The following is a 57,671-nucleotide window of genomic DNA, read 5'->3' as shown; positions in this document are numbered from 1 at the left end:
CCGATATTCTCAACGAGAACGCGACGTTCGTTTCGCGGCGTCTTGTCGAGAATTCGCACAATCAGCTCGAATTGCTGCAGTGGCTCGTCGGTCAGCAGGCTGGGCTTGGGCCGGCTCACCAGGACATAGCCGGCGATCAGCGCGTGAATCAGCACGAGCGTTGACAGGATCAGCGCGGCGATCTGGCCGCTGATTCGTCGCAGGGTAAAGAGCCTTACGAGCTTGCGGAGCCGGCTCACGCTTCGTCCACCCGCGGCGTGAAAATATAGCCGCCCGTTCTGACGGTCTTGATCATCGAGGTTCCTTCGGTCCTGTCGAGCTTGCCGCGCAATCGGCTCACGAGCACGTCGATGCTGCGCCCGAAGGCGCCGCCCGGCCGCCCGCGCGTCATGTTCAGGAGCGTGTCCCGGCTCAGGATGCGGCCGTGGCGCTCGCAGAAGGATTGCAGCAGGTCGAATTCGGCGCTCGTCAGCGGCACCTGCGCGCCCTCCGGGTCACGCAACTCCCGCATTCGGGAATCGATGATCCAGCCCTCGAATCTCAGGCGGGCCGAGGTCTTTGCCGCGGGCCCCGCCGATCCGCCCAATTGCCGCCGGAGCACGGCGTTGATCCGCGCCAGAAGTTCGCGCGGATTGAACGGCTTTGGCAAATAGTCGTCGGCTCCCATTTCGAGACCGAGGATCCGATCGACGTCGTCGCCCTTGGCGGTCAGAATGATGATGGGCGTCGTGGTATCGACGCGCAGGCGTCGACACAGGCTCAGGCCGTCCTCGCCCGGCAGCATGAGGTCGAGCACGATCAGGTCGACGCGGTTCTGGCTGATGTAGCGGTCCATCTCACGCCCGTTCGCGGCCATGCCGACGTTGAACGAGTTCTCACGCAGATAGCGTGCGACCAGATTTCGTGTCTCTTGGTCGTCTTCGACTATGAGGATGCTCTGGGTGCTCATGGCATGAATGGCGATGTTGCTTGGCGTCGATGCGGGCGGCCGGTCGGTGCCGGAAGACCGCGTTCGAGCCAAACTACCACACGCGGCGAGGGTTTTAAGGTCATTCACGGCTGAGGGCTACCACCGGATCGAAGGATGCGGCGCGCCGCGCCGGGAAATAGCCGAAGAAGATCCCGATCGCCGTCGACGTCAAGAAGGCGGCGCCAATGGAGAAGGTCGAATAGGAGACCTGGAACCCCGGCAGGAGAAGGTTGAGGAGCGCGCCCAGCGCGACTGCGATCAGGATCCCTGCGATCCCGCCGAGCGACGAGATCAGAGTCGCCTCAACGAGGAACTGCTGGAGGATGTCTTCCCGTCTTGCGCCGACGGCCATGCGCACGCCGATCTCGCCGATCCGTTCGGATACGGACACCAGCATGATGTTCATTACACCGATACCCCCGACGACGAGCGAGATGACGGCGATCGCCGCCACGAGGAAGGCGAGGGTCTGCGTCGTGCTGGTGATCGTGCGGCGGATGTCGTCGGTATTGAGGATCACAAAATCCTTGGTGCTGTGGCGCCGCGTGAGCAGCGTGGTGACCGCCTCCTGCGCAAGGTCGGTCGAGACCTCGTCGCTGACGCGCAGCAGGACGCTGCGAAGGGAGCGATCGCCGGTGAACTGGGCCTGCACGGTCGTGTAAGGAAGATAGACGGAGAGGTTCTGGTTGGAGCCAAAACCGCCCTGCTGCTGGGCGATCACGCCGACGACGCGGCATGGCACCTTGCCGACCCAGATCACGCGGCCGATGCCGGCGTTCTGATCGTCGGAGAAGAATGTCCTTCTTGTGTTGTCGTCGATGACGGCCTGACGCTCGATGTTGCGGACGGCGACAGCGTCGAACAGCGCACCCGCCGCGATCTTGGTGCCCTTGACCTGGAAGTAGCTGCGGTCGACGCCGTTCACCAGCACGTTGGATTCGCGGTCGCGGTAGCGCACCGTCGTGCTGGTCGAGACGGTCGGCGTGACGCCGGCGATGAAGGTCTGGCGGTCCAGCGCACGGGCGTCGTCGAGGACCAGCGTCTTGATCTTGCCGGCTCGGGCGTCGCCAAAGTCCTTGCCGGGAAACACCTCGATCGTGTTGGTCCCGAGGTTCGAGATGTCGGACAGCACCTTGTTCTGCGAGGCGTTGCCGAGCGCGACGACGGAGGACACGGCCGCGATGCCGATGATGATGCCGAGCATGGTCAGGAACGAGCGCAGCCGGTGCGCCGCCATCGAGAGTAGGGCCATCCGCAGCGTCTCCCGGAAGCGGAAGGCGAGGCCGGACCAACGGCTGGACCTTGTGTCAGGCTTGTCAGCGGGGAGGGAGGCAGCCGCCGTCGCCACGGCGGCGTCGGTGCGCTTGTCCGAAACAACAAGACCGTCGCGCAACTCGATGACGCGGTTGGCACGCTTGGCGACCTCGGGATCGTGCGTGACGATGATGATCGTCTTTCCCTCGCGATGCAACTCCACCAGGATTTTCAGGACCTCTTCGCCGCTGCGGCGATCGAGTGCACCGGTTGGTTCGTCCGCGAGTACGACCTCGGCCCCGTTCATCAGGGCGCGCGCGATCGAGACCCGCTGCTGCTGGCCGCCGGAGAGCTGGTTGGGCCGATGACCGCGCCGCTCGGCCATGCCGAGCCGGGCCAGCAGGCGTTCGGCCCGCGCCTGCCGTTCGCTCGCGGTATCGCCGGCATAGACCGCGGGGATCTCGACATTTTCGAGCGCCGGCAGTTCGGAGAGCAAATGGTAGCGCTGGAAGATGAAGCCAAAGTGCTCGCGGCGCAGCGCGGCCAAGGCGTCGGCGTCGAGCGCCGCGACGTCCTCGCCGGCGACGCGATAACTGCCGGAGGTCGCGTGATCCAGGCAGCCCAGGATATTCAAGAGTGTCGACTTGCCCGATCCGGAGGAGCCGATGATGGCGACGAGTTCGCCGCGATCGATGTCCAGCGTCACGTCCGCGAGCGCGGCGACCTTGGTGTCGCCGGTCATGAACTCGCGGCAAATGTGGCTGAGCGCCAGAATCGGTTCGGTCATGTCACGATCCCGCTGGCGGGCCACCTTGCGGGAAGCCGCGGGAGGTCGGCCCACTGTTCGACGATTCTCCGGTGATGACGTGCTCGCCCTCGCTGAGGCCGGACTTGACTTCCACGGTGGTGCGATCGTTGAGCCCGATCTTCACATCGCGCTGGCGGACCTCGCCGGATGTGTCCAGCACGCGAACGGTGTTACGGCCGTCAGGCTGCCGCGTCAGCGCCAGCGCGGGGATCGTCTTGGTGCGCTTGGACTCGCCGATGACGATATGGACCTCCGCGGTCATATAGGTGCGCAGCCGCAATTCGCGGTTCGGCACCTTGAACACGCCGATATAGTAGATGGCGGTGCTGGTGGAACTCGACGACGACGAGCTCGACGTCGAACTCGTCGAGCTGGAGGAGAAGCTCGAATCGCTCTTGATCGATTCCGGCGCCGGCTCGATCTGCTCCAGTGTGGCCTCGTAGCGGTGGTCCTGGTCGCCGAGGATGGTGAAATACACCGCCTGTCCCGGCTGCACCTTGACGATGTCGGCCTCCGAGATCTCCGTGCGCACGGTCATGGTCTCGAGCTGGCCGAGCACGACGATGGTCGGTGCCGACTGCACCGCGTTGACGGTCTGTCCTTCCTGAGCCACGGCGGCAAGAACCGTTCCGTTGATCGGGGCGGTGATACGGGTGTAGTCGAGATTGACCCTGGCGGTCTCGACCGCCGCCTGGGCGCCCGCGATCAGCGCCTCCAGCGCCGCGATCTGCGCGCGGGTCTGCTTCGCGGTGGCGTCGGCGTTGTCGTAATCGCTGCGGGAGGTCGCGCGCTGCGCAAGGGTGGCCTGCTGGCGCGCCAGATTGGCCTCGGCCAGGACCAGCGTCGCTTCCTTCTCGACCTTCTGGGCGCGATAATTGTTCAGCGAGGCCTCCGAATTGCGAAGGTCGTTCTGCTTGGTGACGGGGTCGATCTGGGCGATGACGTCGCCCGCCTTCACGGTATCGCCGACGCGCACGTTCAGGGACGTGATGCGACCGGACACCTGGGCGCCGACCGCCGTGAGCCGCAGAGGTTTCAGCGTTCCGCTGCCGAGCACTTCCTCCCGCAGGTCGCTGACCGTCACCGGTGCGGTGATATACGCCGTCGTCTTCGCCGATCCGCTGCGGAAATGCACGGCGGCGGCGACGCCGATCGCGGTGAGGAGGCACGCCAGCACGAGCCATGTTCGCGATCCCCTGGCAAGGATGTTCATCGCAGGGCCTCCCGGGCGTGCGGCCCCGTATTGGCGTCGACGATCAGCGGCGTCGCGGCATCGACCGGATCGACCCACCCGCCGCCGAGCGCCTTGGCCAGCGTGACATAGTACTTGGCGATGGCGACCTGGCTTTGGATCAGCGAGTCTTCGGCCGAATAGAGCGAGCGTTCGGCGTCAAGCACATCCAAAAAGTTCGACGATCCGGTCTCGAATAGCGAGCGCGAGAGCCGTGCGGCCTCACGATAGTTTTTCGCCGCTTCCGCTAGCTTGCCGGCGCGTGCCTTCTCGCGCGAGAGCGCCACCAGCGCATTCTCGACGTCTTCGAGCGCGGACAGCAGGGTCGAATGGAAGGTGGCAAAGGCCTGGTCCCGCTGCGCCTCGGCGATCCTGACGGTCGCGTAGCGCTTACCGGCGTCGAACACCGGCACGGTGATGGAGGGGCCGACCGACCAGCTCACGCTGGAATATTTGGCGAGGTCGCCGGCGCGAATCGCCGATGTCCCCACCGATCCCGTCAGCGAGATGCTGGGATAGCGGTCGGCTTCGGCGGCGCCGATTTTTGCGGTGGCCTGCGCAAGCTTGCGTTCGGCGCTCGCGACGTCCGACCGGTTGGTCAGGAGATCAGCGGGAACTCCCGTCGGTAGCGGCATGCGCGGCGCGGGGACCGGCGCCGATTTTGCGAAGAGGCCCGATACTGCAGTCGGAGCGCGGCCGAGCAGGATGCCGAGGCGATGCGTATCGGCGGCGAGGGCCGCCTCGTAGGTCGGAATGTTGGCTTCCGTGCTGGCCGCCTGGGCCGAGGCTTTGGCGAGATCGACGGCGGTGGCGCTGCCGGCCTCGTATTTCGTGCGCGTTAAACGCTCGGTGTCGCGCTGCGAAGCGGCCGTTCGCCTCGCGAGCGCGATGCGCGCCTGATAGCCGCGTGCATCGACATAGTAGGCGGCGACGTCGCCGAGCAGGGTGACGAGGCTATATCTCAGCTCGTCTTCGGCCGACTGTTCGGAGCGAATCGCGGCCTCGATGTTGCGCTGTGTGCCGCCGAACAAATCGAGCTCCCAGCTCGCGTCGAAGCCGGCCTGGTACAGGGTGTAGGGGGAGGTTCCGATGTCGACGCCGGTCGAGCCGGCGCTGCTGCTCTTGTTGTCAGTCATCGAACCCGACCCGGTGACCGACGGAAACAGGCCCGCTGCTGCCTGCGCAACGGTGGCGCGCGCCTCGCGCACCGTAGCCTTTGCTTTCGCGACGCTCGGATTTGCCTCCACGGCTTCGTCGATGAGCCGGGTTAGCAGCGAATCGCGCAAACGCAGCCACCACCGTCCGAGGTCGCCCGTCGTCTTGGTACGCGGAGGCGCGTTGGTCCATTGGGTCGGCAATGTCAGGTGAGGCGGCCCCATATAGTCCGGCCCGACAGCGCAGCCGGCGAGCAGGCTCGAGGCGATCAGGGCGACGCATAGGCGGTTCGTCGACGAGAAGGTGCGCTCGGGGCACGCGCCCTGTTGATGCCGCTCCTTCTTCGAGGGCAAGTCTGCTGCGGTCGGCTGAAATGGCATCGAAACGGTTGGAGTCCATGTCGTTTGTATGCGGACAGAAATCGAACCGCATCTCGGCCCTCGAAGAGCGAGCCCGGCCTGTCGCCGAGCCGGAATAGGGGCCAGTAGCATGGGCACTATGGCGTTTCAGCAGACGGAATGTTGCTGAATGTAAACAGCGGTTGCAGTTTGTACGGACCGAAGTGAAGCGCACTTTGGCGTCGCCGGCTCCTGCTGAATCGCCGTCTAGAACGGAAATCCCGACGAGAGACCGCCCATGTCGGAAGCAGGGTAGAGCGGCTGCCGATCGAGGGGACGGTTGTTGTTCTGTCGGGCAAACGAAGTGCCGGGAGGAAAGGCGTAGTCGGTGAACTTGCGCTCGCCGGGAAGCACCTCGGTCCCGCCATCCAGCCAGGATCTCTTGGTGACATAGATGCGCGTGTGCGGGCTGGCCTGGTACGAACGGTTGGGCCCGCGAGGACCATAGGCGTAGACATCGGCATTCTCCCGCTGCTTTCGCCCGGCCGCCGCCGCGCCATCGATTGCGATGAGCGATGCGATCAGTGCAGCGAATAGGACCGAAACTGTTCTTGGGCGCGCGATCGAGATCACGTCTGTCTCTCCGGAATTGACGAAGCCTTCGCGGCCTCTCGCACCGGCCAGAGGCCAAGTAAATCGCTCACTTGTTGCGGGACGTTGCCCGTTCGAGCCGATGGGCAAAGCGCGAAGGCGCGCTTCGCAGAGGTTGCTGCCGCAGAAGTTCGATTGAGTGCTGTCTTGCGGGCTGTTCGGGCGGGTCTATGCCGGCGATGAATTCAAATCGTCAGCAACGATCGAGCAACTTTCGAGCCACACCACCGCCACAGCGGTTTCGTCTCAGGGCGATGAGTTGCTTGTGAGGTGTGGAATGAAGGTTTGGCAGAACGGGGTGATTGCAGTAGTGATCTGCGGGATCACGGTTGCGGCCTCCATTGTCGTGGTGGGGTCGCCGACAGACGCGGTCGCTCAGGTGTCGCAGGGCATCGTCGTCGAAGGTAACCGCCGCGTGGAAGCGGAGACCGTTCGTTCCTATTTCAGGAGCGGTCCGGACGGGCGGCTCGACCAGGCGGCCATCGACGACGGCCTGAAGGCGCTGATCGGCACGCGGCTGTTCCAGGACGTCAAGATCAGGCGCGCCGGCGCGCAGGTCGTGGTCTCGGTGGTGGAGAACGCGGTCATCGGCCGCGTCGCTTTCGAAGGCAACAGGAAGATCAAGGACGAGCAGTTATCCGCGGAGGTGCAATCCAAGCCGCGCGGCGCCTTCTCGCGTGCGATCGTGCAGTCGGACACGCTGCGCATCGCCGAGATCTATCGACGCTCCGGCCGTTACGACGTGCACGTGACGCCCGAAATCGTCGAGCAGCCGAACAACCGCGTCGATCTCGTTTTTACGATCGCGGAGGGCGCCAAGACCGGCGTCAAGTCGATCGATTTCATCGGCAATGTCGGCTATTCGGCGGCACGGCTGCGCGACGTCATCAAGACGCATGAGGGCAATCTGCTGAGCTTCTTGGGCAACAACGACGTCTACGATCCGGACCGGATTGAGGCCGACCGCGATCTGATCCGTCGCTTCTATTTGAAGAACGGCTTCGCCGATGCGCAGGTCGTTGCCGCGCTTACCGAGTATGATCCCGGGCGCAAGGGTTTTCTCGTGACCTTCAAGATCGAGGAAGGCCAGCAATATCGCGTCGGATCCGTCGATTTTCGCTCGACCGTGCCGGGTTTCGATCCGGCCGCGTTGCGCAGCTATTCGCGGGTCAATGCGGGTTCACTCTACAATGTCGAACTGGTCGAGAAGTCGGTCGAGGATATGCAGATCGAGGCGTCGCGCAGAGGCTTTGCCTTTGCCGTCGTGCGTCCGACCGGCGACCGCAACTTCGAGGCCCAAACAGTGTCCGTTGTCTTCTCCATCGACGAAGGGCCGCGCACCTACATCGAGCGGATCAACGTTCGCGGCAACACCCGCACGCGCGACTATGTCATCCGCCGCGAATTCGACCTCTCCGAGGGCGATGCCTACAACCGCGCGCTGGTCGACCGTGCTGAACGGCGGCTGAAAAACCTCGACTTCTTCAAGTCGGTCAAGATCACCACGGAGCCGGGCTCTTCCAGCGACCGCGTGATCCTGATCGTCGATCTCGAGGAGAAGTCAACCGGCGATTTCTCGATCTCGGGCGGTTACTCGACCTCCGACGGCGCGCTGGCGGAGGTCAGCATCTCCGAACGTAACCTTTTCGGGCGCGGGCTCTACGGAAAGGCGTCGGTGACCTACGGCCAATATTCCCGGGGCGTGACGCTCTCCTTCGTCGAGCCCTATTTGCTCGAGCAAAGGATCGCGCTTGGGCTCGACTTGTCCTATCGCCAGCAAAAGGCGAACAGCTACACCAGTTACGGCGTGACCACGCTGGGGCTCTCGCCGCGCGTTGGCCTCGCCTTGCGCGAGGATACGTCGCTGCAGTTGCGCTACTCGCTCTACCAGCAGCGCATCGAGCTTTCGAGCGCCTACAACAACTGCAACAACAATGCGTCGAATGCCTCGCTGGCCTACAATCCGACGCCCGCCTACATCAAGAACGTGCTTGGCGGCGTTGATCCCGTCTATTCCAGCGACTCCTCGTATTACGGCTACGGCTGCTATGGCGACGGCGAGTCGTCGTTGCCCGTGCGCAAGGAGTTGTCGGACGGCGCGTCCTGGACATCGGCCGTCGGCTACACGCTGACTTACAATACGCTCGACAACAACAAGAACCCGACGGACGGACTGCTGATCGACTGGCGGCAGGATTTTGCTGGAGTCGGCGGCAATGTCAGCTACCTCAAGACCGCCGTTGACGGAAAATACTACGCGCCGCTGGTGGCTGAGATCGTCGGGCTCCTGCATCTGCAGGGCGGGGTGCTCAACAAAGTCGGCGACAAGGATCTCCGCATGCTGGATCACTTCCAGATGGGTCCGAACCTCGTCCGCGGCTTCGCGTCCAATGGCATCGGCCCGCGCGACATCTCCTACGCCAGTTTCGGTGCGACCGGCGATGCGCTCGGCGGAACGAAATACTGGGGTGCATCGGCCGAACTGCAAATGCCGTTCTGGTTCCTGCCGAAGGAGGTGGGGCTGAAGGGCGCGGTCTATGCCGATGCGGGCTCGCTTTGGGATTATCAGGGGCCGACGTCCTGGAGCGCCACGGGCGAGGTCAATTCGGCGGCGTGTCCCACCTGCGGGCTGCAATACGACGACAGCAAGGTCATCAGAAGCTCCGTCGGCGTCGGGTTGATCTGGCAATCGCCCTTCGGTCCGCTGCGCTTCGACTACGCCATCCCGCTGACCAAGGGAAAATACGACACCGTCCAGCAGTTCAGATTCGGGGGAGGGACGTCGTTCTAAGCTGCAACATCGTCGCGTTCGGCCGGGCTTCGGCTGGGCAAATGTTTCTGTACTTGCGAAAGCATTGCGCGATGTTTCCCGAGAGGTGTGGACGCTTGAGAGCACGAAGGCTTGTGGCAATCTGCGGCGGAAGTCGCGAGGAGTGACGACATGCGTAGACTGACCTTGGCATTGATGATCGCGTTCTGCGCGGCGAGCGGCGTTTCGGCCCAACCGTTCCCGCCGCCGCCTCCGCCGCCTGGCCCGCCCGGCTTCGGATCGCCGCCGCCTCCACCGCCGCCAAGGCCCATGCGCCTGCGTTGCGTGGCATTTCCTCCCGGTCCTCCGGGACCACCTCCGATCGTTTGCCGCGCTCCTCCGGCGCCTCCCGGTGCGCCGTGCGCATGCCGCGGCCCGCTCGGCCCGATACCGGGCGTGGTCAGGTAGACTTGCTGCTGCGCCGTCTCTCCCTGCTTGGCCAAAGATTGCCGGTGGCCGGGGAGACAGGTACCGTATGCGCAAACGATGCCGGCCTCTCTGACGGTGTGCAGCTTGCCATCCTCAAAGCGCTGCTCCGAGGTCGTAGCACTCGAACGCGAAGCGCACGCCGTGCTCCTGGCCCAGCCGCTTCATGATGGTCTCGATGTTGACGAAGGAGTTCTCGAAATAGGAATTCTTGCCGCCGTCGAGGAACGGCCTCTCCCAGTTGAACTTGTAGCGCTGATTTCGCCATATTCGACGAGCTTGCAGACGATGAGCAGACGATGCTCATTGGCAAGCATGCGCATCAGGGCGGCCACCCCCTTTGCCTGCCTTTCGAGTTCGTTCGTATTCATTCGGCGCATAACGGTGTTTCATTAGCATTAGCGTGCCAGCGGTCAAATATCGGGGCGAAAATCCGGGTTTGGCCGGTCAATGAATGGCCCGCGATTGAATGGGCGCAGCATATGCATGCGATTTATACTCACATCGCTGAATGAGTATAACCGAAGCCATCGCTCTCCAGGATCTCTGACATACGCCATTCGGGTGACGTGTGCACGCCCGCTCCCGCGCACGCGACGTGTGCACTGATAATCCGAAGAGGCGATTTCCGCTTCCAATTCATGCAGATATCGTCCTAGAAGAGCCAATCTACGGAAGCCTCGTCAAACGAGAATTCTCAGTCGGTCCAATCACATAAAGGGCTGATCGGAGTTAAAATACCTCAATAAGATGAATAGCTTGGACCGCAAATTTGCCACCGCGCCGATGATGGATTGGAACGAGAGTTCAAGTTTTACAATTGGTTAGACGCCGGCGTGTGCACGACGTGCACCGGGAGATCTAGAAAAATCTTACGACAGCATATGAGCGCAGACGTCTTAAGGCGCTGGAAACCGCTGCGCAATGGGTGGGCGCAGGGAGGCAGTTTATCAATGAAGCGCGGAGTTCGTTGACCCTCCCGCGCAACCGCAGGACGGATCATCGTCGATCTCTACGCGGCCCGCATTTCGGCGAGGCACATCAGGTGTGGGCAGGGTGCGGAAGTTCGGCGTCCCCTAGGCCAGGATGAAGTTCGAATCGTGCAGCGTTCCGACGTAGTTGGTCAAGTGGATCTCGACATCGTTTGCATCCAACACGCCGTCGCCATTGACGTCGATCTGAAGGGTTGCATTCCCGCTTGCATTGTCGACGCGCGCCTCGGATTGCGGAGCTTGCGCCGTTCCGTCGAACGTCCCGGTGCCGACGAAGTGAACCGCTCCGGTGAATCCATTCGGCCCGGTCATGTTCTTGAACGTGAACGTGTCGCTGGTTGCATCGAAATTGACGATGGTATCGCCATTGCCGGTCTGCGAGTCGCCGACGGCGTTGAAGTTGAAGTTCACGGCCGAGGACCCGACGGTGATCATGTCGGCGCCGGCCCCGCCGGTTATCGTCGTGGCGGTCGCGCCGGTGCTGATGGTGATGAAGTCGTTGCCGGCGCTGCCGTTGACGGTCTCGGTATTGACGACCGTGACGCCGCCAGCGGTCGATTGGAAGTTGATGGTGTCGTTGCCGGCGCCCATGTCGAACACCGTTCCGAACGACTGTTGCGTCACGGTCAGCGTGTCGTCGGAAGCGCTTCCGTTCAGCTGCGCCATATTGAACAAGCTGTCGAGCGAGTTGACGCCGGCGGCGAGGTTCAGCGTGTTGTTGCCCTGTGCGAGGTTAACCGAGACGCCGGTGACGTCGTTCAGCAATGTCAGTGTGTCGTCGGACGGCGCGCCCGAGAAGTCGTTGCTGCTGATGGATTCGACGTTGCTGACCGCAACGGAGTTGGTGCCGCTGGCCAGTATGAGCGTGTCGTTACCGCCGCCGAGATCGATGGCGATGCCCGACACATCGTTGTTGAGCTGCACGAAGTCGTCCAGCGCGTTGCCGTTGATGTGCTGGATGTTCAACACGGTCAGCGATAGGCCGCCAGAGCTGAAGTTCAGAGTATTGTCACCCGCACCGAGATCGATGATCGAATTGTTGTTCGGCCCGAAGACGCCGTCAGTCACCGTCAGCACGTCATCGGATGACGTTCCGTTGATGTGCTGGACATTGAAGATGTCGACCAGCGAGTTGGCGCCTGCGGCGAGATTCAGCGTGTTGTTGCCGTTGCCCAGGTTAACCGAAACGCCGGTGACGTCGTTCAGCAGCGTCAGCGTATCGTCCGAGCTACCGGAGAAATCGCTGCCGTTCACGTTTTCTACGTTGTGGACGGTGAGTGAGTTGAGGCCGTTGGCGAGACTGACAAAGTCGTTGCCCGCGCCGCCATCGATCGACAATCCGTTGGCGTTGTTGGTCAGGCTGATGAAGTCGTCGCCGCTGCTGCCGAGGACGTTTTCGACGTTGGTCAAGGTGAGTGAGGCGCCACCGGTCGCCAGGATCACGGTGTCGTTGCCAGCGCCGAGATCGATCGGATGCCCGAAGCTGCTGCCTCCAACCATAAGGTAGTCGTCGCCTGCCGTTCCGTGGAGGGCGTTGCCGTTGGCTCCGAGGCCCATGCTCGAGATGTCGATCGGGTTGGCTGCTGTCCCCGAGGCGAGCAGGGTGGTGACGTCGCTAAACTGGAGAACCTCGACATTGGTGAGAACGTCGGTGCCGTCCCGGGCGGAATTGGAATCCGCGACCTGGATCTGGCCGCCTGCGAGGGTCGTGATGGTGTAGGCCGAGGAGGGACCGGTATAGATGGCCATGTCGGTTCCGGCACCACCATCGATCGTGTCGGCGCCGGCCTGGCCGGTGATCTGGTCGTTGCCGCCGCCGGCATTGATCGTGTCGCTACCGCCGCCGCCGAAGAACAACTCATTGCCGCCGCCGCCGATCAGGGTGTCGTTGAAGTTCGATCCCTGGACGGAATTGACGCCGCCGGTGATGGTGTCGGTACCGACATTGGCGAGATCGCCGCCGGCCGTGCCATGTGCGGTCCCGAGCGACAGGTCGACCGTCACGGCGGCCGCCGCCTGCGCATAGGCGATGCGTGTGTTACCGTTGCCGGTGATGGTGTCGTTACCGCCGAGGCCCTCGAACAGGTTGAAGGTGCCGCTATTGAAGGTGCCACTATCGGTGAATCCGGTCGCGTCGTAGGTGTCGGCCAATTGGCTTCCGGTCGCGCTGTTGACGCCGGAGAAGGTATCGGTTCCGACGGAGGCATCTCCCGTCGCAGTGCCGGCGGCGAGGTGGATCGTCACCCCGGCAGCAGCGCTGCTGTAGATCACCCGGGTGTTGCCGTTACCCACGATGGTGTCGTTACCGCCGAGACCTTCGAACTGGTTGAACGTGCCGTTGTTGCCGATATTGAGGGCTCCGGCGGTGCCGAATGTGCTGGCGTCGTATGAATCGTTGAAATTGGTGCCCTGGATCGCTTCGATCGAACGCAGCGTGTCGTTACCGATGGACGCATCGCCCGTGGCTGTTCCCGCGCCCATATTGACGGTCACCGGACCAGTCGAGAAGTAGATGTTGTTGTAGCTCGCGAGGTCGAAGCCGCCGCGGCCATCGATGTAGTCGTTGCCGGCGAGACCGGTGAAGGTTTCGGTACCGGTGGCGTTGTTGCTGCCGAGCAGGGTGTCGTCGAACATCGAAGCCTGGATGGCGTTGACACCGGAGAAGGTGTCGCTGCCGGTCGAGGCGTCACCCGAGTCGGTTCCGGCCGCGATGTCGACCGTCACTCCGCCGGTGGCGTTGACGAAGGCAAGGCGCGTGTTGCCGTTGCCCGTGATGCTGTCGTTGCCGCCCATGCCGTTGAATTCGTTGAAAGTACCGTTGGAGCCGGGATTGACACCGGATCCCGAGAAGCCGACGGCATTGTACGTGTCGACGAAATTGGTGCCGCGGATGGATTCGATGGAAACGAGCGTATCTGTCCCGATCGTGGAGTCTCCGGTCACGGTTCCGGCTGCCATGTTGGCCGTGATACCGGACGCCGTTGCCGGGTCGAGCGCATAGTCGGCGCGGTCGAAACCACCGCGCCCATTGAGCGTGTCGTTGCCGCCGCGGCCGTCGAATATCTCGACCGTGCCGCTGGCGTTGTTGCTGCCGAGGAGGGTGTCGGCGAAGGCGGAGCCGATCACGGCAGCAAAGCCCGATCCGACGAGGGTATCGGTGCCGACATTCGCCGTATCGCCTGCGGCGGTGCCGTGGGCGGTTCCGGCCGCGAGGTCGACCGTCACGGCTGCGGCTGCGCTGACATAGGAGAGGCGCGTCATCGGCGCCCCCTGGCTGTTGGCATCGCTGATAATGGTGTCGTTGCCGCCGCGGCCTTCGATCTCGTTGAGGCCGAGCGGATTTCCCGCAATACCGCTGTCGCCGAGGAACCCGGACGTATTGATCGTGTCAGCGAAGTCGCTGCCGACGATGGCCTCGATGTTGACGAGCGTGTCCGAGCCTGATCCGCCGGTCACCGTACCCGCGGCAAGGTTGACGGTGATGGCGCTGGTGGCGTCGGTATAGATCGCGCGATCGAAGCCCTGGCCGCCGTCCAGCGTATCGTTGCCGCCGAGCCCCTGTAGCTTGTCGTTGCCGCCAAGGCCCTGGATGGTGTCGTCGCCGGCCGTGCCAACCAGATTATTGTTGCTGGCATCTCCGACGACGAGTGCGCCCGTCGTGACGCTGATCGTGATGGTTTTGTCGAAGGTGAGCCCTCCGGAATCGGTGTCGCGCACGACCACCTGCTGTGGGCCAGCGGACAGTGCGCCCGCAACCACCAGACTGTTGCCGCTGACCGCAAACTGGCCCCCGGCATTGTCGAGCAGCGAGAACGTTGCACTATCGCCCACATCCGGGTCGACCGCCGAGAGTGTGCCGACAACCGTGCCGTTGGCCGTTCCCTGCGGCACGGTGGCGTTGGACAGTGAAATGGCGGTCGGCGCCTCGTTGACGTTGGTCGTCGCGATGGTGAACGTCGTGTCGTGGGACAATCCGCCGGAATCGGTGGCACGGATCGTGACCTGGTGGGAGGCCGCCTGCTCGAAGTCGAGCACGGCGGTGGTGACCAGATTGCCGTTCGAGATCGCGAACAGGCCGCCGGCATTGTCCGTGAGCGTGAAGGTGGCGCTGTCGCCCGCATCCGGATCGATCGCCGACAGGGCGCCGACGACGGCGCCGGCCGCGCTGTTCTCCGCAACCGAGGCGTTGGACAGCAGCACGGCGGTCGGCGCCTCGTTGACGTTGCCAGTGGCGATGGTGAAGGTCTTGTCGAAGGACAGCCCACCGGCATCGGTGGCGCGGACGGTGACCAGGTGCGAGGCTGCCTGTTCGTAGTCGAGCGGGGCAGTGGTGACGATATTGCCGTTGGCGATGGCGAACAGGCCGCCGGCATCATTCGGCAGGGTGAAGGTGGCAGAATCGTTCGCATCCGGATCGATTGCCGCGAGGCTACCGACGATGGTGCCGGCGGGCGAATTCTCCAGAACGGACGCGTTCGTCAGGGTGACGTCGGTCGGAGCCTCGTTCACATTGGTGACGCCGATCTGAAGCGTCTTGCTGAAGGTGGCACCCGCGGTATCGGCGACCTGCACGACGACCTGATAGGAGGCCGCCTGCTCGAAGTCGAGCGGTGCCGTGGTCACGAGGTTGCCGTTCGAGATCGCGAACAGGCCGCCTGCGCTGTTCGTCAGCGTGAAGGCGGCGCCGTCGCCGGCGTCCGGGTCGGTGTCCGACAGCGTGCCGACGACGGTGCCGGCGGGGCTGTTCTCCGCAACGGTCGCGTTGGAAATCGCGATGTCGGTCGGTGCGTGGTTCGGCGCGATCACGGCGAAGTTGGCATCGCTTAGCGAGCCGGTGAGGCCGTTCATGACGACCACGATGTCGCTGCCGTCGATCGTGCCGTTGCCGTCGACGTCGATCTGGAGCTGGGTCTGGCCGCCGACATTGGCGAGGATCGCCTCGGTATGCGGTGTCGCGGGCGAGCCGTCGAGCACGCCCGATGCCATGAAGTGCACCGAGCCTGCGAGACCTGCGACGCCGTCCAGCAGGAACTGGTCGTGCGCGGCATCGAAATTGTTGATCGTGTCCTCGCCGGTCATCGTGGAGGAATCGGATGCATCGGTGTAGCGGATAATGTCGGTCGCGGCGCTCGCCGTGATGACGTCGCTGCCAACGCCGCCGGTCACGGTCGTGGTGCCTGACGCGTTGGCGATGGTGATGAAGTCGGTCTGGCTGCTGCCGTTGACGTGTTCGACATTGGCGACGGTGACACCACCGGTGAAGCCGGTCAGATTCAGCGTGTCGTTGCCGGCACCGAGGTCGATGGTGTCGCCGCCGGCGTCGTTCAGCATGGTCAGGACGTCGTCCGACGCCGTGCCGTAGATGTGCTGGACGTTGAAGGCGGTGATCGAATTGGTCCCGGCCGCAAGGTTCAGGGTGTTGTTGCCCTCTTGCAGATTGACGGTCAGGTTGCTGACATCATTCAGCAGCGTCAGCGTGTCGTCGGACGCGGCGGAGCCTGTGCCGCCGATATAGTCGCCGGTGCCAACGTTCTGGAGGCCGGTCAGCGCGAGGCTGTTGCTTCCAGCCGCGATTTGCAGGTCCGAATTGCCGCCGCCGAAGTCGATGGCGAGGCCGCTCTGGTCGTTGGTCAGGCTGTAGAAGGCATTGGCCGACGTGACGACCATATGCTCGACATTGTGGAGCGCGAAGCCTCCAAATTGCGAGCTGACCGTCAGCGTGTCGTTGCCGGCGCCGAGATCGATCGATACATCGTTGTTCGGCGAGTATAGGCCGTTGGCGATCGACAAGGAATCGTCGGAAGCCGTACCGTTGATGGTATCGACGCTGAAGATGTTGACGAAGGCGTTGGCGCCGGCGGCGAGGTTCAGCGTGTTGATGCCGTTGGCGAGGTTGACCGACAGTCCAGTTACATTGTTGAGCAGGCTCAGCGTGTCGTTGGAGAGGCTGCCGGTCGCGAAGTCGCTCCCGTTCAGGTTCTCGATATTGCTCGCGCTGACGGAGTTCGAGCCGTTGGCCAGATTGACGGTGTCGTTGCCGCCACCCATGTCGATGGTCAGGCCGTTGACGTTGGAGGCGAAGCCGACGAAATCGTCGCCGGCGGTACCGACGAGATACTCGACATTGGCGAGGTTGAGGTTGTAGCCGCCGGTGACGCCGAGGATCACGGTGTCGTTCGCGCCGGCGCCGAGGTCGATGAGGTGGCCCGACAGGCCCTGGTTGATCTTGACGTAATCGTCGGCCGATCCGGTCGCCGACGTGAACGGATTGGTGGCCGCGTTGAAGTACAGCCTGGTGTCGGAGAGGTCGACGGGGTTCGCGGCGCTGCCCGACGTGATCAGGACGGTGCCGTTGGTGAATTGCAACGCTTCGACGTTGGTCAGCGTATCCGTGCCGTCGCGTCCGGCGACGTTGTCGGTCACCGTGGCGTGGCCGGCGCCGTCGGTCGAAATCGAATACTGAGTCTTGGTTCCGGAATAGATGGCGATGTCGCCGCCGGCACCGCCGTTGATCTGGTCGTTGCCGCCGTTGCCGACGAACATGTCGCTGCCGGCGCTGCCGATCAGGGTGTCGGCGAAGGCCGAGCCGGTTACGCTGAAGACGCCGGTGAAGCTGTCAGTCCCGATCGCCGCCAGATCGCCCGCCGCGGTCCCGTGAGCCGTGCCGAGCGACAGGTCCACCGTGACCGCCGCCGTGGCATTGGCGTAGATCACGCGGGTATTGCCGTTGCCGGTGATGATGTCGTTGCCGCCCAGGCCCTCGAACTGGTTGAATGTGCCGTTGTTGCCGACGTTGAACGCGCCGGCCGCTCCGTACCCGGTCGCGTTGTAGGTATCGGCGTTCACCGTGCCCTGGATGCCCTCGATCGAGCGCAGCGTATCGGTGCCGATCGAGGAATCGCCGACGACGATGCCGGCCGCCATGTTGACGGCGATGCTGCCGGTCGACAGGTAGATGTTGTTGTAGCTGGCGATGTCGAAGCCGCCGCGGCCGTCGATATAGTCGTTACCGGCATTGCCGGTGAAGGTCTCGGTCACGGCCGTATTGTTGCTGCCGTAGATCGTGTCGTCGAACATCGATCCCTGCACAGCGTTCACGCCGCTGAAGGTGTCGGTGCCGACCGAGGCGTCTCCGGTGGCGGTGCCCGTGCCCGGCGTCGCGCCGGTTTGCAGGTCCACGCTCACGCCGGCGGTCGCATTGTTGAAGCTGATGCGGGTGTTGCCGTTGCCGATGATGGTGTCGTTGCCGCCACCACCGGTGAATTCGTTGAACGTCCCGTTCGATCCGGCATTGATGCTGGTCCCGGAGAACCCGGTAGCGTCATAGGTGTCGGCGAAATTGGTACCCCGGACCGCTTCGATCGAGATCAGGGTGTCGGTCCCGACGGAGGCGTCGCCCGTGACGGTGCCGGCGGCCAGGTGGACCGTGATGCCCGATGTCGTGGTCGGATCCTGGTTGTAGTCGGCGCGGTCGAAGCCGCCGCGGCCGTCGAACGTGTCGTTACCGGCGAAGCCCGAGAACACTTCGACGGTGCCGAAGCCGTTATTGCTGCCGCGCAAGATGTCGTCGTGGCTCGAGCCCCAGACCGACTGGATGCCTCCGTGGAACGTGTCGTGCCCGACGGACGCGTCGCCGTCGGCGGTGCCGGCGGCGAGGTCGACGGTCACGCCGGCGGTGGCGCTCACATAGGAGACCCGCGTCAGGAAGGCGCCCTCGGCGTTGACGGTGCCGGTGATGCTATCGTCGCCGCCGCCGCCCTCGAATTCGTTGTAGCCGATCGGGGAGCCCGGGATGCCGGAGACCCCGGTGAATCCGGTCGCATCATAGGTGTCGGCGAAGGCACTGCCGACGATGCCTTCGATGTTGACGAGCGTGTCGCTGTCGACGCCCGCGCCCGACGCGGTGCCGGCGGCCATGTTGATGGTGACGCCGCCGGTCGCATCGGTGTAGAGCGCGCGATCGAAACCAGCGCCGCCATCGATATGATCGTTACCGGCATTGCCGGCGATCCGGTCGTTGCCGGCTCCGCCGAACAGCAGATCGGCGCCGTCGCCGCCCGAGATCTGGTCGTTGCCTTCGCGTCCGTCGATGGTGTCGATGGCTGCCGTTCCGGTCAGGACGTCATTGCCCGACGTGCCGAGGACGGGGCCGGCTGGACTGGCGACCACCGCCTGGCTCACCTGGGTCGACAGATTGTCGACATAGGTCTGGGTCACCGCGGAGGTTTGGTTGGGGTCGGCGAAGTTGGTGATGGCCGCGAGCGAGGCTGTTGCGTCGCCCTGGGCGACCTGGGCCGCCTGGGCGATGGTGGTGACGTCCTGGGCGCCCTGGATGCTGGCGTTGGCGGCCTGGACTACGCTGGTCACGGTCGTCAGGGCGTCGGAGCTGACGCCCGCGCTGGTCGCGATCGACTGGACCGATGCGCTCGAGGTCAGGATGGTTTCGCCGGGATTGAGCGTTACGCTGCCGGGGTTGGCGATGGCGTCCGCGATCGCAGCGACCACATCCGTCGACGAAACGCCGACGGCGGACATCTGCGCAATCGTGCTCTGCACCTGGACGCCGGCCGACAGCACGGCGGTCGCTGCCGTGTCGCCGGAGACGGCGGCGGGGACCGGATCGAAGGTCGTGATGTCGATATGGGTCGGGTCGATCCCGAAGGCGGTTGCGACCTGGTTGGTCGCATCGGCCGTCGAGACTCCGGTCGCGGCGATGGTCGTGATCAGGGTGGTCAGCGGCGTGACGACCGTAGATCCCTCCGGAGCCTTGAGCGTGCCCGAGAAGGCGAGCCCGGTGGAAATGTCGGTCCCGCCGGACATGATGAGGGTGCCGTGGGGGTTGTGCAGGGTGAAGCTGCCATCGGCATTGGTGACGGCCGAAGCCTCACCCGTGTCGTAGGTGCCGTTGCCATTGGCGTCTGCGAACACGAACGCGCCGGCGACGTAGCCGTCGACCGCGCGGGCGCTGGAGTCGCTCTGACTTGCCGAGACGTTGACCGTCATCAGGCCCGAGGCGAAGGCCTGTTGGCCGTTTTCGATCGATGCGACCGAGACGTTGAGCACCAACGTGTCCTGGTGCGCGTCGGCTCCGGGGATCAGTGCAAGCGTCGCCAGCGTGGCGGCGTCGGAGGGCACCTCCCAGTGGCCGTCGCCGTCGAAGAAGGTGCCGTGGTTGAGCGTATAGCCGGACGGAATGCCGGTGATGACGATCGGCGCCAGCGTGCCGCTATCGTCGACCAGATGGGCCGCAATGGAGAGCGAAATCGGGGCGTCGTCGGCGCCCGAGGCGGTTGCGATTTGCAGGGCAGGGGCGTCCTGGGTTCCGTGGATCGTGAACGCAACAGGCTTTTGCGTGCCGTCGACGGAGGAGACGGTGAAGGTCTCGATCCGGACCTCGTCCGCCGCGAGGCCCTGCACCGCAGCGTTATTGACGCTGTAGGTGTAATGGCCGTCGGCGGTGATGGTGAGCTGGCCGAGATTGCCCGCAGCCGATACCACATTGGTGGCGAAGGCGGACTGATCGTGATCCGCATCGCTCACCGTCAACTGGCCCGACACCGACAGGGTCGGCGTCGTTGCGTCTTCGGTGACGTCGTGCGCCTGCGGATCGCCGATGGTGGCCGCATCGTTGGTGCCGTGAACGCTGAACGAAATCACCTTGGCGGTGCCGTCGGACGAATGAACGGTGAAATTGTCGATATGGGTATCGCCAGCCGCGAGCGACTGGGTCGCGGAATTCGCAACCGCGTAGGTGTAGGTGCCGTCGGCCGCCAGTGTCAGGGTGCCGAGATTGCCGGCGCCCGTGATGGTGCCGGGCTGGAACGAGGACTGGTTCTGGTCCGGATCGACCACCGTCAACTGGCCTGACGCGACGAGGTTGCCGGAGGGCTGAACGCCGCTGTCTTCCGTGACGTCGTGGGTTTGCGGATCGCCGATGGCGGCGGCGTCGTTGGCGCCATGGATCGTGAAGGAGACGACCTTTGACGTGCCGTCGACCGATTTGACGGTGAAGGTGTCGACCTTGCTGTCAGCGGCGCCGAGATATTGCACGGCGCTGTCGGCAACCGCGTAGGTGTAGGTGCCGTCGGCCGCCAGCGTCAGGGTGCCGAGATTACCGGCGCCCGTGATGGTGCCGGGCTGGAACCAGGACTGGTTCTGGTCCGGATCGACCACCGTCAACTGGCCTGACGCGACGAGGTTGCCGAAGGGCTGAACGCCGCTGTCTTCCGTGACGTCGTGGGTTTGCGGATCGCCGATGGCGGCGGCGTCGTTGGCACCATGGATCGTGAAGGAGACGACCTTCGACGTGCCGTCGACCGATTTGACGGTGAAGGTGTCGACCTTGCTGTCAGCGGCGCCGAGATATTGCACGGCGCTGTCGAGGACCGAGTAGGTGTAGCTGCCGTTGCTCTGTAGCGACAGCGTGCCGATATTGCCGGCTCCCGGGGCAACGGTGGTCTGGAACGCGGCCTGGCCGGCGTCGGGATCGCTGATCGAAATGGTGCCGGATGCCGTCAGCGTGCTGCCGCCGACGTCCTCGGTCACGCTGGCGTTGGTGGGATCGCCGATCGTTGCCGGCGTGTTCGCCGGGGTCCCGCCGTGAATGGTGAACGAGACCTGCTTGGTGGTGCCGTCGAGCGAGGTGACCGTGAAGACATCGACCTTCGAAGCGCCGGTGCCGAGCTGGGCCGCCACGCTTTCCGCAACGGAATAGGTGTAGCTGCCGTCGGCCGCGAGCGTCAGATGCCCGGAATTTCCCGCCGCCGAAACCACCGTGGTTTTGAACGCTCCTTCGCCTTGATCGGCGTCCGAGATCGAGATCGAGCCGGTCGCGGTCAAGCTGGACTTGGTCGGATCGGAATAGACATCGTGCACGCTGGGAGTGCCAATGACTGCGGCATCGTTGATGCCGTGGATGGTGAAGGACACCTGCTTCTGGGTGCCGTCGTAGGCGGTCACCGTGAAGGTCTCGGTCTTGGTCTGCCCGGCGCCGAGATACTGCACCTTGGAATCGTCAACCGAATAGGTGTAGGCGCCGTTGGTCGCGATCGAGAGTGCGCCAAGCGTGCCCGCCGCGGCCGTCACGGTGGTCTTGAAGGTGGACTGGTTCTGGTCGGCGTCGGAGATCGAAATGGTGCCGGAGGCGGTCAGCGTGGTGGGATTAGCATCTTCGGTCACGTCATGCACGGTCGGCGTGCCGATGATGGCGGCGTCGTTGGCCCCGTGGATAGTGAACGACACCTGCTTGGTGGTGCCGTCGAGTGCCGTCAGGGTAAAGGTATCGACCTTGGTATCGCCGGCGCCGAGATACTGCACCGCGCTGTCGAGCACGGCGTAGATGTAGGCGCCGTCGCTGCCGATGATCAGCACGCCGAGATTGCCGCTGCCGGCCAGCAGCGCCGGCTGGAATGCGGCCTCGCCCTGGTCGGCGTCGGTGATCGAGACGGTGCCGACCGCGTAGAGGATCGGGTTGGTGGCGTCCTCGGTCACATCGTGCACGGTCGGCGTGCCGATGATCGCGGCGTCGTTGACGCCATGGATGGTGAAGGACACCTGTTTGGTGGTGCCGTCGAGCGAGGTGACCGTGAAGGTATCGACCTTGGTCTGTCCCGCGCCGAGATATTGCACGGCGCTGTCGGCGACGGAGTAAGTATAGGTGCCATTGGCTGCAAGGACGAAGTTGCCGAGCGTACCAGCGGCCGACGTCACCGTCGTCTTGAAGGCGGCCTGACCCTGGTCGGCATCCGAGATCGAGATCGACCCTGAAACCGACAGGGTAGGCTGGCTGGCATCCTCGACCACGTCGTGCTGGGTCGGCGTTCCGATCACGGCTGCGTCGTTGGTGCCGTGGATGTTGAAGGTGATCTGCTTGGTGGTGCCGTCGAGCGCGGTGACCGTGAAGACATCGGTCTTGACCTGGCCGGCTCCGAGATATTGCACGGCGCTGTCGGCGACCGAATAGCTGTAGCTGCCGTTGCTCTGCAGGACCAGATTGCCGAGGTTGCCTGACGCCGAGATTACGGCGGTCTTGAACGCGGCCTCGCCCTGATCGGCATCCGAAATCGAGAGCGTGCCGGTCGCCTTGAGGGTGGGGCTGGTGGCATCTTCCACCACGTCGACGACGGTCGGCGTGCCGATGATGGCGGTGTCATTGACGCCGTAGATGGTGAAGGCCACCTGCTTCTGGGTGCCGTCGAGCGAGGTGACCGTGAAGCTATCGACCTTGGTGTCGCCGGCGCCGAGATACTGCACCTTGCTGTCTGCTACCGAGTAGACGTAGGAGCCGTTGGCAGCGATGGTGAGGGTGCCGAGATCGCCTGAAGCGGCGATGACCGTCGTCTTGAAAGCCGCCTGCCCGGCATTGGCATCCGAAATCGAAATCGATCCCGCCGCAACCAGCGTCTGCAGATTGGTGTCTTCGGTGACGGTCGAATTCGTCGGCGTACCGATGATCGCGGCTGAATTTGACATGGCTGTGCCCCTCCCCAAAATTTATTGGTTAGCTGTCCAAACCCGGTTGGCTTTGTCAGTGTCGGCGCTCAAATGTTGCGTCGGTTGGATGGAAGTAAAAGCGTTTGGCGATCTGCAAAATTTTGGAGAATGTTTCTGAGAATGCGAAGTGCGTCAAGCTGGAAACAGAAAATAGGGAAAACTACGTACTGAAACTTAACAGGAGCGCACTGCACCATCGAACAAACAGCCCTCGGTTGCATCACGCGAGCATGGCGTACGCCCTTGTATGACCGCAGAAACTTCGATGCGGACGTATGTCATATCAACTCAAAAGAGAATTCGCATCGCGAAACATCCTCAGTTGGCGCCTGTTCTACGACGTGCCCGATTGCACACAAAGGAAATTTCAATGCGAAGACGGATCGCCAGTTGGCTGCTCAGATGCGATTGACACTTCGCAAATGTTGCTGACCGTCCGGCGATGAAATCAAAGAAATGGAGGCTCTTATGGTCACCGCACAAGCCATCCACATAGCACCGGCCATTTCCGACATGACCCAAACGGGGCAATCTTAGCCCACTGCTTTTGCTCGCAGTGGCTGCGATGCTGCGCCTCGCTCTTCCTCAGCTGTGCCTTGCTGAGACCACCCTTGGTCTTCGCCGGCGGGCTCTTCGAATTTGCCGCGCAATGTCATGTGGCATCGGGCGTTGCTGACGTCGATGAATGCGCAGCCGGATGTTTTCGGCGCTCCTGGACATTTCACGGTGGGCTCATGGGGCAAGGGTGAAAGACGGTCTTCTGCATTGTCTTTGGTAGGACGAACCTTGCTATGATTGGCCCCAATAGGTCATAGATTGCTGGAGTTAGCTCAAACTCGCCCATGATGGATTGGAGCGAGAGTTTAGGGTTTTCAAACACTTAGAAGCCTGCGTGTGCACAACGTGTGCACGGGAAGATCAAGAAGAATCTCAGGAGGTGCAACAAAATCCATTCGTTTGTGAGCAAGACGAGCATATTGCCCTGCCAATTTGTTCAGCCTGAGCTACGGCTAAGCCGTGGACCTGGGTGACGGTTGTGCAGGGTGTCCCGTTTGTGGAGTAGCGCGATCCAGTCGCAGAGGTAGCTACGCGCGTCGGCGCTCGCGCAGCTTGCGGAAGTCGTCACCGGCGTGGTGTGAGGATCGCGTCAGTGGCGTGGCCGAGACCATGAGAAATCCCTTGGCATAGGCGGTCTTCTCATAGGCCTCGAATTCATCAGGGGGCACGAAGCGCATCACGGCATGGTGCTTGCGCGTCGGCTGGAGATACTGGCCGATGGTCAGGAAGTCGACGTCGGCGGAACGCAGATCGTCCATCAACTGCAGCACCTCGCTACGATCCTCGCCGAGGCCGACCATGATTCCCGATTTGGTGAAGATGCGCGGGTCGAGCTCCTTCGCGCGTTGCAGAAGTCGCACCGAATGGAAATAGCGGGCACCTGGGCGTACCGCGAGATATTTTGACGGCACCGTTTCCAGATTGTGATTGAGCACGTCTGGCCTTGCCGCAACGACCGTTTCGAGCGCGCCGTGCTTGCGCAGGAAATCAGGCGTGAGGATTTCGATTGACGTTGCCGGGCTCATTGCGCGGATCGCCGCAATTGTGGCTGCGAAATGGGCGGCGCCGCCGTCGGCGAGGTCGTCGCGATCGACCGATGTCACGACCACGTGCTCGAGCCCGAGCTTGGCCACGGCGTCGGCGACCTTGCCGGGCTCGTCGGCATCGAGCGGGCCGGGCAGGCCGGTGCGCACGTTGCAGAACGCGCAGGCGCGCGTGCAGGTGTCACCCATGATCATGAAGGTCGCGTGCTTCTTCGCCCAGCACTCGCCGATGTTGGGGCAGCTGGCTTCCTCGCAGACGGTCACGAGCTTGTTTTCGCGCACGATACGTTGCGTCTCAGTCCATTGGGCGGAGCCGGGGGCTTTCACGCGGATCCATGCGGGCCTGCTTTCCATCGGTGTGTCCGGGCGGTTGGCCTTTTCGGGATGGCGCGGCCTTTCGGTCCGCTGCGTCGTGCGCGGATCGTTGTTGAGGAGATCAAGTATCACTTTCATGCACCCATCCCTGTGATGTGCCAGAGCCAAACATGCCGGCGGCTTCGCTCAAACTGCATGATACGTCTCGACTTGCGCAAGCAATCGCGTGCCAACAATGGAGTCTCGCGCGCTTGGTCGCTGACATTCAGTTATCGCGATGACACGCGTCAACCTGATTTGTAATCGCGTTGTTCTCACTTGCGGATGCTCCAGTCCCCGCGGGCCGGGTGACGGCATCGCCTGGCATTCGGAACCTTCCGTCAGGTCGGTCCGATATTTCGGGCGGTCGCTCTGGCCGGTTTTCCGGAGCTTCAGACGGATCCGGCCTGAACGCCGTCGCGGGAGCAATCAGCAATCCGGTAAAACCAAGCAAATTGAACGACATCGCTGGGAATACCGTACTTTCCGTGGGCTGGCATGAATGCTGCTTAATGATCTGTCAAAAGAAGCGACAGCTCTAAAATAAACCGTGCGAGGGGACGTTCAGATGCCAGCCAACATTCAACTCACGACCTAAAGCGACCGGGATATCGACCGTTCGGCATTGCGCGCGTCCGCATGAACGCGGGCCGCAATGAACCTTGGCGCTCGACTTCGGCTTGGCATGCAATGGAGAAGGTAATGACGATCGCGGACGCTCACGATCAGGACCCGCAGGAAACCCGGGAATGGCTTGATGCCCTGTCGGCGGTCCGCGGGCACCGCGGCAATGAACGCGCCGAGTTCGTCGTCAATGCGATGCTCGATGCGGCGCGACACAGCGGCCTTCAGATCGAACAGTCGCTGACGACGCCTTATTGCAATACAATCCAGCCGGATCAGCAACCTGCGCTGCCGGGCGACCGCGCGATCGAGCACAAGCTTCGCTCCATCATCCGCTGGAATGCGCTGGCGATTATTCTGCGCGCCAACAAGGAAAGTTCGGAGCTCGGCGGCCACATCGCGAGCTTCCAGTCCGCTGCGACGCTCTACGACATCGGCTTCGGCCATTTCTGGCACGCGCCGACCGATGCCCATGGCGGCGATCTGATTTTCGTTCAGGGACATTGTTCGCCCGGCATCTACGCGCGCGCCTTTCTCGAGGGGCGGTTGAGCGAGGAGCAACTTCTCAGCTTCCGGCAGGAGACGAGCGGCAAGGGGTTGTCGAGTTATCCGCATCCTTGGCTGATGCCGGATTTCTGGCAGTTCCCGACGGTGTCGATGGGCCTGGGGCCGCTGATGGCGATCTATCAGGCGCGGTTCCTGAAATATCTCGAGAACCGCAAGCTGGCCGAGACGTCCAACCGGAAGGTCTGGGCGTTCATGGGCGACGGCGAAACCGACGAGCCGGAATCGCTCGGCGCCATCTCACTCGCCGGCCGCGAGAACCTCGACAATCTGATCTTCGTCATCAACTGCAACCTGCAGCGGCTCGACGGACCCGTTCGGGGCAACGGCAAGATCGTTCAGGAGCTCGAAAGCGTATTCCGCGGTGCGGGCTGGAACGTCATCAAGGTGCTATGGGGCTCCGGGTGGGACCGCCTGCTGGAAAAGGACAAGAGCGGGCGGCTGCTCAGGCTCATGGAAGAATGCGTCGACGGCGAATACCAGGACTTCAAAAGCAAGAGCGGCGCCTACATTCGCGAACACTTCTTCGGCAAGTACGAGGAAACGAAGCAACTCGTATCTGATATGAGCGACGACGAGATCTGGCAGCTCGCGCGCGGCGGCCATGATCCCGAGAAGGTCTTCGCCGCCTACACCGCCGCCGTAAACCACAAGGGCCAGCCAACGGTCATTCTGCCGAAAACCGTCAAGGGGTACGGCATGGGCGAATCCGGCGAAGGCCAGATGATCGCCCATCAGGCGAAGAAGATGACGCAGGACGCGCTGCGTGGCTTTCGTGATCGCTTCCAGGTGCCGGTCGCCGACGCGGACCTTGCCAAGGTGCCTTTCCTCCGGCTGCCGGAAGATAGTCCGGAAATGAAGTATTTCCGGGCGCAGCGTGAAAAGCTCGGCGGCTACCTGCCGCAACGCCGGCGGAAATCCGCGTCCTTGCAAATTCCACCGCTCTCGACGTTCCAGCGCTTGCTCGAAAATACCGGCGACCGCGAGATCTCGACGACGATGGCCTTCGTGCAGTTGCTCGGCACCCTTGTGCGCGACAAGGTGATCGGCAAGCACATCGTGCCGATCGTGCCGGACGAATCTCGCACCTTTGGCATGGAGGGCATGTTCCGGCAACTCGGCATCTATTCGTCAGTCGGCCAGCTCTACAGGCCGCAGGATGCCGACCAGCTGATGTACTACCGCGAAGACAAGAGCGGGCAGGTATTCCAGGAGGGCATCAACGAAGGCGGTGCGATGTCGAGTTGGATTGTCGCGGCAACGTCTTACTCGACGAACAACGTGCCGATGATCCCGTTCTACATCTACTACTCGATGTTTGGCCTGCAGCGTGTCGGCGATCTCGCCTGGCTTGCAGGCGACATGCGCGCACGCGGCTTCCTACTCGGCGGCACGGCCGGCCGAACTACGCTAAACGGCGAAGGCTTGCAGCACGAGGACGGCCACAGCCACGTGCTCGCGGCCACGATCCCGAACTGCATCTCCTACGATCCGACCTTCGCCTATGAAGTCGTGACCATCGTGCGCGAAGGCATGCGCCGCATGTATGAGGCGCAGGAGGACGTCTACTACTACCTCACTCTGATGAACGAGAACTATCCGCATCCAGCGCTGGCCGATGCAGGCGAAGGGGCGGAGGAGGGGATTCTCAAGGGACTCTATCTCCTGAAAAACGGAGGCGAGACCGCGAAGAAGGGCCTCCGCGTCCAGCTAGTCGGGTCGGGCACGATCCTGCGCGAGGTGATCGCGGCCGCCCATCTGCTCAAGGCAGACTTCGGCGTGGCCGCGGACGTCTGGAGCGCAACCAGCTTCAACGAGCTGCGTCGCGATGGCATGGCGGCGGAGCGCTGGAACCTGCTGCATCCGACCGAGCCACGTCGCGAGAGCTGGGTTGAATCGCAGCTCAAGGGACATCCGGGGCCGGTCGTGGCGTCCACCGATTATATGCGCAACTACCCCGACCAGATCCGGGAATATGTACAGGCGGCGGGGCACCGCTACGTCGTGCTCGGCACCGACGGGTTCGGCCGTAGCGACTATCGCGTGAAGCTGCGCAAATTCTTCGAGGTCGACCGGCACTACGTCGCGGTCGCCGCCCTCAAGGCGCTCGCCGATGAGGGAGCGATCAAGCCCGCGGTCGTGGCCGAGGCCATCGCCAAATATCAAATCGATGCCGGGCGCGCCGCGCCGTGGACCGTGTGAGGCTGGGAGCCGAGGGCAGAGCAATGAGTGGGCTGATCGACATCAAGGTTCCCGATATCGGCGACTTCAAGGACGTCCCGGTGATCGAGGTCTTCGTCAAGCCGGGCGACAAGGTAAAGGCCGAGGACCCGCTGGTCGCGCTCGAGTCCGACAAGGCGACCATGGAAGTGCCGTCACCGCGCGATGGCGTGGTGAAGTCCGTGGTCGTCAAGGTTGGCGACAAGGTAAGCGAAGGTGCGGTGATCGTGCAATTCGAGGGCGCGGGCGCCGAGCAGGCCGAAACGCGCCCGGTCGTCAGTGCGCCGCCGTCGCCGGTCAGCGCGCCGGCCGGTGTGGCCGAGGTACGCGTCCCCGACATTGGTGACTTCAAGGACGTGCCGGTCATCGAAATCTTCGTGAAGCCCGGCGATAGCGTCAAGGCGGAGGATCCGCTGATTGCGCTCGAATCGGACAAGGCAACGATGGAAGTGCCGGCTCCGCTCTCGGGTACGGTGCGCGAGATCAAGGTGAAGACGGGTGACAAGGTCAGCGAGGGCGCGATTATCCTCGTGCTCGCGACCGGTGACGCATCCGCTGCGGCGAACGCTGCCGCGCCCGCACTGGCACCCGCATCACAGGCGACAGCCGCGGCATTGGCGGTGCAAGCCGCCGGGGTCGACGAACAAGCCTTCGCGCTGGCCTATGCCGGTCCGGCGGTGCGCAAGTTGGCGCGCGAGATGGGCGTCGATCTCGGCAAGATCAAGGGCTCGGGCAATCACGGCCGGATTGTGCGTGAGGACGTCGAGGCCTCTGCCAAGGGTGGTGCGCCCGCCGCCAAGCCGCAGGCTGCGGCGGCGAGCGGAGGCGGTGTCGGCAGCATCGATCTTCTGCCCTGGCCCAAGATCGATTTCGCGAAGTTCGGGCCGGTCGAGCGCAAGGAGCTCGGCCGCATCAAGAAGATCTCGGCAGCCAATCTGCATCGCAACTGGGTCGTCATTCCGCACGTCACAACTCATGACGAGGCCGACATCACCGAACTCGAGCAGTTCCGGGTCAAGATGAACAAGGAGCTGGAGAAGAGCGGCGTCAAGCTCTCGCTGCTGCCGTTCATGGTGAAAGCGGCCGTTGCGGCGTTGAAAAAGTTTCCGGAGTTCAACGCCAGCCTCGACGGCGACACCCTGGTCTACAAGAATTACTGGCACATCGGCTTTGCAGCGGACACGCCGAACGGACTGATGGTGCCTGTCATCCGCGATGCCGACAAGAAGTCGTTGCCGGAGATCGCCAACGAGATGAACGCGCTCGCCAAGCTTGCGCGCGAGGGCAAGATCAAGCCGGACCAGATGCAAGGGGGCACTTTCTCGATCTCGTCGCTCGGCGGCATCGGCCGCATCTACTTCACGCCGATCATCAACGCGCCGGAAGTCGCGATCATGGGCGTATGCAAGGGATACTGGAAGCAGCATTCGCCTGACGGCAAGACTTGGGCCTCGCGCCTTACCTTGCCGTTATCGCTGTCCTGGGATCACCGGGTCATCGACGGCGCGGCCGCCGCCCGCTTCAACGTCTACTTCGCCAGCGTGCTCGCCGATTTGCGGCGGGTGCTGTTCTGAGTTCGGGGGAGAGCAGCATGGCTCAGCAGATCGAAGTGAAGGTTCCTGACATCGGCGACTTCAAGGACGTCGCGGTGATCGAGGTCATGGTGAAGCCCGGCGAGACCGTGGCGGTCGACACCAGCCTCATCATGGTCGAGTCCGACAAGGCGTCGATGGAGATCCCGTCCTCGCATGCCGGAATCGTCAAGGAGGTCAAAGTCAGGGTTGGCGACAAGGTCAGTGAAGGCTCGATCATCCTCGTGCTGGAGACTGCGGGGGCCGCGGCCGCTCCGCCGCCTGCGCCGGCGTCAAAGCCTGCCGCTACGTCGTCCGCAGCTGCGCCTGTCCCGGCATCTCATTCCGGCAAGGCGGATATCGAATGCGAGATGCTGGTGCTCGGCGCCGGGCCCGGCGGCTATTCGGCCGCTTTCCGCGCCGCCGATCTCGGCATGAAGACCGTGCTGGTTGAGCGTTACGACACGCTCGGCGGCGTCTGTCTCAATGTCGGCTGCATTCCAAGCAAGGCGTTGCTGCATACGGCGTCCGTCGTCGATGAGGTCAAGCATCTCCCGGACCACGGAATCTCGTTTGGTGCGCCGCAGATCGACCTCGACAAGCTGCGCGGGTTCAAGGACGGCGTGATCAAGAAGCTGACCGGTGGTCTCGCCGGGATGGCCAAGGCCCGCAAGGTCGAGGTGGTGACCGGCGTCGGTGCCTTCCTCGATCCGCATCATCTTGAAGTGGTCACTGCGGGCGGCAAGAAGACGATCAAGTTCGCCAAGGCGATCATCGCTGCTGGCAGCCAGGCGGTGAAGCTGCCGTTCCTGCCCGAGGATCCGCGCATCGTCGACTCGACGGGCGCATTGCTGCTGAAGTCGATCCCGAAGCGCATGCTGGTGATCGGCGGCGGCATCATCGGGCTCGAGATGGCGACGGTCTATTCGGCGCTTGGCGCGCGCATCGACGTGGTCGAAATGCTCGACGGCCTGATGCAGGGCGCCGACCGTGACCTGGTCAAGGTCTGGGAGAAGATGAACGCGAAGCGTTTCGACAAGGCGATGCTGAAGACCAAAACCGTCGGCGCGAAGGCGACCGAGGCCGGAATCGAGGTCAGCTTCGAGGGCGAGCAGGCGCCGTCCGGGTCGCAGGTCTATGACCTCGTTCTGGTAGCCGTCGGCCGAAGCCCGAACGGCAAGAAGATCGGCGCCGAGAAGGCTGGTGTCGCGGTGACCGATCGCGGCTTCATTGACGTCGACAAGCAAATGCGTACCAACGTGGCGCACATCTTTGCGATCGGCGACATCGTGGGCCAGCCGATGCTGGCGCACAAGGCCGTGCATGAAGGCCATGTGGCTGCCGAAGTCGCCCATGGCGAAAAATCCTATTTCGACGCGCGACAGATCCCGTCGGTCGCCTATACCGATCCCGAAGTCGCCTGGGCCGGCAAGACCGAGGACGAGTGCAAGGCCGAGGGCATTAAGTTTGGCAAATCGGTCTTCCCGTGGGCGGCGTCCGGCCGCGCCATCGCCAATGGCCGCGACGAGGGTTTCACAAAGCTGTTGTTCGACACGGCGACGCATCGCGTCATCGGCGGCGGGATCGTCGGCACGCATGCGGGCGATCTGATCAGCGAGGTCTGCCTTGCGATCGAAATGGGGTGTGAGCCGGCCGATATCGGCAAGACCATTCATCCGCATCCGACGCTCGGCGAGTCCATCGGAATGGCAGCGGAGGTCTTTGAGGGCCACTGCACCGATCTGCCGCCGCAGAAGAAGAAATAGCGCGGCCTGCTAACGCAGGCACAGCGAGATCAGGGAGAAAACACAGTGTCCGCAACAATCACTGCGACCTCTGCAACGGCGACTGCGACGCAGAAGAAGCCGTTCTATCGGATCCTCTATGTTCAGGTTCTCGCGGCGATCGTGCTCGGCGTCATCGTCGGCTGGCTTTGGCCGGATATCGGCAAGAACGACTGGATCAAGGCGATGGGCGACGGGTTCGTCAAGCTCATCAAGATGGCCATTGCGCCGATCATCTTCTGTACGGTCGTCTCCGGCATTGCGCACATTTCCGAAGTGAAAAAGGTCGGCCGCGTCGCGGTCAAGGCGCTCGTCTACTTCGAGGTCGTTTCGACCTTTGCCCTGGCGTTGGGCTTGGTCGTCGCCAACGTGCTGCGTCCGGGAGCGGGTTTCCAGGGGCAGTCGAATGCTGCGGCCGTCGCCGGTTATGCGAAACAGGCGAGCGAGATGAAGTCGGTGGACTTCGTCCTCCACATCATCCCGGACACGGTGGTCGGGGCCTTCGCGCAAGGTGAGATCCTGCAGGTCCTGCTGTTCGCCATCCTGTTCGGCTTTGCGCTGATGGGGCTCGGCGAGCGGGCTCATACCGTCCGCTCGTTCGTGGACGATGTCGCCCACGCGATGTTCGGCGTCATCTCGATCGTGGTCAAGGTCGCGCCCATCGGTGCCTTTGGTGCGATGGCCTATACGATCGGTCGCTATGGCCCCCAGGCGCTCGGCAATCTCGCCGGCCTGATCGCGACTTTCTATCTCACTGCGTTTCTGTTCGTGGTCGTTGGTCTCGGGATCATCGCCCGTATCGCCGGCTTCTCGATCTTCAAGTTCCTTAAATACATCAAGGATGAGCTGCTGATCGTGCTCGGCACGTCGTCCTCGGAGAGCGCTCTTCCGCAGATGATGGAGAAGCTGGAGATTCTCGGTTGTTCGAAGTCCGTCGTCGGACTGGTCGTGCCGACCGGCTACTCGTTCAATCTTGACGGAACCAACATCTACATGACGCTGGCGACGCTTTTCATCGCCCAAGCGATGAACGTCGATCTCTCGTTCGGTGAGCAGATGACGATCCTCGTCGTTGCGATGCTGACGTCGAAGGGCGCTTCCGGCATCACGGGCGCGGGCTTCATCACGCTTGCCGGTACGCTCGCCGCGGTCAGGCCCGAGTTGCTTCCCGGCATGGCGATCGTGCTCGGCATCGACAAGTTCATGAGCGAGTGCCGGGCCCTGACGAACCTGTGCGGCAATGGCGTTGCCTGCGTCGTCGTCGCCTGGTGGGAGGGTGAGCTCGACCGCGAGAAGCTGCGCGTCGCACTCGATCGCAACGTCGATCCGACCGACCTCGAGGTCGCCGTAACGACGGGCTAAGGGCACGATGGTGCCAACCGATCACCGCCCGGACATCACGGGCTATCAAGGGAGTTGGTCATGACGGATGTGGTAATTGTCTCCGCGGCGCGGACGCCAGTCGGTTCCTTCAACGGGGCGTTCGGCGCGCTGTCCGCACACGAGCTCGGAGCTGTCGCAATCAAAGGCGCCCTGGATCGCGCGAAGGTCTCGCCCGAGGATGTCGATGAAGTCATCCTGGGGCAGGTGCTATCCGGTGGTGAGGGGCAGAACCCCGCGCGGCAGGCCGCGATGGCGGCCGGCATTCCGCAGGAGAAAACGGCATGGGGCATGAACCAGCTCTGCGGCTCGGGCCTGCGGTCGGTCGCGCTTGGGCTGCAGCAGATCGCCAATGGTGATGCCAGGATCATCGTCGCCGGCGGCATGGAGTCCATGTCGATGGCGCCGCATCTGTCGCATCTGCGGAACGGCACCAAGATGGGCGACGTCAAGTTCGTCGACTCCATGCTGAAGGACGGCCTTATGGACGCCTTCCGCGGCTATCACATGGGCGTCACGGCAGAGAACATCGCGGCCAGATGGCAGATCACCCGCGAGGAGCAGGATGCGTTCGCGACCAGCTCGCAGAACAAGGCCGAGGATGCGCAGAAGGGCGGCCGGTTCAAGGATGAGATCGTTCCGGTCACCGTCAAGACCAGGAAGGGCGACGTCGTCGTCGACCAGGATGAATATATCCGCCCCGGCACGACGCAGGAGTCGCTGGCCAAGCTGAAGCCCGCTTTCAACAAGGAAGGTTCGGTGACGGCGGGCAACGCTTCGGGCCTCAACGACGGCGCGGCCGCTCTGGTGTTGATGAGCGCGGACGAAGCCAGCAAGCGCGGCCTGGCGCCTCTTGCCAGGATCGTCTCGTGGGCCACGGCCGGCGTCGATCCGGCGGTGATGGGTTCGGGGCCGATTCCGGCCTCGCGCAAGGCGCTGGAAAAGGCTGGCTGGAGGGTCAAAGATCTCGACCTCGTCGAGGCCAACGAAGCCTTTGCGGCCCAGGCCATCGCCGTCAACAAGGACATGGGCTGGGATCCGTCGATCGTGAACGTGAACGGCGGCGCCATCGCCATCGGCCATCCGATCGGTGCATCCGGCGCCCGCGTGCTGACGACGCTGCTGTTCGAGATGCAGAAGCGGGGTGCGAAGAAGGGGCTTGCCACGTTGTGCATCGGCGGCGGCATGGGTGTCGCCCTAACGGTCGAACGCTAGAAGAGCAAAGCCGGTTTTTAGAACCGGAGAGAATCGCGGACGGCACCACGCCGTTCGCGAACGACAACGGCTGGCCGAGCGCCGGCAAATAGAGATTGAACCGACCAGGATCAGGAGGAGATCATGTCCAGAGTTGCGGTGGTGACCGGCGGAACGCGCGGTATCGGCGAGGCGATTTCGATCGCGCTCAAGGCGGCCGGCTACAAGGTAGCGGCGAGCTATGCCGGTAACGACGAGGCGGCTGCGAAGTTCAAGAGCCAGACCGGCATCAACGTCTACAAATGGGACGTCTCGAACTACGACGCCTGTGCCGCGGGTCTCAAACAGGTCGAGGCTGACCTTGGTCCGGTGGACGTGCTGGTCAACAATGCCGGCATCACCAAGGACGGCATGTTCCACAAGATGACGCCGGAGCAATGGTACGCGGTCATCAACACCAATTTGAACTCGCTGTTCAACATGACGCGGCCAGTGTGGGAAGGCATGCGCGAGCGCAAGTTCGGCCGGGTGATTTGCATCTCCTCGATCAATGGTCAGAAGGGCCAGATGGGCCAGGTCAATTATTCCGCCGCCAAGGCAGGTGATATCGGCTTCGTGAAGGCGCTGGCTCAGGAAGGGGCTCGCGCCGGCATCACCGTCAACACGATCTGCCCCGGCTATATCGCGACCGAGATGGTCAAGGCGATCAATCCGGAGATCGTAGCCAAGAACATCCTGCCCCAGATTCCGGTCGGTCGCCTCGGCGAACCACACGAGATCGCGCGCACGGTCGTGTTCCTCGCCTCCGACGATGCCGGCTTCATCACGGGATCGACGATCTCGGCGAATGGCGGCCAGCACATGATCTGAGGCCGCTTGAGAGCAGAGGGAGGCCGCGTATCGGCCTCCCGAACGAGGGAATCAAGTCGAGGGATACGATGGACCAGGACCTGAAGGAAGCCGCACTCGAATATCATCGCCTGCCGACGCCGGGAAAGATCTCGGTGGTGCCGACCAAGGCGATGGCCACCCAACGCGATCTGGCGCTGGCGTATTCGCCCGGCGTGGCGGAGCCCTGCCTGGTCATTGCCGAGGATCCGTTGCAAGCAGATGTGCTGACGGCGCGCAGTAACCTCGTCGCCGTCGTCACCAACGGCACCGCCGTGCTCGGCCTTGGCAATATCGGCGCATTGGCTGGCAAGCCGGTCATGGAAGGCAAGGCGTGCCTGTTCAAGAAATTCGCGGGGATCGATGTCTTCGACATCGAACTCGCCGAGGAGAATCCTGATGCGCTGGTCGAGACGATCGCCAGGATGGAGCCGACCTTTGGCGGTATCAACCTGGAGGACATCAAGGCGCCGGAATGCTTCTACATCGAGAAGAAGCTCCGCGAGCGGATGAAGATCCCGGTCTTTCACGACGACCAGCACGGCACTGCGATCATCGCCGCGGCGGCGATCCTCAATGGACTGAAGCTGGTCAAGAAGGACATCGCCGACGTCAAGCTGGTGTGCTCCGGCGCGGGCGCTGCGGCGCTTGCCTGCCTTGATCTGATCGTGAGCCTTGGACTGCGCCGCGAGCGGATCATCGTGACCGATGCCAAGGGCGTCGTGTATGCCGGCCGCGCCGAAAGCATGGACGATAACAAGGCGCGCTATGCTGTGAAGACGGAGGCGCGCAAGTTAGATGACATCATTCAGGATGCGGACATCTTCCTTGGCCTGTCGGCCGGCAAGGTGCTGACCCCTGAGATGGTCAAGAAGATGACGCGCGATCCCCTGATCTTCGCGATGGCCAATCCGATTCCGGAGATCATGCCGGAGGACGCGCTGGCGGTCCGCCCCGATGCGATCATCGGCACGGGACGTTCGGACTACCCTAACCAGATCAACAATGTGCTGTGCTTCCCGTTCATCTTCCGCGGCGCGCTCGATTGCGGCGCGACCACCATCAATGAGGAGATGAAGCTTGCGACGGTGCGCGCGCTGGCGGACCTGGCTATGGCTGAGGTGCCAGAGGTGGTCGCCACAGCCTACAAGGGCGAGGAGCTTCGCTTCGGGCGCAACTATCTCATTCCAAAGCCGTTCGATCCGCGACTCATCGAGATGATTGCGCCGGCGGTAGCTAAGGCGGCTGCCGATACGGGTGTTGCCAGGCGTCCGATCGTCGATATGGACGCTTATCGGCAGAAGCTGAGCCGATTCGTCTACCAGTCCGGCAATGCGATGCAGCCGGTCTTTTCGGTGGCGAAGGGGAGCGGAAAATCCCTTGTTCTGGCGGAGGGCGAGGATGAGCGCGTGCTGCGGGCCGCACAGGTCATCGCCGACGAGCGGATCGCAAAGCCGCTGCTGCTTGGCCGGCCGGCGACGATCGAACAGCACATCAAGGCCTTCGGTCTCCGGCTCAGACCCGGACAGGACTGCGAGATCATCGATCCGCACGATGCGCAGGTCTATTCCAAATGCGCCGATGTTTATCATGCGCGCAGGAAGCGCGACGGCGTGTCGGCGGCCCTTGCGCTGTCGGAGACAAGGAGCAACGCGACCGTGCTCGCCTCGATCCTGCTCGAGCGGGGGATCGGCGATGCGATGCTTTGCGGGGTGATCGGGCGAACCGCCGATCACTTGGCCGCGATCAAGAACGTGATCGGGACGAGGGACGATGTGCGGACCCTCGCCGTGATGCAGATGCTCATTCTCCCGCAGCATCAGCTGTTCATCTGCGACACGCACTGCAATCTCAATCCGACTGCCGAGCAGGTTGCTGACATCGCGTTGCTGGCGGCCGCCGAAGTTAAGCGGTTCGGCATCACGCCGCGCGTGGCGCTGCTGTCGCATTCAAGCTTCGGAAGCTCCGCGGTCCCGGAAGCGCACAAGATGCGGGAAGCGCGCACGATCATTCGGGAGCGCTCGCCCGACCTCGCGGTGGAAGGCGAGATGCGTGGAGATGCCGCGCTTTCGCAGTCGGTGCGTGACCACGAGTTTCCGGAGTCCGGCTTCGCAGGGCCTGCGAACGTACTGGTAATGCCCAATCTCGACGCCGCCAACATCTCGTACAATCTGCTGCGGATGGCCGCGGGGCAGGGGCTGACGGTCGGCGGCATTCTGCTCGGCGCGGCGAAGCCGGCCCATATTCTCACGCCGTCCTCCACCGTCCGTCGCATCGTGAACATGGCCGCCGTCGCAGCCGCGGATGCGGTGTCGGAGAGAGCCTGATCTGAGATCCGATTGGGCGAACTGTGAACGCGATCGGTCGAGGCCATCATGAGTGAGGCGCAAGCGGGAAAACCCCGGGTCGTGATCGTCGGAGGCGGGGCGGGCGGACTGGAGCTCGCGACCCGTCTCGGCGACAAATATGGCCGCAAGGGCAGGCTCGACGTCACGCTGATCGAGCGCAACCGCACGCATGTGTGGAAGCCGAAGCTGCACGAGATTGCGGCCGGAAGCATGGATATCGCGGCCCACGAGGTCGACTATCTCGCGCAATCCTACTGGCACGGCTTTCGCTACCGGATCGGGGAGATGATCGGAATCGACCGGGAGCGCCGTCAGGTGCTGGTGGCCCCCTATCTCGATGCCGAAGGCCGTGAGGTGACGCCGAAGCGGAGCTTTGACTATGACGTCCTCGTCATCGCTGTCGGCAGCCAGAACAACGATTTTGGCACGCCGGGCGTCGCGGAGCACGCGATCAAGCTGGAATCGCAGGCAGATGCGAAGCGCTTTCACGAGCGAATGGTCAATGCGTGTATCCGCGCCCATGCCCAATCCTCGCCCCTTGGGGAACACCAGTTGAAGGTCGCGATCATCGGCGCCGGCGCGACCGGTGTCGAGCTTGCGGCGGAGCTGCACCGGACGACGCGAGAAGTCGTGGCCCACGGACTAGATCAGGTCGATCCGCAGAAGGACATCAGAATCACGCTGATCGAAGCCGCGGACCGGGTACTTCCCGCGCTGCCCGAACGGGTTTCAAAAGAGACGGAAAAGTTGCTCGTCAGGTTGGGCGTTAATGTGCTCGTGGGTGCCAAGGTCTCCGTAGTCGGCTCCGACCATGTGAGCCTGACAGACGGGCGAACGATTCCCGCCGAACTGATCGTCTGGGCTGCTGGCGTGAAGGCGCCCGATTCCCTGAAGGAGATCGCAGGCCTCGAAACCAACCGCATTAATCAGCTTGTCGTACGGCCGACGTTGCAGGCCACGCGCGACGATAACATCTTTGCGATCGGCGACTGCTCGGCCTGCTCATGGGGCGACCGGGGCAACGTGCCGCCGCGTGCGCAGGCGGCGCATCAGCAGGCGTCCCACCTTTACTCGCAGATCCCGCGGCATCTGCGCGGCGAGGCTCTCAAGGATTATCGCTACCGGGACTTCGGCTCCTTGGTGTCGCTCGGCGAGTTCAGCACGGTCGGATCGATGATGGGCGCGCTGGTCGGCGGCAGCCTGGTGTTCGAGGGGCTGTTCGCGCGGATGATGTATCTGTCGCTGTACAAGATGCACGAACACGCTCTGCATGGTTCGGTGAAGGTAGCGCTTGACACGCTGGCCCGCCTGATCACTCGGCGGACCGAACCGCACGTCAAGCTTCACTGACGTAGGCATGCTGGAGATGAATATCGTGTCAGCCGTCGCGCACCTGACGCTGGCTCGAGCCTGGGGGGATGCTGATGGACGCCGTGTTCCTTGCGCGTATCCAGTTCGCCGCGAACATCACGTTTCATATCCTGTTTCCGTCGATCTCGATCGCACTGAGCTGGGTGCTGCTGTTCTTCCGCCTGAAGCATCTGCGCGCAACCGACCCGCAGCAGAAGGTGGACTGGCTTCGCGCCTATCGTCTGTGGACCAAAGTATTCGCCCTGACATTTGCGCTCGGGGTGGTCAGCGGCGTCACCATGAGCTTCCAGTTCGGCACCAACTGGCCGGGCTATATGGAGCGGGTCGGCAATATCGCGGGGCCATTGCTGGGCTATGAGGTGCTCACCGCGTTCTTCCTGGAAGCGGGTTTTCTCGGCGTCATGCTGTTTGGTCACCGCCGCGTCGGCGAGATGGTTCACCTGGGGGCGACCTTTCTGGTCGCGCTCGGCACGTTGATGAGCGCGTTCTGGATCCTTGCCCTCAATTCATGGATGCACACGCCGGCGGGCTACGAGATTGTCGACGGCCAGTTCCATGCGAAGGACTGGCTTGAGATCGTTTTCAATCCATCCTTTCCCTACCGCTTCGTCCATATGGTGCTGGCGTCCTCGCTGACCTGCGCGTTCCTGCTGATCGGGATCAGCGCTTGGCAGCTCCTGAAGGGTGTCGCGATGACAAGCGCGTCACGGGTGCTGCGGGCCGGACTCGTGTTCGCGGCGCTCACCGCGCCTGCGCAGATGGTGGCAGGCGACTTTCACGGGCTTAACACGCTCAAGCATCAACCGCAGAAGATCGCGGCGGTCGAGGGTATCTGGGAAACGGCGCGCGGGGCTCCGCTGCTGCTGTTTGCGATTCCCAACGATGCGACGCGGTCGAACCGTTTCGAGCTGCCGGTGCCAAAGCTCGCGAGCCTGATCCTACGTCACGACCCTGAGGGGGAGCTCAAGGGGCTGAACGAGTTTCCATCTGCCCATCCGCCGGTGCTGCCGCTGTTCTGGTCGTTCCGGATCATGGTGGGAACGGGCATCCTGATGCTGCTGGTCAGCTGGGTCGGGCTCTGGCGGCATTGGCGCGATGGCTGGGATTTTTCCCGTATGCCGCGACCGCTGCTCACACTGTTTGCCGGCATGACCTTTGCCGGGTGGGTTGCAACGATCGCCGGATGGTACGTCACCGAGATCGGACGCCAGCCCTTCATCGTGTCCGGCCTGATTCGAACCAGCGAAGTTGCCTCGCGCGTTCCGTCGGCGAGTATCGCGCTGACCCTGGCAATCTACGTCACGCTCTATGTCGGCCTGCTGGCGGCCTATGTCGGCGTGCTCAAATACATGGCGGAGAAGCCGGACAAGAGCACGGCGTCGGTCATGTCGGAGGAGTTTGCGGAGGACCCGCATCGGTATCAGGGCCGCGGAGAGTTCGCATGATGGTGATGTCCTTCGACGAGATGCTGCCACTGATCTTCATCGGGCTGATGGGGGTGTCGCTGCTCGTCTATGTCGTCAGCGACGGCTACGACCTCGGGGTCGGCATGCTCATGCACCGCGCGACGCCCGAGGAGCGCGATACTATGGTCGCGTCAATCGGCCCGTTCTGGGATGCGAATGAAACCTGGCTCGTTCTCGGCGTCGGCCTTCTATTGGTCGCCTTCCCGAAGGCGCATGGGCTGGTCCTGTCGGAGTTGTACCTGCCGAGCGCGCTCATGCTGGTCGGCTTGATTCTGCGCGGCGCAGCGTTTGATTTCCGGGTCAAGGCGAAGGCGGCCCGGAAGGCGATGTGGGATCGCATGTTCATCGCCGGGTCGATGCTGGCGTCCATCTGCCAGGGCTGGATGCTTGGCCGCTACATCAGCGGGTTCGGCGAAGGCTGGAATTATCCGATCTTCGCTGGCGCAATCGCGGTGGCGCTGCCGATGGCCTATGCGCTGCTCGGCGCGACATGGCTCGTTATGAAGACGCAGGGTGAACTGCAGGAGAAGGCGATCGAGTGGAGCAAGATCGCTTGGGCACCCATGGTCCTGGGCCTGATCCTAATCTCGATGGCAACGCCATGGATCAGCGAGACCGTCCGCGTCAGGTGGTTCACGCTGCCGGCGATCATCGCGGTGGCGGCGATCCCGATCACGTCCGGCGTTGCGCTGCTGGCAGTTCGCCTTCTGCTGGGGACGCCAGCCGTGCGCGGGGCACTGTGCTGGCTGCCCTTCGTGCTGCTGGTCCTGGTCTTCTTCCTGAGCTTCCTCGGGCTCAGCTACAGCATCTATCCGTTTGTCGTGATCGACCGGCTCACGGTCTGGCAGGCCGCCAGCAGCCCGGAGTCGCTGAAGGTGATCCTGATCGGGGTCTGCGTGACACTGCCGGTCATCATCGCCTACACCGGATTTTCCTATCGCGTATTCCGAGGCAAGGCCATAGAGTTGGACTATGCGTGAGCCGTCGTCCGCAGTGGCCGGTGCTCCACAGTTTGTGCTGGTTCAGGAGATGACGGAGCTTCTATCCCTGGTGAGCGTCAAGGGACCTGCCAAAGTCAGTTCGGTGGTGCCGGTTTCCACGCGTTGGCTCGTTCGTGGCGCATTTGCCCTCGCGCTGGTCGCCGCGGCGGCGTGGCTGGGATACATGGTCACGTTCCGCCGGGGACTGGACCATCTGCACGCCGCGGCCCAGCAGCGGCTGACCGTCGAGGCCGCGAGGCTCGACGGCTACCTGTCGAGATTTGAATATCTTCCGTCTCTCCTGGAGACATCGCCCAGCGTGTTCCGGCTGCTCGAGGCGCCCAGCGATCCTGCACTGCAGCAAAACGTCAGCTTGTATCTGAAGTCGATCAACCTGCTTGCGGGAGCCGACAATCTCTATGTCCTTGGCGTCACCGGCGCGACATTGGCCGCGGCTGATTTCGACCAGCCCGGCACGCCCTTCGGCGAAAACCTGTCGTATCGCCCCTATGTGAGCGAAGCGCTCTCGAATGGCCGCGGCGCCTTCTTTGGTGTCGGTATCACGACCGCGCGCGCCGGCTACTATCTGTCCTATGCGCTGAAGGACGGCGGAACGACAAAGGGGATCGCGACCGTCAAGGTCAATCTGGATTCGTTCGAGCGGGCGTGGCGCAGCACCGACAACGACATTCTTCTGGTCGACGAGCGCAAGGTGACGATCCTTGCCGCCCGCGACGAGTGGCGCTATCGCCCCATGGCGCCGCTTTCGGTTCCAACACGTGATGACATTGCGCGATTCAAACCCTACGGAAACCACGATCTTGTGCCACTTGGATGGACGCTCGTCGATCAATCTGAGAACGGCACGGCACGGATCATAGCGGAGAACGGTACCGCCTATACGGTCAGCGAGGTCCCAATCAACCGCGGTCTGTGGAAGCTCGTGCTTCTCGACGACGAGGCGCCCACGCGGCAGACCGCGCTCATCATCGGGATCATATCGGGTCTCGCCGCCCTCGTCGCGCTGCTGGCGCTTGGTCTTGTCGAGCAACGCCGCCGGGAGATCAAGCAACGCTTGGCGAGCCAAGCCGCGTTGCAGGCGGCCAACGACATGCTCGAGACCAGGGTGCAGGAGCGCACCGCCGAATTGCGGGCTGCGCAGGATGAACTCGTTCATGCCGGCAAGCTGGCAGCCCTCGGCCAGATGTCGGCCGGCATCGTGCACGAGTTGAACCAGCCGCTGGCGGCCCTGCAAACTGCCGCCGACAATGCGGTCCTGCTCGTTGATCGCGGATCGATTGGCGATGCTCGCGGAAATCTCACCCGAATTGGCGAATTGGTGCGGAGGCTCGGCCGCTTGACCAGCCAGCTCCGCGTGTTCGCGTACAAGTCGAGCAGCCCGCTTGGCGCGGTGTCCGTCGAGCATGCAGTGGCTGAATCGCTCAAGATATTGGCCGGGCGTGTCAAGGAGGGTGGTGTTGCCGTGGCGACAGAGATCGACGCTAAGCTCTTCGTCGTTGCCGATCAGACACGGCTGGAGCAGCTGCTGTGCAACATCGTGGCCAATGCGCTGGATGCCGTGGAAGGTGTCGAGCGGAAGTCGATCCTGATCCGGGCGGGCAGGGAAGAGGCGCAGACCGTCCGCTGCCGCATCGTGATCAGCAACAGCGGGCCGACGATCGCCTCCGACGTCCTGCAGCGCATGTTCGAGCCGTTCGTGACGACCAAGCCCGCGGGAAAGGGGCTCGGCCTTGGCCTGATGCTTTCTAATCACATTGCACGCTCGTTCGGCGGCGAACTGCATGCGCGAAACCTGACGCCTGATGGTGCCGAATTCGTCGTGACCCTTCCATTGGCAGAGATAGCAGAGGCGGCCTCGCATGGGTGATGACCAATCGATCGGCGTGATCTATGTCGAGGACGACGACGACGTCCGGATCGGCGGCGTCCAGGCGCTCGAGCTCGCAGGATTTTCCGTTTCCGGATTTGCCTCGGTTGAGAGCGCCAGCGGCTCCGTTCGGGCAGATATGCCTTTTGTCGTGGTCTGCGATGTGCGCCTGCGCGGGCGTAGCGGTCTCGACTGGCTGTCCGATCTGCGCCGACTGGACCAGGATCTGCCTGTGATCCTGATCACGGGTCATGGCGATATTTCGATGGCCGTGCAGGCAATGCGGACCGGCGCTTATGATTTCATCGAGAAGCCCTGCTCCTCGGAGCAGTTGATCTCAGTGGTGCGCCGGGCGGCGGAGAAGCGGCGGCTGACGCTCGAGGTGCGATCGTTGCGGTCCGCCTTGGCGGACCGCAACGGAATCGAGGCGAGCTTGCTCGGCCGATCACCGCAGATCCAGGAGGTGCGCCGGCTCGTCTCCACCTTGGCGGCGACCAATGTCGACGTCACGATCTATGGTGAGACCGGAACCGGCAAGGACGTCGTCGCGCGCTGCCTGCACAATCACAGCGGCCGCCGCGGCGGCAATTATGTCGCGGTGAATTGCGGCGGTCTGCCGGAATCGCTGGTCGAGAGCGAGCTGTTCGGCCACGAGGTGGGCGCGTTCACCGGCGCCACCCGTCAGCGGATAGGAAAGATCGAATACGCCAGTGGCGGAACGCTGTTCCTCGACGAGATCGAGAGCATGCCGCTGAGCGTCCAGGTTAAATTGCTGAGATCGCTCCAGGATCGCTCGATCGAGCGCGTCGGCACCAACAAGGCGATCGCGGTGGATTGCCGTGTCGTGGCTGCGAGCAAGGTGAATTTGCTCGAGCTGAGCGAAAAGCGTCTGTTTCGTGCCGATCTGTACTATCGCCTCGGCGTCGCTTTCATCGAGCTCCCGCCGTTGCGCGAACGGCGGGAGGATATCCCGCTGCTGTTCGAGCACTTCACCCTGGATGCGGCGAGGCGGTTCGAGCGTGACGCCCCGATTCTGGACGAACAGACCATGTCTCACCTGCTGGCCTATTCGTGGCCGGGCAACGTACGCGAGCTTCGCAACGTCGCCGACCGTTTCGTGCTCGGTGTCCTCGACAGCAAGGCGGTCAATAAATCCGGTTTCGGTACGTCGGATGTGTCATTGCCGCGGCAACTCGAGAACATCGAGCGATCGATCATCGAGGACGCGCTCCGGCGCAAGCAGGGCGACGTCCAGGCAACGGCCGCGCTTCTCAGCATTCCGAAGCAGACGCTGTACGACAAGATCAAACGCCTCTCCGTGAATGTCGATGGCATCAGGGAGGGTGCGGCCGTCCGCTCCGGGTCCTGAGATCGCGGCGGACCGTGGGACGAACCGACCGGCCCGCCCATGCGGGCCCAGATAGCTAGCACGCTCTCGGTGCAGCCGAGGGCAAAGGGCGCCGGCAGAAGCCGCCCGTTATCGGAAGGCAACGAACCAATCAGATCTTGAGGAACGCCATGAATCGGCCATTCAACGTGCCTGATGAATTTGTCGAGGGCTTTTTGAAGGCGGGGGAAAGTCTGTGGCGATCGCTTGGGTGGGCACCGAACAGCGATCGCGACGGGGCGAACCTCGGCTCAGCCCTGAATTTATCGGGGCGTCTCGCCGAATTGCAGGCCGAGCACATGAAGCGGCTATACCAGCTCACCGAGCACGTCATCAAATCGGCCGCCGGCGTGCAAGGCGAAGGAGGCATTGAGCCTGCACGCGGCGATCGCCGGTTCAACGCCACGGAATGGCGGGACGATGCGGCCTATAGTCTGTTGAAGCAATGCTATTTGCTGAACTCGCGCTACTGCGTCGACTTCGTCGAGGCGCTCGATCTCGACGAGAAGGAAAAGCATCGACTGCGCTTCTTCACGCGCCAGCTCATCGAGGCGATGAGCCCGACCAATTTCCTGGCCACCAATCCGGATGTCATCAAGCTCGCGACGGACAGCGAAGGTCAAAGCCTCAAGGCGGGCCTGGAGAACCTGATGAGCGATCTGGGCAGGGGTAGCCTGACGATCACGGATGAGGAGGCTTTCGAGGTCGGAAAGGATGTCGCCGCATCCAGGGGCGCGGTTGTGTTCGAAAACGAGCTGTTTCAGCTCATTCAATACGCGCCTGCGACGGAGCAGGTGGCCGCCCGGCCTCTGCTGATCGTGCCGCCCTGCATCAACAAGTTCTACATTCTCGACCTCCAGCCGGCCAATTCGTTCGTTCGATTCGCGGTCGAGAACGGCTTCACGGTCTTCGTGGTTTCATGGCGCAACCCGGATGCCTCCTGTGGCCACATTCGATGGGACGACTACGTTGAGGATGGCGCCATACGCGCCATCGACATCGCCCGATCGATTTCGGGTGTAGACAAGATCAACGTCCTGGGTTGGTGTGTCGGCGGAACGATCTTGTCATCCGCACTCGCCATTCTGCGAACGCGCGGCGATGAATCGGTTGCCAGTGTGACGTTGCTGACGACCATGCTCGACTTCCGGGAACCGGGCGATCTTGGCGTATTCGTAGACGAGGAAGGGGTGCGGCAGCGCGAGCAGACGATCGGGAGGGAAGGCATCTACCGCGGCGCCGAGCTCGGCTTCGTCTTTCAGACGCTGCGGTCGAAGGAGCTGATCTGGCCGAACGTGATCAACAACTATCTGAAGGGAAAGTCGCCGGAGCGTTTCGATCTGCTGTTCTGGAACGCGGATGTCACCAACCTTCCCGGACCGATGTATTGCTTCTACATCAGGAACATGTACCTGGAGAACAATCTTCGGGAGCCGAACCGGTTGACAATGTGCGGCACTCCTGTCGATCTGGCCCGGGTCGATCTGCCTGCTTACGTGCTGGCGACCGCCGAAGATCATATCGTGCCGTGGCGATCGGCCTATCGCACCACCGGCCTGTTCAGTGGCAACACCCGCTTTGTGCTCGGCGCCAGTGGGCACATTGCCGGCGTGATCAATCCCGCCTCCAAGAACAAGCGAAGCTATTGGCTGTCGGACCAGCGATGCGACGATCCCGCCGCGTGGCTTGCGAGCGCCGACGAAAGGCCGGGCAGTTGGTGGAACGATTGGATCGCGTGGCTCAAGCCGTGGGCTGAAGACCGGGTGCCCGCCCGGACGCAACTCGGCAGCAACCTCTATCCGCCGGGGGAAGCGGCACCGGGCCGATATGTGAAAGCGAAGGCGAACTGACATCGTTGAACGGTCATGGAACGATTGGAAGGTAGCGGGAGCGTTAGCCGTTCAAAGCGGTCGCTGAGCGAGGCGATCTCATCATCAGAAATGACTATGGGTTGCTCTTTGTACCGTTTGACGATGTCGATAGGTTACTAAAAGCTGCCACAGAAAAGTCCGAGCGGAGCGGAAGCAGATCTCGAACATTGTGGCGGGCGCGCAGGGATTCTTCTCTGCGCGAGCTGGGCTGCGAAGGTCTCGATTGAAGAGGGAAATTCGTGAGCAGAAATTATACTCACACCGCGAAGTGAGTATGACTCAGGCAGCTACAACCTCGATGTCCAAAGAAGCTTTGCCTGCACATGCACGACTTGACCTCCGCCTGACGTGTGCACTGAGAATCCGAAGAAGCGATTTCCGCTTCCAATTCATGCAAATATCGTCCTAGAAGAGCCAGGCTACGGAAGCCCTCGTCAAACGAGAATTCTCAGTCGGTCTAATCACATAAAGGACTGATCGGAGTTGAAATACCTCAATAAGATGAACAGCTTAGGGCGCAAATTTGCCGTGGCGCCCATGATGGATTGGACCGACCGGCATTGCCGGGTGTTCCACCGTCAGCTCACGCGGCGTGCGCTGCTCTATACGGAGATGCTGACCACCGGCGCCATCATCCATGGCGACCGGGAGCGGCTGCTCGGGTTCGATGCGTGCGAAAACCCGGTGGCGCTTCAGCTTGGCGGCTCGGATCCGAGCGAGCTCGCGCAGGCCGCGCGCATCGGCGAGGCGTTTGGCTATGACGAGATCAATCTCAATGTCGGCTGTCCGTCCGATCGCGTGAAGGATGGCCGCTTTGGCGCCTGTCTCATGGCGGAGCCGGAGCTGGTGGCGAGGTGCGTCGATGCGATGAAGCGCGCAGTTGCCGTGCCCGTCACGGTGAAGTGCCGCATCGGAATCGATGACCAGGATCCGGAGGTGGCGCTCGATACGCTTGCGCGCGCGGTGGTCGCAGCGGGCTGCGATGCGCTGATCGTGCATGCCAGGAAAGCCTGGCTCAACGGCCTGTCACCGAAGGAGAACCGCGATATTCCGCCGCTCGACTACGAGCGCGTCTATCGGCTCAAGCGCGCGATGCCTGATGTGCCCGTCATCATCAATGGCGGCATCCCAGGCATCGACGAGGCGAAGGCGCATCTTGAACACGTCGATGGCGTGATGCTCGGCCGCGCCGCCTATCAGGAGCCATGGCGGCTGCTCTCCGTCGATTCCGATATCTTCGGCGAGACGGCGCCGCATGCGACCATGCAGGACGCGCTCGAAGCGATGATGCCTTATATCGAGGCGCAGCTCGCGCGCGGTACGCGGCTGCACGCCATCACACGGCATTTCGTCGGTGCATTCCACGCCGTGCCCGGCGCGCGGGCCTTCCGCCGCCATCTTGCCGAGCAGGGGGTAAAGCCGGGCGCCGGTCTCGACGTGCTGCGCGATGCGATCGCGCGCGTCGGTGTGCGTGCGCCGGCGGAGGCGGCCGCCTGACTGCCGCGACGTGAAGAGCCGGATCGCAACATCCGGCTCTTCGTCGATCGGCCTCAACGGAACAGGTCGAAGTGATAATTCACGCCGACGCGGAAGGTGTGGAATTTCGCGGCGTTCCAGTCCGGCAGGTCGTCGTGCTTGAACTCGGTGTAGAGATATTCGGCCTTGGCCGACCATTTCGGCAGGAACGCCCATTCGACGCCGCCACCCGCTGTCCAGCCCATCTTCATCTTGTTGATCGGACCGTCCTTGAATTCGCCGGCGGCAAGGCCGGCGGTCCCGAAGAACAGCAGGCGTGAATCCATCGTCGCGATGCCGGCGCGGGCGCGGCCGGTCATGTACCAGGGCAGGCTGACCGCGGCGCTGTTGAGCGCGTCGTGGTTCTTGATGTCTCCGCCTTCGAAGTCGTTCTCGATGCCGACCACGAACATCGGCGAGAGCTGGTAGTTGTAGCCGATCTGCACGCCGCCGACGGCGCCCTTGACCTTGCCGCCAGTCGCGCCAGCGAGATTGTTGAAGGCGTCGTCGCCGCTCTCGGCATAGCCGGCGTTGAAGCCCGCATAGAGACCCGTCCACGAATACACCGGCTGCGGTGCCGTATAGGCGGAGGCGGGCGCTGCATAGCGCGGCGACAGGTCGGCAGCGCAGGCGCTGCCTGCGGCGAACACAGCCGCAAAGGGCAGGGCGCACATCGTGCGGCGTACCGCGGCTCTTGCAGTCATCATTCACAATCTCCCGCTTGGCCGCGTCCCTTCGGGAGCAGCGCCTGTCCAACCCCGATCCGGGACTGCGATTGTTATAAACCGACTGGTCGGTTTGTAAATAGCGCAAATGCCACACCGCGGCGCTTTCGCGGCGCGCCAACTGAAGTCGTGGTCTGGATGGGTCACAGCCCGCGCGATCGAGCCTGTTGGCTGGCGAGCGGCGGCTCGCGTGGGCGGTCTAGTCGACCGCCATCCGCGCGCGGCGGGGGCTGCTCTGGAGCTCCGGATAACCGGTGAGCATCAGCTTGTCGGCGCGCACGCCCCAGCTCTCCAGGCGGTCGAGGAAGCTCATGCCGAGCAGATTGGTCTTCATCTGCCCGCGCTGCACGACGAGGGCCGGCACCGATTTCTCAACGAGGTGGCCGACGGCAAGACGGTCGAGCGTGAGCCGGGCCGCCTTGGTGTGGCCGCCCGCGGTTTCGAGATCGACGTCATATTCGAGCATCTCGAGCGGCAGCCCGATCGCCTTTGCGGTTTCCCAGGTCAGCACCACGGAGGTCGCACCGGTGTCGATCACCATCGGTGCGGCGACGCCGTTGATCTTCGCGCGCAGCGCGAATTCACCGCCCTGGCCGCGCTGGATCTGCACGGCGGGTGCCGGTGTGACGGTCTGGGTGCGGAAGATGTGCGAGACCTTGTTGCTCGCGCGCGCGATCTGATCGGGATCGCCATAGGCGACGACGGCACCGGCGGTGCCGGCAAGCATGACGAGAACGAGCAGGAAGCGGATCATTGCGCACCTCCATATGCGCGCCGGCCGGTCAGGCGTGTTTCCGCGATCCCGCGATCGGCGCAAGTCCAGCTTCCGCCATGCGTGCCGGCAGCAGCGCCATGACCGAGAGCCGTTCCGCGCTTTCCATGGCGTGCCAGCGCGCGATCTCCGGCAAGGTGCGGCCGCAGCCGAAGCACAGCTTGGTCTTGGGATCGATCATGCAGACGGCGACGCACGGCGTTTCTTTGCTCATTTCGGCATAGTGAGGGATCGTCGGGCATTTCTGCAAGCATATCGTTAAGAGCCCGTGCCTGCGCTCATGATCGGCTTGTGGCGCGGCCGGCGCTTCTCGTCAGGCGCGAGGGAGCCCTCTGGCTGGAGCGGCGGAGAATCATCTGACAGCGGCGCCAGCGCGCTCATCACGCGCTCCGGCGGGAAGGTGACGATCACCTCGGTGCCGATACGCAGCTTCGATTTCAGCGTGAACGTGCCGCCATGCAGGTCGATCAGGTTCTTTGCGATCGGCAGGCCGAGGCCTGCGCCCTGTTCGGCCGACTTGATCGAGTTGGAGCCCTGGCCGAAGGAAGCGAGCACGACCGGAATCTCGTCCTCGGGGATGCCGGAGCCGGTATCCCTTACCGAGAGATATTGTCCGCCCGAAGCCGTCCAGCCGGCCTTGAGCCAGATCTCGCCGCCCTGCGGCGTGAACTTGATCGAGTTGGAGAGCAGGTTGAGCACGACCTGGCGGATCGCGCGCTCGTCGGCCCAGAGCCGCGGCATGGCCTGCTCGAATACCTCGTGGATGGTGATGCCGCGGCTGGAAGCGCGCAGCTTCATCAGATGGTGGCAGTCGGCGACGATGCCGACCAGCGACACGGCTTCCTCGTTCAGCTCGTAACGGCCGGCCTCGATCCGCGACAGATCGAGAATCTCGTTGATGAGGTTGAGCAGGTGCACGCCGGAGTTGTGGATGTCCGCCGAGTACTCCTTGTAGACCGGCACGGCATGCGCGCCAAAAATCTCGCTCTTCATCACCTCGGAGAAGCCGAGGATCGCGTTCAGCGGCGTGCGCAGCTCGTGGCTCATCTGCGCGAGGAAGCGCGACTTGGCGACATTGGCGGATTCGGCGCGGTGGCGCGCTTCGTCCGAGATCGCCTTGGCCTGCTCGAGTTCGCCGATCAGCGCGTCCTTCTCGGCGCGCGCCTCGAGCGTGGCGAAGGTCGAGGAATGCAGGCGATGCGCCAGCAGCACGAAATAGCCTTCGGCGGCGAGCGCGAGTGCGGCCAGGATGTAATTGTCCAGCGAGCCGGTCACCGCAAAGCTCAGCGCCATGGCGACTGCGACCGGTGCGGTGGCGGCAAGGGCGGCGATCGGTAGATTGGCGGCGAGCATGCTCGATACTGCGATCACCAGCAGCATCAGGAACATCATCAGCGTTTCCGTGACCATGTCGAGCACGGGATGGATCAGGATCGCCATCCAGCACAGGCCGTAGAGCAGGTCGAGCACGACGAAGCGTGTTCGCCACGCGCGCGTCGCGGCGGGCGAGGCGGGCTCGGTCAGGAACCGGCGGCAGCTGCGGATCATCGCGCCGTGGATGCAGAGCATGCCGGCGGTCCAGGCCGCGGCCGGGATCGGCTGCATCCACAGTCCGAACAGCACGCCGGTCGCAACCACCAGCAGCATCACGACATAGGAGGCCGACAGCCGCGTCTGGGCATATTGGCGCAGCATCTCGGCGTCGAACGCCGGCCGGGTTCCACTGGTCGACGTTAACTTATCGCGCGCCTCGCGCACCCGCTGCGCCGCAGCCCTTCGGCTGCTCGCCGATGGAGCGCTTACCGGCTCGGCCGGAAGCTGCACAACCTCAGGCTTTTCAGCGGGGTTACTCATCAAGCAACACGATTCCTGCCCACGCCGGACGCGGGCCTTCTGCATTGTCTATCTCTGGCAAGAAATCCTTAAGAGCTGACTTAAGGAGCTAAAGAATTACGTTAACCGGGCGTTAATCTGGAGCCGGTCCGAACCGCTCAATGCAGCGCCGCGTGCTGCGCGATGTACACCACCGCACCCGCAAGATAGCCGGCGAGCGCGGGGCCGGCGATGCGGCGGGCGTACCAGAGGAACTCGATCCGCTCGAGCCCCATCGCGGCAACGCCCGCGGCCGAGCCGATGATCAGGATCGAGCCGCCGGTGCCGGCGCAATAGGCGATGAACTCCCAGATGAAGCTGTCCGGCGGATAATGCGCGAGGTCGTACATGCCCATGGTCGCGGCGACCAGCGGCACGTTGTCGATGATGGCGCTGAGCAGGCCGAGCACGACGACGATGACGTCCTGTCGGCCGAGCGTGGCGTCGAGCCATTTGGCCAGCATCGAGAGCAGGCCGGCATGGTCGAGGCAGGCGACCGCGAGCAGGATGCCGACGAAGAACACGATAGAGGTCATGTCGATCCGTCCCAGCGCATGCACCAGCGTGAGGGGCTGGCGCACATGCTCGTCCTTGTGCCGGTGCACGATCTCGCCGACCAGCCAGAGCACGCCGAGCCCGAACAGGATGCCCATGAAGGGCGCCAGATGCGTCACCGCCTTGAACACTGGCACCGCGATCAGGGTGCCGAGCCCGAGATAGAACATCAGGTTGCGCTCGAACCGGTCGACAGCCAGCAGCCCGGTGTCCTTCGACGGCGGCGCGATGGTCTTGCCCTTGAGCGAGAAGCTGATGAAGGCGAGCGGCACGAGCAGATTGAGGAGCGAGGGCAGGAACACCGCGCTCATGATCTTCAGCGGCGAGATCTGCCCGCCGATCCAGAGCATGGTCGTGGTGACGTCGCCGATCACGGTCCAGGCGCCGCCGGCATTGGCGGCAATGACGATGAGGGAGGCGAACAGCAGGCGGTCGTCGCGACGGGCGATCAGCTTCTGGATCAGCGAGATCATGACGATGGTGGTCGTCAGATTGTCCAGGGTCGCGCTCAGGAAGAACGTCACGAAGCCGATCAGCCAGATCAGCACCACCTGGCTGGTGGTGCGGATCAGCGAGGTGATGACCTCGAAACCATCATGGGCGTCGATCACCTCGACGATGGTCATGGCGCCGATCAGGAAGAAAACGATCTGCGCGGTGGAGCCGACGGACTCGTCGAGCTGGCGGCCGACCAGCGCGTGGTCGCCCGTCGCGATCGCGTAGACACTCCAGAGCAGGCCCGCACCGAGCAGCGCGGAAGCGCTCTTGTTGACGCGAAGCGGGTGCTCGAGCGCGATCGCCGCATAGGCCAGGACGAAGATGGCGGCGATCGCGATCAGCAAGGTCGTTTCAGATGGTCAGGTGTCAGCGGTTGAGGCGCGCGAGCAGGCTGGACGTATCCCAACGCTTGCCGCCCATCTTCTCGACTTCGGCGTAGAACTGGTCGACCAGCGCTGTCACCGGCAGGGTGGCGCCGTTGCGGCGGGCTTCGGCCAGCGAGATCGACAGGTCCTTGCGCATCCATTCGACCGCGAAGCCGAAATCGTACTTGCCCTCGTTCATGGTCTTGTAGCGGTTCTCCATCTGCCACGACTGCGCCGCCCCCTTGGAGATGGTCTCGATTACCGCGGCGACGTCGAGGCCACTCTTCTTGGCGAAGTGAATACCCTCGGAGAGGCCCTGCACGAGGCCGGCGATGCAGATCTGGTTGACCATCTTGGTCAGCTGGCCAGAGCCGGCGGGCCCGAGCAGTTTGCACATCCGCGCATAGGCGCCGGTGATCACCGGCTCAGCGCCGGCATAGGCATCCTCGGCGCCGCCGCACATCACCGTCAGCACGCCGTTCTCGGCACCGGCCTGGCCGCCGGAGACCGGGGCGTCGATGAACTTGAAGCCGGCCTTGGTGGCGGCCGCGTCGAGCTCGCGCGCGACTTCGGCGGAGGCGGTGGTGTGGTCGACGAAAGTCGCACCCTTCTTCATGCCGGCGAAGGCACCGTCGGGGCCGATCGTCACCGCGCGCAGGTCATTGTCGTTGCCGACGCAGCACATCACGAAATCCTGGCCCTCGGCGGCGGCCTTCGGGGTCGCCGCGGTCTTGCCGCCGAACTTGTCCGCCCATTCCTTCGCCTTGGCCGCGGTGCGGTTGTAGACGGTGACCTCATGGCCCCCTTTTTTCACGAGGTGTCCGGCCATGGGGAAGCCCATCACGCCGAGACCGAGGAAAGCGACTTTAGCCATGTGTGGTACCTTGTCCGTAGTTTGGGTTTTACGGTTCTTGCCGGGCGGGGCGCGCCGGGTTCCGCCGTGAGGGCGGATCGGGGCGCACCATAAACCCTTGAGGGCGGAGGGCAACGGCTTCGTTTGGCGGCCCCCTGTGCTAGGATGGCGGGACTAAAGGACTTCAAAAAAAGGGAGCGAAAGCATGGGCGGCGTGAGCGTTGGCGTCCTCGATCATTTCAACATCCGGACCCGTAATCTGGCCGAGACGGTGCGCTTCTACGAGGATGTGCTGGGCCTGGAAAAAGGCGCCCGGCCGAATTTCGCCTTCCCGGGTGCCTGGATGTACAGCGAGGGCAAGCCGGTGGTGCACCTCGTCGATATTTCTCCGACCTCGGAGCCACAAAAGCCTGATTCCGGCGTTGTCCACCACGTCGCCTTCGTCAGCCGCGGTTTTGACGGCATGAAGCAGCGGCTGACGTCCAAAGGGATGAAATTCGACTCCCGCCAGGTGCCCGGCGGCGACCTCTGGCAGATCTTCGTGCACGACCCCAACGGGGTGATGATCGAGCTGAATTACGAGGCAGCCCTGGAGCAGGGGGCGGCGCCCGCCGAGATGGCTGACGATATCGGCAGGCAGTAGCCTTTTGGGCGTTTCCGCTCTAATGGGGCACATCCTGGACTCAAGGAGATGCGCTTTGAGCGTGACGCAGCAACAGGTTCTCGACAGCCTCGCCCGGATCAAATCGCCGCGCGGGGTCGCGCTTCCCAATGCGAATGTGCTGAGCGCGATCAGCGCCTCTGACGGCAAGGTGTTCTTCTCGATCAATGTCGATGCCGCGGAGGCGCGGGCCTGGGAGGCCGTCCGGGCCGAGGCCGAGGCCGCCGTGCGCGCCATTCCCGGCGCCACCACCGTGATGGTGGCGCTGACCGCTGAGCGCAAGCCGGGCTCTGCACCTCCGCCGCCGCCCACGCCAAGCCGTGGCACGCCGGGCGTGCAGCCGGTCCATGCCCACAAGCCGCCGCAGGGCGGTGGGTCGCCGATGGCGCGGCAATCGGAGATTCCGGGCGTCGCCGCCGTGATCGCGGTCGCCTCGGGCAAGGGCGGCGTCGGCAAGTCCACCACCGCGCTCAATCTGGCGCTGGGCCTGCGGGATCTCGGCCTCAAGGTCGGGCTTCTGGATGCCGACATCTACGGCCCCTCGGTGCCGCGGCTGACGGGCCTGCGCGACAAGCCGGAGCTGGATGGCGAGCGCAAGATGATTCCGCTCCGGCGCTTCGGCCTCGCGATCATGTCGATTGGCTTCCTGGTGGAGGAAGAGACCGCGATGATCTGGCGCGGTCCGATGGTGATGTCGGCGGTCACGCAGATGCTGCGCGACGTCGCATGGGGTAGCCTCGACGTGCTCGTCGTCGACATGCCGCCGGGCACCGGCGATGCCCAGCTGACGCTGGCGCAGAACGTGCCGCTGAAGGGCGCCGTGATCGTCTCGACCCCGCAGGACCTGTCGCTGATCGACGCGCGGCGGGGGCTTGCGATGTTCCGCAAGGTCAACGTGCCCGTGCTCGGCATCGTCGAGAACATGAGCTACTTCCAGTGCCCGCATTGCGGCACGAAATCCGACATCTTCGGCCATGGCGGAGCGCGCCACGAGGCCGAGAAGCTCGGAGTCCCGTTCCTGGGCGAGATCCCGCTGCACATGGCGATTCGCGCTACCTCGGACGCCGGCAATCCCGTCGTCGACAGCGAGCCGGACGGCCCCCATGCGGCGATCTACCGCGCCATTGCGGGCCAGGTTCGGGACCAGCTCAAGGGCGCTATCGCGGCGGCCTGAGCGGGACGACGCCAATCCATTGGGGACATGCGACTTTCGTAGAGCCCCGTCATGCCAATGTCGCGTTCCGCAGGCGGGGCTTCCGTGTTAAACGCCCACGGCAGTCAAGCCCCATCGGTTCGACGCGGCCCAAGCGCGTCGCCGGAATGAGCGGCGGCAAAGAGGAAGTTCGGGGGAACGCCCCAGCAAGGAGAGACCTGAAAATGAAGCGTCGTGATTTCCTGAAAGTGTCGGCAGCAGGCGCGGCGGCGACAGCCGCGGTGGCCTCGCCGGCGATCGCTCAATCATCGCCCGAGATCAAGTGGCGCCTGACCTCGAGCTTCCCGAAGTCGCTCGATACGATCTATGGCGGTGCCGAGCAGGTGGCGAAGTACGTCGCCGAAATGACCGACAACAAATTCCAGATCCAGGTGTTCGCGGCCGGCGAAATCGTCCCCGGCCTCCAGGCGCTCGATGCGACCTCGAACGGCACGGTCGAGATGTGCCACACCGTGTCGTACTACTATGTCGGCAAGGATCCGACCTTCGCGATCTTCGCCTCGGTGCCCTTCGGCCTCAACGCGCGCCAGCAGAATTCGTGGCTGTACCAGGGCGGCGGCAACGAGCTCGCCAACGAGTTCTTCAAGAAGTCGAACGTGATTGGCCACCCCTGCGGCAACACCGGCACCCAGATGGGCGGCTGGTTCCGCAAGGAGATCAAGACGGTTGCCGATCTCTCCGGCTTGAAATTCCGCATCGGCGGCATCGCCGGCCAGGTGCTTCAGAAAGTCGGCGTCGTGCCGCAGCAGCTCGCCGGCGGCGACATCTATCCGGCGCTGGAGAAGGGCACCATCGACGCCGCCGAATGGGTCGGCCCTTATGATGACGAGAAGCTCGGCTTCGCCAAGGTCGCCAAGTACTACTACTATCCCGGCTTCTGGGAAGGCGGCCCGACCGTCCATGCCTTCACCAACCTGGACAAGTGGAATTCGCTGCCGAAGAACTACCAGGCGATCCTCACCAACGCGATGGCCAATGCCAACAGCTGGATGGCCGCGCGTTACGACATGCAGAACCCGTCGGCGCTGAAGCGTCTGGTTGCCGGCGGCACGCAGCTTCGTCCCTTCACCAACGAGGTGCTCGAAGCCTGCCTCAAGGCGACCAACGAGCTGTGGGGCGAGATCTCGGCCAAAAACGCCGACTTCAAGAAGTCGATCGACGCCATGCAGGCCTACCGCTCCGATGAATATCTGTGGTGGCAGGTTGCCGAGTACACCTACGACAGCTTCATGATCCGCTCGCGCACCCGCGGCTGATCTTCGAAGAAGTCGCAAGATCGGAAAGCCCGGCCTCCCGACGAGGCCGGGCTTTTTCTTTGCTGGTGCATCCAGGGTCAGAAACAAAAAATCTCCAAAACAACCCCATGCACAGTAGAAGTGGGGCCGGGGCGCCTTGCTCGGTGGATGCTGCCAACAGTTTGACGGGGCGGGGCAAATCGGCGGGACAGAGCAATCATGGCGCAGCCGGTGCCGACGGGGCGATTTGCCCGACGGCGACCGGAACGACATCGTCATTTGGCGCGCATCGGCCCCCCCGTCATTGCGAGCGCAGCTTGGCCCCGCCGCATTGCATTCGCGGCACTGGCTGCGCTCTGCGAAGCCGCTTGATTCGTCGGGCAAAACAGTGCCAGAAAGCGATCATCGCAGAATCCGAAATTTGTCCGATGATCCCTGGAGTGACGATCGCGGATCGCGTTGGGGGCTTGCCATGATGACGCATGCAAGGCTGCTTGGAATCGTTGTCGCTGTAACGTGGCTCGGGTGGTCCGCGGCATCGGCGGCCGGCGGTATGTCGAAAGATATTTGGAAGGGTGCCTGGAAATTCGAGATCGATCGCCAGGATCGGCCGTACCTCGGCTATTACGACACCAGGGGCAAGACAGTATTTCGCATCGGCTGCGGCGCCCATTTCGAGATGGATGCGGTCTATCCGGGGGAAGCGCCGAAACAGGACCACACCAAGGCCTCGATCACGATCGCCAACGGCAAGACGCAGATGGATTTCGCCGGCTTCACCTACGCCGGT

34 protein-coding genes (2 of these 34 running past the window's edge) are annotated in these 57,671 nt (G+C 63.3%); 20 read left to right on the top strand and 14 right to left on the bottom strand.

Going from position 1 to position 57,671, the window contains the following annotated elements; translation table 11 throughout:
* The 6 genes from AB5K84_RS28625 to AB5K84_RS28600 all read right to left on the bottom strand — a co-directional run.
* Window positions 1-239: the start of an ATP-binding protein gene (locus AB5K84_RS28625; protein ID WP_011086486.1), read on the bottom strand. 1,081 nt of this gene lie to the left of the window's left edge; 239 of the gene's 1,320 nt are visible here — the first part of the coding sequence; it begins with the start codon at window positions 237-239; the stop codon falls past the left edge of the window.
* On the bottom strand, window positions 236-949 hold the full coding sequence (locus AB5K84_RS28620; protein ID WP_038966216.1) for a response regulator: 714 nt from the start codon (window positions 947-949) through the stop codon (window positions 236-238). Before AB5K84_RS28620 ends, AB5K84_RS28625 begins: the two co-directional genes overlap by 4 nt.
* Before the next feature lie 100 nt (window positions 950-1,049).
* Window positions 1,050-3,011, bottom strand: a complete 1,962-nt coding sequence (locus tag AB5K84_RS28615) for a MacB family efflux pump subunit (protein WP_011086488.1) — start codon at window positions 3,009-3,011, stop codon at window positions 1,050-1,052.
* 1 nt (window position 3,012) lies between these two features.
* Window positions 3,013-4,245: an efflux RND transporter periplasmic adaptor subunit gene (locus AB5K84_RS28610; RefSeq protein ID WP_011086489.1), complete on the bottom strand. Its 1,233-nt coding sequence runs from the start codon at window positions 4,243-4,245 to the stop codon at window positions 3,013-3,015.
* The gene (locus AB5K84_RS28605; protein ID WP_338076404.1) at window positions 4,242-5,771 is read right to left on the bottom strand and encodes an efflux transporter outer membrane subunit; all 1,530 of its coding nucleotides are present in this window, start codon (window positions 5,769-5,771) and stop codon (window positions 4,242-4,244) included. The genes AB5K84_RS28610 and AB5K84_RS28605 overlap by 4 nt, the downstream gene beginning before the upstream one ends.
* A 252-nt stretch (window positions 5,772-6,023) precedes the next feature.
* Window positions 6,024-6,389, bottom strand: coding sequence for a hypothetical protein (locus AB5K84_RS28600; protein ID WP_011086492.1), 366 nt, complete (start codon window positions 6,387-6,389; stop codon window positions 6,024-6,026).
* 295 nt (window positions 6,390-6,684) lie between these two features.
* Here AB5K84_RS28600 and bamA point away from each other — a divergent pair, with 295 nt between their 5' ends.
* Complete coding sequence (gene bamA / locus AB5K84_RS28595) at window positions 6,685-9,198, top strand: outer membrane protein assembly factor BamA (RefSeq protein WP_038966217.1); 2,514 nt, start codon at window positions 6,685-6,687, stop codon at window positions 9,196-9,198.
* 743 nt (window positions 9,199-9,941) lie between these two features.
* Complete coding sequence (locus tag AB5K84_RS28590) at window positions 9,942-10,157, top strand: hypothetical protein (RefSeq protein WP_161535439.1); 216 nt, start codon at window positions 9,942-9,944, stop codon at window positions 10,155-10,157.
* Between the two features lie 561 nt (window positions 10,158-10,718).
* Here the strand turns inward: AB5K84_RS28590 and AB5K84_RS28585 are convergent.
* Together AB5K84_RS28585 and lipA are read right to left on the bottom strand one after the other, a co-directional pair.
* A complete protein-coding gene (locus AB5K84_RS28585) occupies window positions 10,719-23,105 on the bottom strand; it encodes a beta strand repeat-containing protein (RefSeq protein ID WP_011086495.1) in 12,387 nt (4,128 codons plus the stop codon).
* 1,106 nt (window positions 23,106-24,211) lie between these two features.
* A complete protein-coding gene (gene lipA / locus AB5K84_RS28580; RefSeq protein WP_011086498.1) occupies window positions 24,212-25,180 on the bottom strand; it encodes a lipoyl synthase in 969 nt (322 codons plus the stop codon).
* Window positions 25,181-25,783: 603 nt separating this feature from the next.
* On the opposite strand from lipA, the gene aceE reads away from it, so the two are divergent.
* From aceE to dusA, 14 genes are all read left to right on the top strand, one after another.
* Window positions 25,784-28,471: a pyruvate dehydrogenase (acetyl-transferring), homodimeric type gene (gene aceE / locus AB5K84_RS28575; RefSeq protein ID WP_085966832.1), complete on the top strand. Its 2,688-nt coding sequence runs from the start codon at window positions 25,784-25,786 to the stop codon at window positions 28,469-28,471.
* 23 nt (window positions 28,472-28,494) lie between these two features.
* Entirely contained in the window at window positions 28,495-30,063 is a 1,569-nt protein-coding gene (locus AB5K84_RS28570; protein WP_441232699.1) for a dihydrolipoyllysine-residue acetyltransferase, read from the top strand.
* Window positions 30,064-30,080: 17 nt separating this feature from the next.
* A complete protein-coding gene (gene lpdA / locus AB5K84_RS28565; protein ID WP_011086503.1) occupies window positions 30,081-31,826 on the top strand; it encodes a dihydrolipoyl dehydrogenase in 1,746 nt (581 codons plus the stop codon).
* A 45-nt stretch (window positions 31,827-31,871) separates the two neighbouring features.
* A complete protein-coding gene (locus AB5K84_RS28560) occupies window positions 31,872-33,206 on the top strand; it encodes a dicarboxylate/amino acid:cation symporter (RefSeq protein ID WP_011086504.1) in 1,335 nt (444 codons plus the stop codon).
* A gap of 60 nt (window positions 33,207-33,266) precedes the next feature.
* Window positions 33,267-34,439 carry an acetyl-CoA C-acetyltransferase gene (locus AB5K84_RS28555; protein ID WP_011086505.1) on the top strand — a complete coding sequence of 391 codons (1,173 nt, stop codon included), beginning with the start codon at window positions 33,267-33,269 and terminating at the stop codon, window positions 34,437-34,439.
* Between the two features lie 123 nt (window positions 34,440-34,562).
* Window positions 34,563-35,288: an acetoacetyl-CoA reductase gene (gene phbB, locus AB5K84_RS28550; protein ID WP_011086506.1), complete on the top strand. Its 726-nt coding sequence runs from the start codon at window positions 34,563-34,565 to the stop codon at window positions 35,286-35,288.
* Between the two features lie 68 nt (window positions 35,289-35,356).
* Window positions 35,357-37,633, top strand: coding sequence for an NADP-dependent malic enzyme (locus tag AB5K84_RS28545; protein ID WP_011086507.1), 2,277 nt, complete (start codon window positions 35,357-35,359; stop codon window positions 37,631-37,633).
* A gap of 48 nt (window positions 37,634-37,681) precedes the next feature.
* Window positions 37,682-39,004: an NAD(P)/FAD-dependent oxidoreductase gene (locus AB5K84_RS28540; RefSeq protein WP_011086508.1), complete on the top strand. Its 1,323-nt coding sequence runs from the start codon at window positions 37,682-37,684 to the stop codon at window positions 39,002-39,004.
* 74 nt (window positions 39,005-39,078) lie between these two features.
* Window positions 39,079-40,470: a cytochrome ubiquinol oxidase subunit I gene (locus AB5K84_RS28535; protein WP_051000301.1), complete on the top strand. Its 1,392-nt coding sequence runs from the start codon at window positions 39,079-39,081 to the stop codon at window positions 40,468-40,470.
* Window positions 40,467-41,471, top strand: a complete 1,005-nt coding sequence (locus AB5K84_RS28530) for a cytochrome d ubiquinol oxidase subunit II (protein WP_011086510.1) — start codon at window positions 40,467-40,469, stop codon at window positions 41,469-41,471. Before AB5K84_RS28535 ends, AB5K84_RS28530 begins: the two co-directional genes overlap by 4 nt.
* Window positions 41,464-43,359, top strand: coding sequence for a sensor histidine kinase (locus AB5K84_RS28525; RefSeq protein WP_011086511.1), 1,896 nt, complete (start codon window positions 41,464-41,466; stop codon window positions 43,357-43,359). The genes AB5K84_RS28530 and AB5K84_RS28525 overlap by 8 nt, the downstream gene beginning before the upstream one ends.
* Window positions 43,352-44,728, top strand: coding sequence for a sigma-54-dependent transcriptional regulator (locus tag AB5K84_RS28520; protein ID WP_011086512.1), 1,377 nt, complete (start codon window positions 43,352-43,354; stop codon window positions 44,726-44,728). The genes AB5K84_RS28525 and AB5K84_RS28520 overlap by 8 nt, the downstream gene beginning before the upstream one ends.
* A 149-nt stretch (window positions 44,729-44,877) precedes the next feature.
* Entirely contained in the window at window positions 44,878-46,596 is a 1,719-nt protein-coding gene (phaC, locus tag AB5K84_RS28515; RefSeq protein WP_011086513.1) for a class I poly(R)-hydroxyalkanoic acid synthase, read from the top strand.
* 522 nt (window positions 46,597-47,118) lie between these two features.
* The gene (gene dusA, locus AB5K84_RS28510; RefSeq protein ID WP_011086515.1) at window positions 47,119-48,114 is read left to right on the top strand and encodes a tRNA dihydrouridine(20/20a) synthase DusA; all 996 of its coding nucleotides are present in this window, start codon (window positions 47,119-47,121) and stop codon (window positions 48,112-48,114) included.
* 53 nt (window positions 48,115-48,167) lie between these two features.
* On the opposite strand, the gene AB5K84_RS28505 is transcribed toward dusA, so the two are convergent.
* The 6 genes from AB5K84_RS28505 to AB5K84_RS28480 form a co-directional block, all read right to left on the bottom strand.
* Window positions 48,168-48,836, bottom strand: coding sequence for an outer membrane protein (locus AB5K84_RS28505; RefSeq protein ID WP_038966236.1), 669 nt, complete (start codon window positions 48,834-48,836; stop codon window positions 48,168-48,170).
* A 220-nt stretch (window positions 48,837-49,056) separates the two neighbouring features.
* Window positions 49,057-49,611 carry a TIGR02281 family clan AA aspartic protease gene (locus tag AB5K84_RS28500; RefSeq protein ID WP_011086517.1) on the bottom strand — a complete coding sequence of 185 codons (555 nt, stop codon included), beginning with the start codon at window positions 49,609-49,611 and terminating at the stop codon, window positions 49,057-49,059.
* 28 nt (window positions 49,612-49,639) lie between these two features.
* On the bottom strand, window positions 49,640-49,843 hold the full coding sequence (locus AB5K84_RS28495) for a DUF1289 domain-containing protein (RefSeq protein ID WP_011086518.1): 204 nt from the start codon (window positions 49,841-49,843) through the stop codon (window positions 49,640-49,642).
* A 44-nt stretch (window positions 49,844-49,887) separates the two neighbouring features.
* The gene (locus tag AB5K84_RS28490; RefSeq protein WP_038966223.1) at window positions 49,888-51,483 is read right to left on the bottom strand and encodes a sensor histidine kinase; all 1,596 of its coding nucleotides are present in this window, start codon (window positions 51,481-51,483) and stop codon (window positions 49,888-49,890) included.
* A gap of 137 nt (window positions 51,484-51,620) precedes the next feature.
* The gene (gene nhaD / locus AB5K84_RS28485; protein ID WP_038966224.1) at window positions 51,621-52,898 is read right to left on the bottom strand and encodes a sodium:proton antiporter NhaD; all 1,278 of its coding nucleotides are present in this window, start codon (window positions 52,896-52,898) and stop codon (window positions 51,621-51,623) included.
* 22 nt (window positions 52,899-52,920) lie between these two features.
* The gene (locus tag AB5K84_RS28480) at window positions 52,921-53,793 is read right to left on the bottom strand and encodes an NAD(P)-dependent oxidoreductase (protein ID WP_011086521.1); all 873 of its coding nucleotides are present in this window, start codon (window positions 53,791-53,793) and stop codon (window positions 52,921-52,923) included.
* 184 nt (window positions 53,794-53,977) lie between these two features.
* Between AB5K84_RS28480 and AB5K84_RS28475 the strand changes: the two genes are divergently transcribed.
* The 4 genes from AB5K84_RS28475 to AB5K84_RS28460 form a co-directional block, all read left to right on the top strand.
* Window positions 53,978-54,415 carry a VOC family protein gene (locus AB5K84_RS28475; protein WP_011086522.1) on the top strand — a complete coding sequence of 146 codons (438 nt, stop codon included), beginning with the start codon at window positions 53,978-53,980 and terminating at the stop codon, window positions 54,413-54,415.
* Between the two features lie 55 nt (window positions 54,416-54,470).
* Window positions 54,471-55,607 carry an Mrp/NBP35 family ATP-binding protein gene (locus AB5K84_RS28470; RefSeq protein WP_028170828.1) on the top strand — a complete coding sequence of 379 codons (1,137 nt, stop codon included), beginning with the start codon at window positions 54,471-54,473 and terminating at the stop codon, window positions 55,605-55,607.
* Between the two features lie 203 nt (window positions 55,608-55,810).
* Window positions 55,811-56,902 (top strand): TRAP transporter substrate-binding protein, encoded by a 1,092-nt coding sequence (locus tag AB5K84_RS28465; RefSeq protein ID WP_028170829.1) that lies wholly within the window; start codon window positions 55,811-55,813, stop codon window positions 56,900-56,902.
* A gap of 226 nt (window positions 56,903-57,128) precedes the next feature.
* On the top strand, window positions 57,129-57,671 hold the 5' portion of the coding sequence (locus AB5K84_RS28460) for a hypothetical protein (RefSeq protein WP_236842232.1). 213 nt of this gene lie beyond the right edge of the window; 543 of the gene's 756 nt are visible here — the first part of the coding sequence; it begins with the start codon at window positions 57,129-57,131; its stop codon lies beyond the right edge, outside the window.

The organism is Bradyrhizobium sp. 1200_D9_N1_1 (genome assembly GCF_052075915.1).
GTDB lineage: Bacteria > Pseudomonadota > Alphaproteobacteria > Rhizobiales > Xanthobacteraceae > Bradyrhizobium > Bradyrhizobium diazoefficiens.
Note: the sequence above shows the minus strand (reverse complement) of the source record. Positions and strands in the feature narration are given on the sequence as shown.

Coding starts and splice junctions, on each gene's coding strand:
- AB5K84_RS28620 (WP_038966216.1), bottom strand. CDS start 949: ATGAGCACCCAGAGCATCCTCATAGTCGAAGACGACCAAGAGACACGA.
- AB5K84_RS28615 (WP_011086488.1), bottom strand. CDS start 3,011: ATGACCGAACCGATTCTGGCGCTCAGCCACATTTGCCGCGAGTTCATG.
- AB5K84_RS28610 (WP_011086489.1), bottom strand. CDS start 4,245: ATGAACATCCTTGCCAGGGGATCGCGAACATGGCTCGTGCTGGCGTGC.
- bamA (WP_038966217.1), top strand. CDS start 6,685: ATGAAGGTTTGGCAGAACGGGGTGATTGCAGTAGTGATCTGCGGGATC.
- AB5K84_RS28590 (WP_161535439.1), top strand. CDS start 9,942: ATGCTCATTGGCAAGCATGCGCATCAGGGCGGCCACCCCCTTTGCCTG.
- AB5K84_RS28585 (WP_011086495.1), bottom strand. CDS start 23,105: ATGTCAAATTCAGCCGCGATCATCGGTACGCCGACGAATTCGACCGTC.
- lipA (WP_011086498.1), bottom strand. CDS start 25,180: ATGAAAGTGATACTTGATCTCCTCAACAACGATCCGCGCACGACGCAG.
- aceE (WP_085966832.1), top strand. CDS start 25,784: ATGACGATCGCGGACGCTCACGATCAGGACCCGCAGGAAACCCGGGAA.
- AB5K84_RS28570 (WP_441232699.1), top strand. CDS start 28,495: ATGAGTGGGCTGATCGACATCAAGGTTCCCGATATCGGCGACTTCAAG.
- lpdA (WP_011086503.1), top strand. CDS start 30,081: ATGGCTCAGCAGATCGAAGTGAAGGTTCCTGACATCGGCGACTTCAAG.
- AB5K84_RS28555 (WP_011086505.1), top strand. CDS start 33,267: ATGACGGATGTGGTAATTGTCTCCGCGGCGCGGACGCCAGTCGGTTCC.
- phbB (WP_011086506.1), top strand. CDS start 34,563: ATGTCCAGAGTTGCGGTGGTGACCGGCGGAACGCGCGGTATCGGCGAG.
- AB5K84_RS28545 (WP_011086507.1), top strand. CDS start 35,357: ATGGACCAGGACCTGAAGGAAGCCGCACTCGAATATCATCGCCTGCCG.
- AB5K84_RS28540 (WP_011086508.1), top strand. CDS start 37,682: ATGAGTGAGGCGCAAGCGGGAAAACCCCGGGTCGTGATCGTCGGAGGC.
- AB5K84_RS28535 (WP_051000301.1), top strand. CDS start 39,079: ATGGACGCCGTGTTCCTTGCGCGTATCCAGTTCGCCGCGAACATCACG.
- AB5K84_RS28530 (WP_011086510.1), top strand. CDS start 40,467: ATGATGGTGATGTCCTTCGACGAGATGCTGCCACTGATCTTCATCGGG.
- AB5K84_RS28525 (WP_011086511.1), top strand. CDS start 41,464: ATGCGTGAGCCGTCGTCCGCAGTGGCCGGTGCTCCACAGTTTGTGCTG.
- AB5K84_RS28520 (WP_011086512.1), top strand. CDS start 43,352: ATGGGTGATGACCAATCGATCGGCGTGATCTATGTCGAGGACGACGAC.
- phaC (WP_011086513.1), top strand. CDS start 44,878: ATGAATCGGCCATTCAACGTGCCTGATGAATTTGTCGAGGGCTTTTTG.
- dusA (WP_011086515.1), top strand. CDS start 47,119: ATGAACAGCTTAGGGCGCAAATTTGCCGTGGCGCCCATGATGGATTGG.
- AB5K84_RS28505 (WP_038966236.1), bottom strand. CDS start 48,836: ATGACTGCAAGAGCCGCGGTACGCCGCACGATGTGCGCCCTGCCCTTT.
- AB5K84_RS28500 (WP_011086517.1), bottom strand. CDS start 49,611: ATGATCCGCTTCCTGCTCGTTCTCGTCATGCTTGCCGGCACCGCCGGT.
- AB5K84_RS28495 (WP_011086518.1), bottom strand. CDS start 49,843: ATGAGCAAAGAAACGCCGTGCGTCGCCGTCTGCATGATCGATCCCAAG.
- AB5K84_RS28490 (WP_038966223.1), bottom strand. CDS start 51,483: ATGAGTAACCCCGCTGAAAAGCCTGAGGTTGTGCAGCTTCCGGCCGAG.
- AB5K84_RS28480 (WP_011086521.1), bottom strand. CDS start 53,793: ATGGCTAAAGTCGCTTTCCTCGGTCTCGGCGTGATGGGCTTCCCCATG.
- AB5K84_RS28475 (WP_011086522.1), top strand. CDS start 53,978: ATGGGCGGCGTGAGCGTTGGCGTCCTCGATCATTTCAACATCCGGACC.
- AB5K84_RS28465 (WP_028170829.1), top strand. CDS start 55,811: ATGAAGCGTCGTGATTTCCTGAAAGTGTCGGCAGCAGGCGCGGCGGCG.